Annotated in this window: 58 protein-coding genes (1 of these 58 only partly in view); 21 read left to right on the plus strand and 37 right to left on the minus strand. The window is 71.6% G+C overall.

What is annotated here, in order from left to right; all coding sequences use genetic code 11:
* Positions 1-168 precede the first annotated feature (168 nt).
* From MYF83_RS27785 to MYF83_RS27815, 7 genes are all read right to left on the minus strand, one after another.
* Entirely contained in the window at positions 169-3,165 is a 2,997-nt protein-coding gene (locus MYF83_RS27785) for a CDP-glycerol glycerophosphotransferase family protein (RefSeq protein WP_248963673.1), read from the minus strand.
* Between the two features lie 71 nt (positions 3,166-3,236).
* A complete protein-coding gene (locus tag MYF83_RS27790; protein WP_248963674.1) occupies positions 3,237-3,551 on the minus strand; it encodes an MGMT family protein in 315 nt (104 codons plus the stop codon).
* Entirely contained in the window at positions 3,539-3,913 is a 375-nt protein-coding gene (locus tag MYF83_RS27795; RefSeq protein ID WP_248963675.1) for a hypothetical protein, read from the minus strand. Before MYF83_RS27795 ends, MYF83_RS27790 begins: the two co-directional genes overlap by 13 nt.
* A 124-nt stretch (positions 3,914-4,037) precedes the next feature.
* Positions 4,038-5,216, minus strand: coding sequence for a S8 family serine peptidase (locus MYF83_RS27800; RefSeq protein ID WP_248963676.1), 1,179 nt, complete (start codon positions 5,214-5,216; stop codon positions 4,038-4,040).
* Positions 5,210-6,118 carry a hypothetical protein gene (locus tag MYF83_RS27805; RefSeq protein ID WP_248963677.1) on the minus strand — a complete coding sequence of 303 codons (909 nt, stop codon included), beginning with the start codon at positions 6,116-6,118 and terminating at the stop codon, positions 5,210-5,212. The genes MYF83_RS27800 and MYF83_RS27805 overlap by 7 nt, the downstream gene beginning before the upstream one ends.
* Positions 6,119-6,127: 9 nt before the next feature.
* Positions 6,128-7,423 carry a S8 family serine peptidase gene (locus tag MYF83_RS27810; protein WP_308201509.1) on the minus strand — a complete coding sequence of 432 codons (1,296 nt, stop codon included), beginning with the start codon at positions 7,421-7,423 and terminating at the stop codon, positions 6,128-6,130.
* Complete coding sequence (locus MYF83_RS27815; protein ID WP_248963678.1) at positions 7,417-8,136, minus strand: hypothetical protein; 720 nt, start codon at positions 8,134-8,136, stop codon at positions 7,417-7,419. Before MYF83_RS27815 ends, MYF83_RS27810 begins: the two co-directional genes overlap by 7 nt.
* A gap of 128 nt (positions 8,137-8,264) precedes the next feature.
* Here MYF83_RS27815 and MYF83_RS27820 point away from each other — a divergent pair, with 128 nt between their 5' ends.
* Complete coding sequence (locus tag MYF83_RS27820) at positions 8,265-8,759, plus strand: hypothetical protein (RefSeq protein WP_248963679.1); 495 nt, start codon at positions 8,265-8,267, stop codon at positions 8,757-8,759.
* Complete coding sequence (locus tag MYF83_RS27825; RefSeq protein WP_248963680.1) at positions 8,759-9,064, plus strand: winged helix-turn-helix domain-containing protein; 306 nt, start codon at positions 8,759-8,761, stop codon at positions 9,062-9,064. Before MYF83_RS27820 ends, MYF83_RS27825 begins: the two co-directional genes overlap by 1 nt.
* A gap of 57 nt (positions 9,065-9,121) precedes the next feature.
* On the opposite strand, the gene moeZ is transcribed toward MYF83_RS27825, so the two are convergent.
* Together moeZ and MYF83_RS27835 are read right to left on the minus strand one after the other, a co-directional pair.
* Positions 9,122-10,300 (minus strand): adenylyltransferase/sulfurtransferase MoeZ, encoded by a 1,179-nt coding sequence (gene moeZ, locus MYF83_RS27830; RefSeq protein WP_248963681.1) that lies wholly within the window; start codon positions 10,298-10,300, stop codon positions 9,122-9,124.
* 115 nt (positions 10,301-10,415) lie between these two features.
* Positions 10,416-11,381, minus strand: a complete 966-nt coding sequence (locus MYF83_RS27835; RefSeq protein ID WP_248963682.1) for an alpha/beta fold hydrolase — start codon at positions 11,379-11,381, stop codon at positions 10,416-10,418.
* Positions 11,382-11,703: 322 nt separating this feature from the next.
* Between MYF83_RS27835 and MYF83_RS27840 the strand changes: the two genes are divergently transcribed.
* Positions 11,704-12,255, plus strand: coding sequence for a hypothetical protein (locus MYF83_RS27840; protein ID WP_248963683.1), 552 nt, complete (start codon positions 11,704-11,706; stop codon positions 12,253-12,255).
* Positions 12,256-12,534: 279 nt separating this feature from the next.
* Here the strand turns inward: MYF83_RS27840 and ku are convergent, their stop codons facing one another.
* Positions 12,535-13,458 carry a non-homologous end joining protein Ku gene (ku, locus tag MYF83_RS27845; protein WP_248963684.1) on the minus strand — a complete coding sequence of 308 codons (924 nt, stop codon included), beginning with the start codon at positions 13,456-13,458 and terminating at the stop codon, positions 12,535-12,537.
* A gap of 177 nt (positions 13,459-13,635) precedes the next feature.
* Between ku and ligD the strand changes: the two genes are divergently transcribed.
* From ligD to MYF83_RS27865, 4 genes are all read left to right on the plus strand, one after another.
* Positions 13,636-14,544, plus strand: coding sequence for a non-homologous end-joining DNA ligase (gene ligD / locus MYF83_RS27850; RefSeq protein ID WP_248963685.1), 909 nt, complete (start codon positions 13,636-13,638; stop codon positions 14,542-14,544).
* Between the two features lie 63 nt (positions 14,545-14,607).
* A complete protein-coding gene (locus tag MYF83_RS27855; RefSeq protein WP_248963686.1) occupies positions 14,608-14,841 on the plus strand; it encodes an Rv3202a family protein in 234 nt (77 codons plus the stop codon).
* A gap of 111 nt (positions 14,842-14,952) precedes the next feature.
* A complete protein-coding gene (locus MYF83_RS27860) occupies positions 14,953-15,573 on the plus strand; it encodes a TetR/AcrR family transcriptional regulator (RefSeq protein WP_248963687.1) in 621 nt (206 codons plus the stop codon).
* A 97-nt stretch (positions 15,574-15,670) separates the two neighbouring features.
* The gene (locus MYF83_RS27865) at positions 15,671-15,901 is read left to right on the plus strand and encodes a DUF3107 domain-containing protein (protein ID WP_248963688.1); all 231 of its coding nucleotides are present in this window, start codon (positions 15,671-15,673) and stop codon (positions 15,899-15,901) included.
* A gap of 360 nt (positions 15,902-16,261) precedes the next feature.
* On the opposite strand, the gene MYF83_RS27870 is transcribed toward MYF83_RS27865, so the two are convergent.
* Positions 16,262-17,005, minus strand: coding sequence for a ferritin-like fold-containing protein (locus tag MYF83_RS27870; RefSeq protein ID WP_248963689.1), 744 nt, complete (start codon positions 17,003-17,005; stop codon positions 16,262-16,264).
* A gap of 464 nt (positions 17,006-17,469) precedes the next feature.
* On the opposite strand from MYF83_RS27870, the gene MYF83_RS27875 reads away from it, so the two are divergent.
* On the plus strand, positions 17,470-19,254 hold the full coding sequence (locus tag MYF83_RS27875) for a DEAD/DEAH box helicase (protein ID WP_248963690.1): 1,785 nt from the start codon (positions 17,470-17,472) through the stop codon (positions 19,252-19,254).
* A gap of 201 nt (positions 19,255-19,455) precedes the next feature.
* A complete protein-coding gene (locus MYF83_RS27880) occupies positions 19,456-20,334 on the plus strand; it encodes an alpha/beta fold hydrolase (protein ID WP_248963691.1) in 879 nt (292 codons plus the stop codon).
* 159 nt (positions 20,335-20,493) lie between these two features.
* Here the strand turns inward: MYF83_RS27880 and pqqE are convergent, their stop codons facing one another.
* The 7 genes from pqqE to MYF83_RS27915 all read right to left on the minus strand — a co-directional run bounded on the left by pqqE (position 20,494) and on the right by MYF83_RS27915 (position 25,704).
* Entirely contained in the window at positions 20,494-21,684 is a 1,191-nt protein-coding gene (gene pqqE, locus MYF83_RS27885) for a pyrroloquinoline quinone biosynthesis protein PqqE (RefSeq protein ID WP_248963692.1), read from the minus strand.
* Complete coding sequence (gene pqqD, locus MYF83_RS27890; RefSeq protein ID WP_248963693.1) at positions 21,681-21,938, minus strand: pyrroloquinoline quinone biosynthesis peptide chaperone PqqD; 258 nt, start codon at positions 21,936-21,938, stop codon at positions 21,681-21,683. Before pqqD ends, pqqE begins: the two co-directional genes overlap by 4 nt.
* Positions 21,935-22,621 carry a pyrroloquinoline-quinone synthase PqqC gene (pqqC, locus tag MYF83_RS27895; RefSeq protein WP_248963694.1) on the minus strand — a complete coding sequence of 229 codons (687 nt, stop codon included), beginning with the start codon at positions 22,619-22,621 and terminating at the stop codon, positions 21,935-21,937. The genes pqqD and pqqC overlap by 4 nt, the downstream gene beginning before the upstream one ends.
* 190 nt (positions 22,622-22,811) lie before the next feature.
* A complete protein-coding gene (locus MYF83_RS27900) occupies positions 22,812-22,967 on the minus strand; it encodes a hypothetical protein (protein ID WP_248963695.1) in 156 nt (51 codons plus the stop codon).
* A gap of 305 nt (positions 22,968-23,272) precedes the next feature.
* Positions 23,273-24,181 (minus strand): RecB family exonuclease, encoded by a 909-nt coding sequence (locus MYF83_RS27905; RefSeq protein ID WP_248963696.1) that lies wholly within the window; start codon positions 24,179-24,181, stop codon positions 23,273-23,275.
* Between the two features lies 1 nt (position 24,182).
* Positions 24,183-24,905: an MBL fold metallo-hydrolase gene (locus tag MYF83_RS27910; protein WP_248963697.1), complete on the minus strand. Its 723-nt coding sequence runs from the start codon at positions 24,903-24,905 to the stop codon at positions 24,183-24,185.
* A gap of 118 nt (positions 24,906-25,023) precedes the next feature.
* Entirely contained in the window at positions 25,024-25,704 is a 681-nt protein-coding gene (locus MYF83_RS27915; RefSeq protein WP_279340137.1) for a DUF6758 family protein, read from the minus strand.
* A gap of 27 nt (positions 25,705-25,731) precedes the next feature.
* On the opposite strand from MYF83_RS27915, the gene MYF83_RS27920 reads away from it, so the two are divergent.
* Positions 25,732-26,139, plus strand: a complete 408-nt coding sequence (locus MYF83_RS27920) for an NUDIX hydrolase (protein ID WP_279340138.1) — start codon at positions 25,732-25,734, stop codon at positions 26,137-26,139.
* Here MYF83_RS27920 and MYF83_RS27925 read toward each other — a convergent pair.
* Both MYF83_RS27925 and MYF83_RS27930 read right to left on the minus strand, forming a co-directional pair.
* Positions 26,129-29,383: a WD40/YVTN/BNR-like repeat-containing protein gene (locus tag MYF83_RS27925; RefSeq protein WP_248963700.1), complete on the minus strand. Its 3,255-nt coding sequence runs from the start codon at positions 29,381-29,383 to the stop codon at positions 26,129-26,131. The two genes, MYF83_RS27920 and MYF83_RS27925, sit on opposite strands and share 11 nt — an antisense overlap.
* Before the next feature lie 276 nt (positions 29,384-29,659).
* The gene (locus MYF83_RS27930) at positions 29,660-30,796 is read right to left on the minus strand and encodes a CPBP family intramembrane glutamic endopeptidase (protein ID WP_248963701.1); all 1,137 of its coding nucleotides are present in this window, start codon (positions 30,794-30,796) and stop codon (positions 29,660-29,662) included.
* A 151-nt stretch (positions 30,797-30,947) separates the two neighbouring features.
* Between MYF83_RS27930 and MYF83_RS27935 the strand changes: the two genes are divergently transcribed.
* On the plus strand, positions 30,948-31,640 hold the full coding sequence (locus tag MYF83_RS27935; protein ID WP_248963702.1) for a hypothetical protein: 693 nt from the start codon (positions 30,948-30,950) through the stop codon (positions 31,638-31,640).
* Between the two features lie 150 nt (positions 31,641-31,790).
* Positions 31,791-32,363 (plus strand): DUF6529 family protein, encoded by a 573-nt coding sequence (locus MYF83_RS27940; RefSeq protein ID WP_248963703.1) that lies wholly within the window; start codon positions 31,791-31,793, stop codon positions 32,361-32,363.
* A gap of 22 nt (positions 32,364-32,385) precedes the next feature.
* On the opposite strand, the gene MYF83_RS27945 is transcribed toward MYF83_RS27940, so the two are convergent.
* Positions 32,386-33,324 carry an HpcH/HpaI aldolase/citrate lyase family protein gene (locus tag MYF83_RS27945; RefSeq protein WP_248963704.1) on the minus strand — a complete coding sequence of 313 codons (939 nt, stop codon included), beginning with the start codon at positions 33,322-33,324 and terminating at the stop codon, positions 32,386-32,388.
* A gap of 147 nt (positions 33,325-33,471) precedes the next feature.
* Here MYF83_RS27945 and MYF83_RS27950 point away from each other — a divergent pair, with 147 nt between their 5' ends.
* Positions 33,472-34,041, plus strand: coding sequence for a biotin transporter BioY (locus MYF83_RS27950; protein ID WP_248963705.1), 570 nt, complete (start codon positions 33,472-33,474; stop codon positions 34,039-34,041).
* Positions 34,042-34,407: 366 nt separating this feature from the next.
* Here the strand turns inward: MYF83_RS27950 and MYF83_RS27960 are convergent, their stop codons facing one another.
* Positions 34,408-35,427 (minus strand): EamA family transporter, encoded by a 1,020-nt coding sequence (locus tag MYF83_RS27960; protein ID WP_308201510.1) that lies wholly within the window; start codon positions 35,425-35,427, stop codon positions 34,408-34,410.
* A 142-nt stretch (positions 35,428-35,569) separates the two neighbouring features.
* Here MYF83_RS27960 and MYF83_RS27965 point away from each other — a divergent pair, with 142 nt between their 5' ends.
* Both MYF83_RS27965 and MYF83_RS27970 read left to right on the plus strand, forming a co-directional pair.
* Complete coding sequence (locus MYF83_RS27965; protein WP_248963707.1) at positions 35,570-36,859, plus strand: magnesium transporter MgtE N-terminal domain-containing protein; 1,290 nt, start codon at positions 35,570-35,572, stop codon at positions 36,857-36,859.
* On the plus strand, positions 36,849-37,400 hold the full coding sequence (locus MYF83_RS27970) for a DUF1003 domain-containing protein (protein WP_248963708.1): 552 nt from the start codon (positions 36,849-36,851) through the stop codon (positions 37,398-37,400). Before MYF83_RS27965 ends, MYF83_RS27970 begins: the two co-directional genes overlap by 11 nt.
* Here MYF83_RS27970 and MYF83_RS27975 read toward each other — a convergent pair.
* Complete coding sequence (locus tag MYF83_RS27975; RefSeq protein WP_248963779.1) at positions 37,365-37,862, minus strand: MarR family winged helix-turn-helix transcriptional regulator; 498 nt, start codon at positions 37,860-37,862, stop codon at positions 37,365-37,367. The genes MYF83_RS27970 and MYF83_RS27975 overlap by 36 nt on opposite strands.
* A gap of 122 nt (positions 37,863-37,984) precedes the next feature.
* On the opposite strand from MYF83_RS27975, the gene MYF83_RS27980 reads away from it, so the two are divergent.
* Positions 37,985-39,124 (plus strand): Mrp/NBP35 family ATP-binding protein, encoded by a 1,140-nt coding sequence (locus tag MYF83_RS27980; RefSeq protein ID WP_248963709.1) that lies wholly within the window; start codon positions 37,985-37,987, stop codon positions 39,122-39,124.
* A gap of 81 nt (positions 39,125-39,205) precedes the next feature.
* Here the strand turns inward: MYF83_RS27980 and MYF83_RS27985 are convergent, their stop codons facing one another.
* The 4 genes from MYF83_RS27985 to sigE form a co-directional block, all read right to left on the minus strand.
* The gene (locus MYF83_RS27985; protein WP_248963710.1) at positions 39,206-39,580 is read right to left on the minus strand and encodes a sec-independent translocase; all 375 of its coding nucleotides are present in this window, start codon (positions 39,578-39,580) and stop codon (positions 39,206-39,208) included.
* 119 nt (positions 39,581-39,699) lie between these two features.
* Positions 39,700-41,520 (minus strand): S1C family serine protease, encoded by a 1,821-nt coding sequence (locus tag MYF83_RS27990; protein ID WP_248963711.1) that lies wholly within the window; start codon positions 41,518-41,520, stop codon positions 39,700-39,702.
* 222 nt (positions 41,521-41,742) lie between these two features.
* A complete protein-coding gene (locus MYF83_RS27995; RefSeq protein WP_248963712.1) occupies positions 41,743-42,273 on the minus strand; it encodes an anti-sigma factor family protein in 531 nt (176 codons plus the stop codon).
* Positions 42,270-42,929 (minus strand): RNA polymerase sigma factor SigE, encoded by a 660-nt coding sequence (gene sigE / locus MYF83_RS28000; protein ID WP_248963713.1) that lies wholly within the window; start codon positions 42,927-42,929, stop codon positions 42,270-42,272. The genes MYF83_RS27995 and sigE overlap by 4 nt, the downstream gene beginning before the upstream one ends.
* Positions 42,930-43,117: 188 nt before the next feature.
* On the opposite strand from sigE, the gene MYF83_RS28005 reads away from it, so the two are divergent.
* Complete coding sequence (locus tag MYF83_RS28005; RefSeq protein WP_248963714.1) at positions 43,118-43,768, plus strand: O-methyltransferase; 651 nt, start codon at positions 43,118-43,120, stop codon at positions 43,766-43,768.
* A gap of 90 nt (positions 43,769-43,858) precedes the next feature.
* On the opposite strand, the gene MYF83_RS28010 is transcribed toward MYF83_RS28005, so the two are convergent.
* The gene (locus MYF83_RS28010; protein WP_248963715.1) at positions 43,859-45,301 is read right to left on the minus strand and encodes a leucyl aminopeptidase; all 1,443 of its coding nucleotides are present in this window, start codon (positions 45,299-45,301) and stop codon (positions 43,859-43,861) included.
* 117 nt (positions 45,302-45,418) lie between these two features.
* Positions 45,419-45,586, minus strand: a complete 168-nt coding sequence (locus tag MYF83_RS28015; protein WP_114033903.1) for a DUF3117 domain-containing protein — start codon at positions 45,584-45,586, stop codon at positions 45,419-45,421.
* A 179-nt stretch (positions 45,587-45,765) separates the two neighbouring features.
* Here MYF83_RS28015 and MYF83_RS28020 point away from each other — a divergent pair, with 179 nt between their 5' ends.
* Together MYF83_RS28020 and MYF83_RS28025 are read left to right on the plus strand one after the other, a co-directional pair.
* A complete protein-coding gene (locus MYF83_RS28020; protein WP_248963716.1) occupies positions 45,766-46,554 on the plus strand; it encodes a PaaX family transcriptional regulator in 789 nt (262 codons plus the stop codon).
* On the plus strand, positions 46,554-47,354 hold the full coding sequence (locus tag MYF83_RS28025) for an enoyl-CoA hydratase-related protein (RefSeq protein ID WP_248963717.1): 801 nt from the start codon (positions 46,554-46,556) through the stop codon (positions 47,352-47,354). The genes MYF83_RS28020 and MYF83_RS28025 overlap by 1 nt, the downstream gene beginning before the upstream one ends.
* 13 nt (positions 47,355-47,367) lie before the next feature.
* Here MYF83_RS28025 and MYF83_RS28030 read toward each other — a convergent pair whose 3' ends face one another.
* The gene (locus MYF83_RS28030; RefSeq protein ID WP_248963718.1) at positions 47,368-47,925 is read right to left on the minus strand and encodes a DNA-3-methyladenine glycosylase I; all 558 of its coding nucleotides are present in this window, start codon (positions 47,923-47,925) and stop codon (positions 47,368-47,370) included.
* A gap of 32 nt (positions 47,926-47,957) precedes the next feature.
* A complete protein-coding gene (locus MYF83_RS28035; RefSeq protein WP_248963719.1) occupies positions 47,958-48,668 on the minus strand; it encodes a hypothetical protein in 711 nt (236 codons plus the stop codon).
* A gap of 112 nt (positions 48,669-48,780) precedes the next feature.
* Here MYF83_RS28035 and MYF83_RS28040 point away from each other — a divergent pair, with 112 nt between their 5' ends.
* Positions 48,781-49,065 (plus strand): hypothetical protein, encoded by a 285-nt coding sequence (locus MYF83_RS28040; RefSeq protein ID WP_248963720.1) that lies wholly within the window; start codon positions 48,781-48,783, stop codon positions 49,063-49,065.
* 57 nt (positions 49,066-49,122) lie between these two features.
* Here the strand turns inward: MYF83_RS28040 and MYF83_RS28045 are convergent, their stop codons facing one another.
* From MYF83_RS28045 to MYF83_RS28060, 4 genes are all read right to left on the minus strand, one after another.
* Positions 49,123-49,698, minus strand: coding sequence for an LOG family protein (locus MYF83_RS28045; protein WP_308201511.1), 576 nt, complete (start codon positions 49,696-49,698; stop codon positions 49,123-49,125).
* A gap of 50 nt (positions 49,699-49,748) precedes the next feature.
* Positions 49,749-50,510 (minus strand): LOG family protein, encoded by a 762-nt coding sequence (locus MYF83_RS28050; RefSeq protein WP_248963721.1) that lies wholly within the window; start codon positions 50,508-50,510, stop codon positions 49,749-49,751.
* A 209-nt stretch (positions 50,511-50,719) separates the two neighbouring features.
* The gene (gene dapE / locus MYF83_RS28055; RefSeq protein ID WP_248963722.1) at positions 50,720-51,799 is read right to left on the minus strand and encodes a succinyl-diaminopimelate desuccinylase; all 1,080 of its coding nucleotides are present in this window, start codon (positions 51,797-51,799) and stop codon (positions 50,720-50,722) included.
* Positions 51,792-52,628, minus strand: coding sequence for a 2,3,4,5-tetrahydropyridine-2,6-dicarboxylate N-succinyltransferase (locus MYF83_RS28060; protein ID WP_248963723.1), 837 nt, complete (start codon positions 52,626-52,628; stop codon positions 51,792-51,794). Before MYF83_RS28060 ends, dapE begins: the two co-directional genes overlap by 8 nt.
* Positions 52,629-52,684: 56 nt before the next feature.
* Between MYF83_RS28060 and MYF83_RS28065 the strand changes: the two genes are divergently transcribed.
* The gene (locus tag MYF83_RS28065; RefSeq protein ID WP_248963724.1) at positions 52,685-53,515 is read left to right on the plus strand and encodes a hypothetical protein; all 831 of its coding nucleotides are present in this window, start codon (positions 52,685-52,687) and stop codon (positions 53,513-53,515) included.
* Between the two features lie 54 nt (positions 53,516-53,569).
* Here MYF83_RS28065 and MYF83_RS28070 read toward each other — a convergent pair whose 3' ends face one another.
* Together MYF83_RS28070 and dapC are read right to left on the minus strand one after the other, a co-directional pair.
* The gene (locus MYF83_RS28070) at positions 53,570-54,229 is read right to left on the minus strand and encodes a DUF4178 domain-containing protein (RefSeq protein ID WP_248963725.1); all 660 of its coding nucleotides are present in this window, start codon (positions 54,227-54,229) and stop codon (positions 53,570-53,572) included.
* An 11-nt stretch (positions 54,230-54,240) separates the two neighbouring features.
* A protein-coding gene (gene dapC, locus MYF83_RS28075) for a succinyldiaminopimelate transaminase (protein ID WP_248963726.1) crosses the window boundary here: on the minus strand, positions 54,241-54,735 show its 3' portion. Its footprint extends 585 nt past the window's final position; only the last 495 of its 1,080 coding nucleotides appear in the window; the start codon falls outside the window, past its right edge — the gene reads right to left on this strand; it ends in the stop codon at positions 54,241-54,243.

Here is a 54,735-nt window from a genome sequence, read left to right on the forward strand (position 1 = left end):
CGGGACGGCTCTTGCGCCCCGGCGGCGGTGCCCCGCGCCGCGGCGGCCGCCCCGGACGTGGCGTGCGGCGGCCCGTCGCGGGGCGGCCCCGCCGGCGGACGAGCAGGGCCACGGCCCCGGCGAGCACGAGGACGGCCAGGCAGGCGAGGAGCACGCCCATCGGGACGGTCATCGGGCCGGCCTGCGCAGGACGGGGGGCGGCTCGGGTGAGGCCGTGAAGACGTGGTCGACGAGGCGCGCGGTGGCCTTGCCGTCGTCCCGGGGAGCGTAGGTGCGCACGAAGTCCTCGTAGCGGTCGGCGTAGTCGCCGGAGAGCGCGTCGATCAGGCGTACGGCCTCGATCACGTCGCCGCCCTCGGCCAGCAGCGGGCCGGGGGCCTGGGTGCGCAGGTCGAGGTAGAGGCCGCGGGTGTTGCGGTAGCGGTCGAGGTCGTAGCCGAAGAAGACCATCGGGCGGCGGGTCACCGCGAAGTCGAACATCACCGAGGAGTAGTCGGTGATCAGCACGTCCGCGATCAGCAGCAGATCGGCCATGTCTGGATATGTCGTGACGTCGAGGGCGAAGGGATACTCCCTGCTCATCGGCCCTGGCCGGACCAGGGAGGCCGGCCCAGGGACCACCAGCCCGGGGGACACCGGCGGCGCCTGCATCATGTGCCCGCGGACGAGCAGCACGTGGTCACGGCCGAGCACCCGCCTGGCCTCCGCCAGGTCGAGCCGCACCGAAGCGCTCCTGCGGTCCGCGTCACGCCAGGTCGGGGCGTACAGCACCACCCGCTTGCCCGCCGGCACGCCGAGGCTGCGCCGCACCGCCGCCGCCAGCTCGGCCCGCTCGGGCGAGGTCAGCACGTCGTTGCGCGGGTAACCCGGCTCCAGGATCTCGCCGCCGTACCCGAAGGCGCGGCGCAGCACCTCCGAGGCCCACGGGCTCTGCGTGACCAGCAGGTCCCAGTTGGCCACCTCGGCGGCCTGGCGGTACCACGCGGCCGGCCTCGGCTCGCGCGACATGTGGCGCTGGTCACCGCCGACGCGCTTGAGCGGCGTGCCATGCCAGGTCTGCACGCAGATCTGGTCCTCGCGGGCGCGGAACCACTGCGGCAGCATGGTGTTGGTGATGATGTGGCGCGACCGGGCCAGCGCGGTGTAGTGCTCGCGGCTGCCCTCGCGCACCACCGTAGGCACGATGCCCGGGCCTGAACCCAGAGCGGCGGAGTCCGGCGGCACGAACGCCCCGTCCTTGACGACCCAGATGTGCTCGCGGTCGTCGCCCCGGCGCAGCCGCTCCTCGTAGACCGCCCTGGCGTTGTCGGAGTACGACCGGCCGTCGAACGAGACGTACACCGTCGCCTCACGCAGCTCGCGGCGCCGCTCGGCGGGGTAGTGCACCCTGCGCAGCGCCCACAGGCCGCTCGCCCCCTTCTCGTCGTCGGGCAGGCGTTCGGCGGCCACCAGCACGGGCACGTCGAACCGTGTCGCCACCAGGCGGTACTCCCGGTCGCCCACGATGTGGACGCCCTCGTCCAGGGTGTCGAGCAAGGGGTGGTCCACCCGCAGGGGCGCGGTCGTGCCCTTGCCGCCCGCCACCGACAGGCTCCAGGTGCCCGACGCCAGCGCCACCGTGCCGCCGAACCTCGGCATCGCCCCGGGCGGGATGCGCACGGAGAACGCGGGCCCGGAGCGGTCGAGCGGCAGGCGGTAGGTCAGGCCGGCACGCTGGCGCAGCACCAGCTCACGCTGCCCGGGGTCGGGGTCGGGGTAGGTGCCCGAGAGGGTCAGGACGCCGTCGTCGCCCCACTGGGCCGAGGTGATGACCGGCCAGACTCGGTGCGCCGAGACCACCACCCGGTCGCGGCGGTCGCGCAGCACGGTGACCTCACGGCGGTCCAGGCCGACGCGCGTCTCGGCGTCGTCGTCGATCATGACCGGTGCGGCGGGATCTCCTTTGGGCTCGATCCAGAGCCTGCGGGCATCGCGCTCCTTCATCAGCGCGGGCACGGCGAGCGCCACCGAGAAGCGGGTGCCGCCCTCGGCCGGGGTGAAGTCGGCCGCCATGCGATGGCCGCCGAGGCGGGCCCTGCCCTTGGTGACCGTCGTGCCCGGCAGGAAGCCCGCCAGCTCGATCTGGTCGCCGCCGTCGTGCGTCACGCCCGTGAGCTCGGCCCGGGTCGGCTGGAGCACGATCTGCAGCGCCCGGTCGGAGGTCCACGCGGGGCGCACCCACCAGCCGGGACGGACGGCCAGCCCGGGCGGGCGCTCGGTGCGGCCCATGACCGGGCCGCGCAGGGCGCCGGTGGCCCGCGCGCCCCGGCTCCAGATCACGATGTCGGCGCGCCAGGTGGTCGTGTCGGGAACCGCCGGCCGGCCGCGCAGCAGTCGCTGGGCGCCGTGGACGGCCGCGCGGATCGCCACCCGCCAGCGCAGCGACCACGGGCGGATCTCGGCCACGAACCCGGCCCAGTCGTAGTTGCAGCCCGGCTCGCCGGCGTCGTGGGTGGCCTGCGGGCGGTAGACGCGGCGGGTGCGGGCCGCGATCGGCGGCACCCAGCGGGGGCCGCGCAGGACCACGGTCGCGCGGTTGAGACGCCGGCTGCGCACCGACAGCCCGATGAGGTAGGCGTGGCCGGTGACGCGAAGCCGGCCGTCGTGCCAGGAGACGTCGGCGACCTCCGTCACCGGGACCAGGTCGGACCCGCGCAGGCGGAACAGCGAGGCCGGCGCGTTGACGGGCAGGTCGGCGTACCAGGCGAGGCCGCGGCGCACCCTTTTGGACGGTTCGGCCGTGGCGGCGACCAGGCCCGCGAGCTCGTCGCCCTCGGCGAGGGCCCTCGGGTCGCGGTGCTCGATGAGGTGGTAGGCGAGCCGGCGGGCGACCGGCAGGCTGCGCTTGACCGAGGAGCCGACCTCGGCGAGGTAGTCGCGCAGCAGGTCGATGGCGTGCCGAAGGCGGGTGGCGTCCCTGCGGGCGGCGGTCTCCAGGCGCAGGGCCAGGGGCCCGTTGAGCGCCTCGTAGTGCAGCCTGCGGCGCTCGGCGCGGGTCAGCCCCGCGGCGTGGACGGCCGCGATCAGGGCGTCGAGCGGCTCTCCCCTGTCATAGAGGTCCTGGGCGGCCCGCAGCCGGTCGGCGACGATGTCGCCGGTCCGCGCAGGCGTGGCACCGGTGGCCATCGGGGAGGCACCGCCTTTCCAGTCGGACCGCAAGGGGCGTACCTGGAATGGTAATGCGACTTACTGTGAACTCACCGGTGATCACCGTGCCATCGGGCGTGGCGCATGTCGGCCCGCTCGCCTCTCATGGGCGTGCCCTCCTGCCTCCAATGGGACAGGCAGCTGCTCTCGTGTCCCTGGACGGGGCTGCCGTCCGCGCGCACGACGCGCCACCAGGGCACGCCGCCACCCCAGGTGGACATCACCCGGCCGACCTGCCGCGGGCCGCCCTCACCGAGGTATTCGGCGATGTCCCCGTAGGCCATGACCTTTCCCGGCGGGATGCGCTCGACCAGGTCGAGCACCCGCTCGGCGAAGGGGTTCGGGTCGCCGGTCACGTGCTCCACTGGGCGGGGCCGAGGGAGAGGATCTCCTCGACCTTGCCGAACTCGTAGGTCGCCTCCCCGTTCACCTGCTCGACGATGCCCTCGCGGATGCCGTACGTCTCGCCGTCCTCGCCGACGAGGCTGCCGCCGATCAGCCCGGCCAGGCGCGCCAGCTGGGCGACCTGCCAGTCGGAGGTCGGCTCCCCGAACAGGCGCCCCCGCCAGATGGCGATGGCGTGCTCGGCGTCGCCGTGGCGCGCGAAGACCGCGCCGTCCTCCGGCGTTCCGCGCAGTTCCAGGCCGGCGTCCGCCGACGCCGTCACCTTCGTGAGCTCGGCGTAGGCGAGCGGCGATTCGCGTTGTACGCGCAACTCGTATCCCACGAGACGGGAACCCTAGCGAACCTTTACCGTTCCCTGGTACGGGAAAAGCGGAGTTCGGTCAGACCGCATCCGAAATGCCGCCGAACGGCGGCCAAAAAGCGCTCCGATCGCATCCGTCATGTGATCATTGCCGTTCTGATCGCCGGGTGAGCACGACCACGGCGGTGCCGAAGGCCCCGAGCCCGAGAAGGACGCCCGCGCCGTAGACCCAGAGTCGCACAGGATCGGGCCCGGGCGGTGTGGGCGCGGGCGCCGCCGTGCCGTTTCCGAAATGGAGGCCGTCCCGCACGGCGACCGAACTCCGGTATCCCACGAGTTCGCCGGCGCGGGTGAGGGCGGCCGCCGCGTCCACGACGCCGAATCCCACCTTGTCGTCATAACCGGCCTCGGGCCGGCTCCGCGCGCTGGATGCGAGAGCGCGGGCGACCAATTCAGGAGTCAAGTTGGGATATTCCGCTTTTATTAGCGCAGCGACTCCCGCGACCAGCGCCGTCGAGGCGCTGCTCCCCTCCACGTCCTGGTAGCCGCCCCCCGGAATCGCCGCCGGAACGGCGACGCCCGGCGCGCCGACCAGAACCGAGAGGTTGTCACTGCTGAACTGCGCCGGCCTGCCCTGCTTGTCCACCGCGCCGACGCCGATCACCCCGGCATAGCCCGCCGGGAAGCTCCAGAACGAGGTGCCGAGCCTGCGCGCCGCCGCGGAGTCGCCGTCGTTGCCCACGGCCGCCACCAGGACCACGCCGCGCGCCAGCGCGTACGCGACCGCCTGGCGATCGGAGCGCTGCGTGGCGTACTCCCCGAGCGACATGCTGATGACCTGGGCCCCGTGGTCGGTCGCATAGCGCAACGCCCTCGACAGCGGGCTCTCGGTCGGCAGCCCGAGGCCGTCGTCGGGCTCCACGACGTTGTTCTCAGGGTTCGTCTCGGAGATCACCGGAACCGACAGGATGCGCGCGTCCGGCGCCACGCCGGACAGCCCCCCGTCGCGCCCCGAACCCGCGATCAAGGAGGCCATCGCCGTGCCGTGCAATCCGGTGGCGGAGGGCTCCTCGTCGAACAGGCTCGAGCGCATGTCGGGCGCGACGGTGACCTTGCCCTTCAGCACCGGCGTCGAGGTGTCGACGATGCTGTCGAGCACGGCCACGGTCACCCCGGCACCACGGGTGACCTTCCACGCCCGATCGGCGTTGATCGCGTCGAGCACCCACTGCTGCCGGTCGCGCACGTCCTGCGCCGTCACCGGCCCCGCGAGCAGGCCGACGAGCGCGAGCGCCGCGCCCATGGCGCTCGCCGCCCTCAACACACGTTCCCCTGGGTGCAGCGGGGGATCTCCGGCGGAGCGGCCAGGCCGCGGGCGATGTGCCCGGCGATCGACTGGGCGGTCGGCCACAGCTCGCTGTGCATGATCTCCTCTGGCGCGACGGCGGCACGGGGGCGTCCGTCGGCGTACCCGGCGGTGGAGAAGACGATGTAGGGCCCGGCGCCCATCCAGGCGGTGCGCTGGCGCTGGGCCGCCCCGAAACCGTCGGTGACCGTGCCGGGGAACGCCACCGGGCGCACGCCCACGCGGTCGTCCACGGGCAGGTCGGCCGCGGTGTTGACCCTGGCCTCCTCGTCGGCCAGCACGGCCACCCCCACCGTCACCACGAACGTCGAGGTCTGGTCGACATAGGTCGCGCGCAGCATCGTGCGGCAGCGGTGCTGCCGCAGCACCGCGGCCACGGAGGGATCGACGACCGACGCGCACGGCGCCTCCGGGGCGATGCCCACGCGCCGGGCCGACTGCCGCACCCGGGAAAGGCCGAGGTACTCCACCTGCGCGGGGAAGACGGTGTCGGCCGGCCAGGCGTGCCAGCGCCGCGCGACGTCCTGCTCGGCGTACTGCGCCCGCTCGGCGACCGTCAGGGGCCGGGAGCGCGTCTCCTGCAGCACCCCCACCACGCCGAGCAGCACGTTGGTCGCGGCGATCGCCAGGATCGTGCCCATGATCAGCAGGAACAGGGATCGAAAGCGGATGCCGCGCTCGAGTTCCTCGCGCTCCATGGCCGCCTGGACGCTCGCGCTGCGCGAGCGGGCGCCGACCCACGGCCGGGATCCCCTCCCGGCGGCGCCACCGCCCGCGTGGAGCCGGCCCGTGCTGCGCGCACCTCCGGCGCGCGCAGGCCAGGGCGTCACCGGCCGCGGCCGTGGCTCCTCAGGCGACATACTTCGATGCTACGTCGGCGCTCGCTGCCGCCGGTCGCCTTGTGGCTCTCGGGTCGGGTCGTGTTCCCTCCCGCGCCGGGCCCGCCGTATGAGCCAGACCATCGCGGCGAGGCTCGCGCCGGCGCCCGCCGTGGCCGCCAGTGCGACCCCGCCGTACACGGTGATCATGCTCGTGTCGCGGCGCACCACCTGCACGGGCGTGAGGGGAGCGGACTCCAGACCGGTGGACATCGGCAGGTCGGGATCCTGGACGCCGGGCCCCGAGGCGATGTGGCGATGGCGTGCGAGCCTGGCCGCCTCGGTGAGCGCGCGCGCCGCGTTGACCACCCCGAACCCCATGCCGGGGTCGTAGCCGCGGGAGGGCCTGCGCGTGGCGCCGGTCGTGAGCGCCTGGGCGACGAGCGCGGGCGACATCCGCGGATACCTCGCCTTGATCAGCGCGGCCACGCCGGAGACGAGCGCCGTCGCCTGCGAGGTGCCCCTGCCGACCCAGTATTGGTCGCCGGGCCCGGCGCCGAAGACGTCCACGCCGGGCGCCGCCAGCAGGACCAGGGAGTTGCGGTTGGAGAACGACGCCTTGTGCATGCCGCGGTCCGCCGCCGCCACCGAGATCACGCCCGGGAGCGACGCCGGGTAGGAGTACGGGCCGTCCTTGCGCCCCGCTCCGTCGTTGCCGGCCGCGGCCACCAGGACGACGCCCTTGGAGATGGCGTACCGGATCGCCGCGCGCTCCTGCCGGGTCGGCTGGTCCTTGGAGATCGACATGTTGATGACGTCCGCGCCCTTGTCGACGGCGTACCGGATGCCGCGCGCGACGACGTTCTCGAACCGGGCCTGCGAGTTGAAGTCGTGGAACCCCGGCTCGTCGTCCTCCAGGATGACCCGCACGGAGAGCACCTTGGCGGCGGGCGCGACCCCGATCACCCCGTCGGAGTTGCCGGGACCGTGCCCGTGCCCGGCGATCAGCGAGGCCATGTACGTGCCGTGCAGGCGGCGCGGCCTGACTCCGCGGGGGTTGGCCCCCACCGTGAGGTCGGGTCCGGTGATCACCGAGCCGGCCAGGTCGTGGTGGCGGGGGTCGACGCCGGAGTCGAGCACGGCGACCGTCGTTCCGGCCCCCCTGGTGACCCGCCAGGCGTCGGCCACGTCCAGGGTGCGCAGCACCTGCCGCTGGCTGCCGCGCACCTGGTCGGCCGTCGCCGGCCCCGCCAGGAGGACGGCGGCGAGGAGGGACGCGAGGGCGACGGTGAGGACCGCCGCCAGGGCGGGCGCGGCGCCCCGGCGCGCGGCGGCCCCGCTCAGCACTGCCAGTCCTTTCCCGCGCAGTCGGGCCGCGCCGGGGTGGCCAGCGTGGTCAGGACGCGCTCTTCCAGGTCGGAGGTGAAGGCGAAGATCGTGGAGCGCTGGTGTCCGACCGAGCGGGCCGGCCTGCCGTCGACCTGGCCCGCCGTGGTGAGGACCAGGTACGGCCCGGCCTGCGCCAGAGAGGACGCCTGGCGGGCGGCGGCGGTGAACCGGTCGGCCACGCTCTGCGGGAAGGCCAGGGCCCGCAGGCCGGGCGAGGGAACGCCTCCGGGAGGGAACGCGGCGCGGGCGGCGAGCGCGGACGCCTGGTCGGGGAAGGCCGCGACGCCGACGGTCACCACCACGCCCTGGAGCGCGTCCAGATAGGTCGCCCGGAGCACGGCCTGACAGCGGGCCGCCTTCAGCGCGCCCCTGAGCGCGGCGTCCACGGCGGCCGCGCAGTCGGTGCGGGAGGAGATGCCGACCCGGCGGGCGTACTCCTTGCCGCCCTGCTCGGCGATGTAGGGCAGGGTCGCGGGAAAGATCTTGCCGGCGGGCCACGCCTGCCAGCGGCGGGCGGTCTCCTCCGCCGACGCCTGCTGCAGCTCGGCGGTGCTGGGACCCCGGGTCAGCTCGGCTCCCACGGCCCCGGCCGACACGCCGACGACGACCGCGCAGATCAAAGTGAGCGCCGACGCCACCACCAGGGACGGCCAGGCACGCGACTCACTCACGTGCCCGACCTTAACGCGCCCGGCGGGGAGGCATCGGCCGTTCCATCCGCATAGATCCGATTGGAAAGTACTTGACGGGATGGAAAGTAGAAAGTACTTTCCATATTGGAAACAGCGAGGAGACCTCCATGAGCGCCAGCCCGGAAGACGCCGCGTACATCAGCCCCGAGGACGCCGCGCACAGCCTCCACGAGATCCGCGCCGCCCAGGCCAAGATGGTCCGGGCCAGGCCATGGTGGCCCGGCTGGTACACCACGGGCGTCGCGCTCTATGTCACCGGCATGCAGTACTGCACCGAACCGGGCACCACCCCGGCCGTGCAGGTGACCGGAATCACGCTGCTGTCGCTGGTCCTGGCCGGCCTGGTGGCCGCGATGGCGCTCTCCAGCCGGCAGCGTCCCCATCGCAGCCTGGTCACCCCGGCGGTGCTCGGCGCCTTCGGCGCGTGGCTCCTGGTGGGCATCGCCCTCTGCATGGTGCTCGCCCTCGCCCTGTCCGGTGCCGGAATCTCCTACGGGCGCACCTACGCCGGGCTCGCCATGACGGCGTACATGGCGGTCACCGGCCCGCTCGTCGCCCGCTGGATCACCCGCCGCATGGCCGCCACGATCGAGCGCGGCTGATGGCGGAGCTCGACCCGGCGATCCACGCTCCGGCCCGGCTGCGCGTCATGTCGCTGCTCGCGGCCGTCGAGGAGGCCGAGTTCTCCTTCGTCCGCGACGAGGTGGAGGTCAGCGACTCGGTGCTGTCCAAGCACGCCGCCGCGCTGGAGGCGGCCGGATACGTGGTGATCCGCAAGGGCCACGTGGGCAAGCGCCCCCGCACCTGGCTCAAGCTGTCGCCCGCGGGCCGCCAGGCGTACCGGGCCCACGTCGCCGCTCTCCAGGAGATCGTCGCCCGGTCGGGGCTCTCGCTCACCGGGGAGTAGAACGGCCGCGGCCCGCGCCCTCCACACGGGAGGGGCGGGCCGCCGGCGCGGTCTCGATCAGTACGTCGGGAGCGAGGGATCGACGGTCTTGATCCAGCTCAGCACGCCGCCGCCGACGTGGACGGCGTCGGAGAAGCCGGCGTTCTTGACGACCGCCAGCGCCTCGGCGGAGCGGGCGCCCGACTTGCAGTGCAGGATGATCTTCTTGTCCTGCGGCAGCAGCTCCAGGGCCGTGCCCCGCAGGAACTCGCCCTTCGGGATCAGCACGGCGCCGGGGATGTTGACGATCTCGTACTCGTTCTGCTCGCGGACGTCGACCAGGAAGATGTCGTCGCCGCGGTCCTGCATGTCCTTGAGCTCCTGCGCGGTGATGGTGGAGCCCGTCGCGGCCTGCTGCGCCTCGTCGGAGATCGTGCCGCAGAACGCCTCGTAGTCGATCAGCTCGGTGATCGTGGGGTTCTTGCCGCACAGCGGGCACTCGGGGTCCTTGCGGACCTTGACGTCGCGGTACTTCATCTCCAGCGCGTCATAGATCATCAGACGCCCGACCAGCGGCTCGCCGATGCCGGTCAGCACCTTGATCGCCTCGTTGACCTGCACCGAGCCGATGGAGGCGCACAGCACGCCGAGGACGCCGCCCTCGGCGCAGGACGGCACCATGCCCGGAGGCGGCGGCTCGGGGTACAGGCAGCGGTAGCAGGGCCCGTACTCGGCCCAGAACACGCTCGCCTGGCCGTCGAAACGGTAGATCGAGCCCCAGATGTAGGGCTTGCCCAGCAGCACGGCCGCGTCGTTGACCATGTAGCGGGTGGCGAAGTTGTCGGTGCCGTCCACGATCAGGTCGTAGGCGGCGAAGATGTCCAGCACGTTGTCGGTCGTGAGAGCGACATTGTGGATCACGACGTTGACGAGGGGGTTGATCTCGCGCACGCTCGCGGCGGCGCTCTCGGCCTTCAGCCGGCCGACGTCCGACTGACCGTGGATGATCTGGCGCTGAAGGTTGGACTCATCAACGACGTCGAAGTCGACGACGCCGAGCGTGCCGACACCGGCCGCGGCGAGGTACATCAACGCCGGGGAACCGAGGCCGCCGGCGCCCACGCACAGCACCTTGGCGTTCTTCAGCCGCTTCTGCCCGGCCATCCCGACGTCGGGGATGATCAGGTGGCGAGAGTAGCGGCGCACCTCGTCAACGGTCAGCTCGTCGGCCGGCTCTACCAGCGGTGGCAACGACACAGTTCTACGCTCCCGTTACAGGGGTTCTTCGATTGGCGGCTCGCCCGTCAGGCTACGCGCCCAGCCGTCTGTCACAACCTAACCCGGTTGCTCTCGCATTCCCGAATCGGCGATCTTATCCGACGATCAGCGAATCCTCCGCGTTCCTGGCATTCTCCGCGTTCTTCGCCCCCTCCGCGCCCCCCGCCAGCCTGGTGGCGTCCTGCATCAGGGCACGCACGTGGCGGGCCACCAGCGCGGGGCACTCCATCTGGGCGACGTGGGCCGCGTGCGGCAGGAGCACCAGCCGGACGTCCGGGAACGTGCGATGGGCCCGCACGGCCATGCGCGGGTCCACCAGGCGGTCGTGCCTGCCGTGCACGACGAGCGTGGGGGCGCTCACCTGCGCGGCCAGCCGCCAGAGGTTCTCCGCGCCGCGCCGGAAGTACTCGTTCACCAGGGCGCGGGCCGAACCCACCAGCGCCGGCCCCGCGTAGGGCAGGTCGTCGCGGCGGCGCAGCTCGGCCACGGCGTCCTCCAGCCGGTCGGGATGCACCCGGCCGGTGTCGGCGTAACACATCTCCATGGTCGCCCGGATGCGCCGCTCGGGGGGCAGGGCGCGGAGCCGGGTCATCGCCCACTCGCCGATGCGGGGAGCGGCCGACATGGCGACCCGCGCCGGGCCGTACCGGGGAAACAGGTCGGGCAGGGCGGGCGAGACGAGGGTGAGCGTGCGCACCAGGTCGGGGCGCGTGGCCGCGACCCGCACCGAGACGGCGCCGCCCATCGAGTTGCCGAGCAGGTGGACGGGGCCTCCGACGTGCTCGATGAGCGCGGTGACCGCCGCGGCGTACGCCCCGATGGAATAGTCGCCGCCGGGCGGCTCGGGAGAGTAGCCCGCGCCGGGCAGGTCGATGGCGTATCCCCTGACCTCTTCGCGGAGCTCGGCCATCAGGTCGGTCCAATTAGTGGCGGAACCCGCCAGACCGTGCACGAGCACGGCCTTCTCCTGCGGCCCCGCGGGCGTCGACCGGACGTGAAGGGCCAGGTCGCCCAGATCGAGCAGCTCACCTGGCCAATGCGGTATCGGTTCCTCCACCATCTCTCCCCCTCCTGTTCACCCTCGGTTCTGACGATAACCCGCCGCCGTACACCTTGGGCGCCGCGCCCGCCCGGGCTGGGGGCCCTGTGGGGTCGGGAGCGGGTACAAGATCACGGGAAATAACGGACATATCGGGAAATATTGATCTGAAAGACATAAGGGCAGGTTAAGTAGCTGTCAAAAGGCAGTGATCCTCGTTTGTCGTATGGGTCGCCAGGAAAACTAGACATGTGGGACGACTTACCGAGTCGCCCCGGCATTTACTTTCAAATCCGGTAAATGCATCCGCTGGGCAACCCGATGCGTCAAGGGGGAAAACGCAATGCCCGACGTCAAGAAATACGCCGCAATGCTGACCGTCACCGCGGCACTCACTGGTGGTCTCGCCGGTCTCGGCGCCACCACGGCCACGAGCGCGAGCGCGAGCACGGCCATCGGCACGAACTTCGGCTGGGGGGACGACTTCGGCGGCTTCGGCGGCGGCGGCGGCGGCGGCGGCTTCGAGGGTGGTGGCCACTGCCACCACGGCGGCGGCCACCACGGCGGCCACCACGGCGGCCACCACGGCGACTTCGGCGACTTCGACGGCGACGGCGGCTTCGACGGCGGTGGCTGGGGCGGTAAGGGCCATAGCCACAACAGCCGTCACCACCGCCGGCACCACCACAGCCACGGGGGCGGTCACCGCAACTGCTTCTTCAAGGTCGTAGAGGCGCGCTTCTTCCGCGCCATCATCGGCCACCACAGCCAGGGCGGCGGGCACCAGGACTTCTTCCGTGATGACCGTCACAACCGCCACCACCACTTCAAGCCGCAACACCACCACCACCACCACAACCTCAAGAAGCACCACGACGACCACGACAGCAAGTAACCAAGGAACCTAGGCGGCCTTCCGGGCGGTAACCCGTCCGGAAGCCGGCCGCCTGGCACATCACGGAAGGCCCCGGAGCAACGCCGCTCCGGGGCCTTCCCCTTGCTTGCCACCGGCCTTTCCGGGCCCTTTCCGCCGGCCTTTCCGTAATCCGGCGAACCCTGCCACCGACCTTTCCTAAATCCAGCGAATCGTCGAAAACTCCTAATCGGAAATCACGGGAATGCGCCAGGCGGTAAGGCGGCCGACCAGTCGGCCGCGAGGCAGGCGGTCAGACGTTCAGGCGGTCTTGCGGGCGCGGCGCTTGGGCGCCTGCTTCTTGCTGTCCTTTTCGCCCTTTTCGTCCGCCTGGCTCTCGGCAGCCCCGGCGGATTTCGCGGCGGCCTTCTTCTTCTCCGCCCCGGCCGGGACCTTCTCCTTCGCGCCCTCGCGCTCACGCTTGGCCGCGTCGACGCTCGCCCGCAGAGCCGCCATCAGGTCGACCGCCGGCCCCGCCTCCTCGGCCGCCTCCGGCCGCACGAGCTCCTTGCCCGCCACCTTGGCCTCGATGACCTGCTCGAGCGCCTGGCGATAGGCGTCGTGGTACTCGGTGGGGTCGAACTCCCCCGCCATGGTGTCGATCAGCGACTCGGCCATCTGCAGCTCCTGCGGGCGGACCTCGACGTCCTCGTCCACGAACGCGAAGCCGGGCTCGCGGACCTCGTCGGGCCACAGCATCGTCTCCAGCACGAACACGCCGTCACGGATGCGCAGAGCGGCGAGCGACTCGCGCTGGCGCAGCGCGACCTTCACGATCGCCACCTGCCCCGTGCGCTCCAGGGCGTCGCGAAGCAGGATGTACGGCTTCACGCCCGCGGCCTCGGGCTCCAGGTAGTAGGACTTGTTGAACAAGATCGGGTCGAGCTGGTCGGCCGGAGTGAACTGGAGCACGTCGATGCGGCGCGAGGTGCTGAGCGGCAGGTCGGCGAAGTCCTCGTCGGTGAGCACGACCATCTCTCCGCCGGGCAGCTCGTACCCCTTGGCGATCTCGGAGTACGGCACCTCCTCGCCGTCGATGCTGCACACCCGCTTGTACTTGATGCGGCCGGCGTCCTCGCGGTGCACCTGGTGGAACGACACGTCCTTCTGCTCGGTGGCCGAATAGAGCTTCACGGGGATCGTGACAAGACCGAACGAGATGGCACCCTTCCAGATGCTACGCATGACTTCTCCTCACCTCAGCCCCACTATCGAACCCAAGTTCGATAGTGGCAAGGGCGCAAAGCAGTATCTAAATGGGCAGATACCCAGTGTGGAATGCCGTATCCGGTCAAGCCACGATCTGCTGGACCGGCGCCGGACGTCAGCACGGGAAAAGAAACCTCAGGGGAAGTGGTGGACGTGACGCAGAAGGTCCGGGTCAGGGTCGATCACCGGGAGATGACCCTGACGAACCTGGACAAGGTGCTGTACCCGGAAGCGGGATTCACCAAGGCCGAGGTGATCGACTACTACAGCCGCGTCGCACCCGCCATGCTGGCCCACCTGAACGGGCGCCCGCTGACGGTCAAACGCTACCCCGGCGGCGTGGACGGGCAGTTCTTCTTCGAGAAGAACCGCCCCGCGCACACCCCGGCGTGGGTCCGCACCGCCCGGCTGCCAGTCCCGGGCAGCACCAAGGACCGCGACACCATCGAGTACGCCATCGTGGACGACCTGCCCACACTGGTCTACTTCGCCGGGCTCGCCGCCCTGGAGTTCCACACCCCCATGTGGCGGGTCGACGAGGAAGGCCGCGCGCAGGAACCCGACACCATGGTGTTCGACCTCGACCCCGGCGCCCCGGCGACGATCGTCGAGTGCTGCGAGGTCGCGCTGCGGCTGCGGGAGGTGCTGCGCGAGGACGGCCTCGTGGGCTGCCCGAAGACCAGTGGGAACAAGGGCATGCAGGTGTACGTGCCCTGGGCCGGCCGCGAGGAGAAACCCTCGGAGTACGCCAAGGCGATCGCCCAGCGGCTGGAGAAGGAGCGGCCGGAGGAGGTCGTGAGCCAGATGGCGAGGAAGCTGCGCCCGGGCAAGGTCTTCATCGACTGGAGCCAGAACAATCCCGCCAAGACCACCGTCACCCCTTACTCCCTGCGCGCCAATCCGATCCCCACCGCCTCCACGCCGATCACCTGGGAGGAGGTGGAGGGGTGCACCCGCCCGGACGACCTGGTCTTCACAGCCGGGGACGTCCTGGACCGGGTCGAGCGGTTCGGCGACCTCATGGTGCCGCCGGAACGGAGCAAGGCCGGAGACGAGCCTTAGTCTGGACGCATCGGGGTATGGAGCGGGCGACTCGAAGTTCGCCGCCAATGGAGGGGACGGAAGATGTCGGAGATGGATATGGGCGGGCACGACGTCCCGCTCGACGCGCTGGAGCCCCTCGACGACGTCGCGGACGAGCTCGAGACCGAGGTCCCCGAGGCGGACGCCATCGAGCAGCACCTGACCATCCGCGACGAACGGCGCGAGTGGCCGCTGGAGATCCCCTACGACGCCGATCCGGCCGACGCCGCAGACCAGGAGCGTGTCGTGGATCTGGGCGACGACGACTATCGCTGATCCGGATTACCCGCGCGTAGGATGTCAACCCCGTACCGGATCCACGATCAGCACGAACCGCCGCGCGACCACCGGTCGCGCGGCGCGTGAACCGCCTGCAAGGAGAAGCCCGTGACCGCTACCCCGGACGCCAAGCCCCGGGGCACCCGGCTGCCCCGGATGGCCCGCCGGCGCCAGTTGCTGAGCGCGGCGCAAGAGGTCTTCGTGGAGAACGGCTACCACGCGGCCGCGATGGACGAGATCGCCGAGCGGGCCGGGGTGAGCAAGCCGGTTCTCTACCAGCACTTCCCGGGCAAGCTGGAGCTCTACCTGGCCCTGCTCGACGTCCACGTCGACGACATGGCCAACCGCTGCCGGGAGGCGCTCGCCTCCACGACCGACAACAAGCAGCGCGTCCAGGCGGCCATCGGGGCGTTCTTCGACTTCGTCTCCAGCCAGGGTGAGGCCTTCCGCCTGGTCTTCGAGTCCGACCTGCGCAACGTCGCTCCGGTGCGCCAGCGCATGGAGCGCTCGCTGAGCGAGAGCGCCGAGATGATCAGCCAGGTGATCCAGGAGGACACCGGCTGCTCCAGCGACGAAGCCCACCTCCTCGGCGTCGGCCTGGTCGGCATGGCCGAGGTGAGCGCGCGTTACTGGCTGGCCAGCCACGGTTCCATCCCCAAGGACGTCGCGACGCAGCTCATGGCCCGCCTGGCCTGGAGGGGCATCGGCGGCTTCCCCCGCACCAGCTGAGGCCAGATCATTGTTCGCTTGACGCGATCAACGCGGTCAGGCGGTCCCCGAAGAGCGACGATGGGACCAGCAGTCTTCCGCGTCGAAAGGGAGCCCGATGGAAATCAAGATCGGCGTACGCTCCGTACACCGAGAGATCATCGTTGAGACCGACCTGTCCACTGAAGAGGTGGAGCAGGAACTCCGAAACTCCCTGGCGGCCGATCGAGGGGTCTTCTCCGTCACCGACGTGAAGGGACGGCGCGTGATCGTGCCCGTCTCCGCGCTCGGTTTCGTGGAGATCGGCGGGGACGAGTCACGTCCAGTCGGTTTCGGCGGCACCCTCTGAACCAGGCGCTTTGGGGGGCTTGCTCCCCAAAGCGCCGGGGCGGGAAGCGGGGGCCCACTGCTTCAGGCCCCCGGCGACGACCGCGGCGGGCTCACAGGCCCGCGCACTCCTCTCGCGAGGCGAGCGAGCAACCACAGGGCCGGCGTGCCGGCCGCGCTTCATCCCGCTTGTGACTGACTGCCGGGCAGCCGGCGCTCCCCCTTCGCAACACCGGCCGGGAGGTCCAGCGGTTCGGTCCACATCTCATCAGGAAACTGCCGTAGCGGCGCGAGGCCCTCATGTTCGCACGCTACAACCGCTCGGGCCATTCGCGCCCTCGATCACCGGACCTAATCGGCCAGAAGTCCGAAACCGGGGGTTTCATGGCCCCGGCACGAGCCCGAGTGCCGACATGCGCCTGCCGTGCTGCTCGGTGAGCCGGGCGAACAGCCGGCCCACCTCGACCAGATCCATGTCCACCCCACCTCGCGGATCACTGCCGGCCGCCTGATCACCCGCGTCGCCTGGCGCCCCGTCCCCCGGCGCCCTCTCAGCGGAGGCCCCGGCGGAGACGAGCAGCAGGGCAAGGTCGGGGCGGGCCGCCGCGACCCTGTGGGCCTGGCTCAGCGCCTCCCCCACCATGCGCCGCGCCCACAGCGCGAGCCTGCCGGTCAGCTTGGGGTTCTCGGCCAGCGCCGCGCGCACCCGCTCCACCACGAACTCCGAGCGGACCTCCTCGGCCAGCACCTCCTCCACCAGCTTGCGGGTCTGCGGATCGACGTGCCGGGCGGCCTCGCGGTAGAAGTCGCCCGCGATGCCGGTGCCGACGTAGGCCTTGACCAGGGCCTCCAGCCAGTCGCCCGGCCGGGTCTGGGCATGCCAGTCGTCCAGGGAGGACACGAACGGCGCCATGGCCTCCTCCGGATCCGCCCCGAGCCAGGACAGCCGGTCGCGCAGGACCCGGAAGTGGGCGTACTCGACGGCGGCCAGATCGCTGAGCTCGGCCCGGTCGGTCAGCGACGGAGCGAGAGTGGCGGCGTCCTCGGCGAGCCTGAGGAACGCGGTCAGCTCGGCGTAGGCGAGGACGCCGAGCAGATCGATCACACCGGCAGGGGAATCACTCATGGATGCAGCGTACGAGGATCGCCCCGCGCCGTGGACCCCCGCCCAGCGGGCGAGAAACGCCCGGCCGAAAGATGAGACGCACACCCCGGAGCACCCCCGGAGAACAGCCGGAACAACCCCTGCGACACGGCCGCGCACGGCGTCGAACACCAAGAAATCGGCTCGCTCTTGTGGTATCGAGTACACTGCCCTGTAAGAGTGCGACCGCAGTATGTATTCAGGGAGATCATCGCCTGATAGCCCCCACGCGCGCTATGCCGCGGCGGTCGCCGAGACGAGATGAGGGTTGGCTTTTCCGCGCGGACCCGGCACGAGGTCACTTCCTGCCAGCGGTCCCGGAAGCCCGCCTTCGCAGGAGACCTAGGCAGGCCGAGCTGACCACGTTCCGAGACCTTGGAGTCATACCCGAGATCGCTGATGCCCTCGAGACAGAGGGCATCACTTCACCCTTTCCCATTCAAGAGATGGCCCTTCCCCTCGCGATCAGCGGGCAGGACGTCATCGGCCAGGCGCGCACCGGCACCGGCAAGACCTACGCCTTCGGCGTGGCGATGCTGCAGCGCGTCGGCAAGCCCCGCAAGAACCGCAAGAAGCCCCGCGGCCTTGTGGTCGTCCCGACCCGCGAGCTGGCCCTGCAGGTCACCGAGGACCTCGTCGTCGCCGGTGGCAAGCTCGGCTCGCGCATCCTGACCGTCTACGGCGGGCGGGCCTACGAGCCGCAGATCGAGGCGCTCAAGCAGGGCGTGGACGTCATCGTCGGCACGCCGGGCCGCCTTCTCGACCTGGTGAAGCAGAAGCACCTCGACCTGAGCCAGGTGGCCATGCTGGTCCTGGACGAGGCCGACCGCATGCTCGACCTGGGCTTCCTGCCCGACATCGAGCGCATCATCAAGCTCGTCCCCGCCGAGCGGCAGACCATGCTGTTCTCGGCGACCATGCCGGGCGAGATCGTCCAGCTTTCGCGCCGCTACCTCTCGCGCCCGACGCACGTGCGCGCCGAGAACGCCGACGCCGACAGCGAGGACGTCTCCAAGACGACCCAGTTCGTCTGGCGCACCCACCGCATGGACAAGATCGAGATCGTCAGCCGCATGCTGCAGTGCGACGGCCACGGGCTGACGATGGTGTTCTGCGAGACCAAGCGCGCCTGCGACATGGTCTCCGAGCAGCTCAAGGAGCGCGGCTTCGCCGCGGCGGCCGTGCACGGCGACCTCGGGCAGGGCCAGCGCGAGCAGGCTCTGCGGGCCTTCCGCAACGGCAAGATCGACGTCCTGGTCGCCACCGACGTGGCGGCGCGCGGCATCGACATCGACGACGTCACCCACGTCGTCAACTACGACTGCCCGCAGGACGAGAAGACCTACGTCCACCGCATCGGCCGCACCGGCCGGGCAGGGCGCACGGGCGTGGCGGTGACCTTCGTCGAGTGGGAGGAACTCACCCGCTGGAAGGTCATCAACAACGCCCTCGGCCTCGACTTCGCCGAGCCGGTGGAGACGTACTCCACTTCGCCGCACGTCTACGCCGACCTGCGCATTCCCGAGGGCACCAAGGGCGTGCTGCCGCGCGCCCAGCGCTCCCGGGCGGGCCTGGACGCCGAGCAGATCGAGGATCTCGGCGAGACCGGGCGTCACCGCACACGCGACCGTCGCGACAAAGACGAGCGCCGTGACAAGGACGACCGCGCCGAGCGCCGCGAGCGCCCGGCCCGCAACCGCCAGCGCCGCCGCACCCGTGGCGGCCAGGACCAGTCGGAGCTCGCTACCTTGGACGCCGGCCAGGCACTCGACAACGACCTGGCGGTGGAGGGCGACATCCTCGCCCCCGAGCCCGCCACGGTCCGCACGCCCGAACCGGCCGCACCGGCCGAGACCGTGATCACCGAGGCCGTGACCGCCGAGGTTCCGGCCCCGCGGCGTGCCCGCAGGGGCGCGAACAAGGTGGCGCTGACGGAGGCGCTGGCCGAGGTCGCACCCTCCGCGGTGGAGGACGACGGCGCGACAGCGCCCGCCGCCCAGGAGGCGCTCATCGGCGCCGAGGAGTTCGAAGCGACGGCGCCGCCGGCGCCCGTCGTGCCCGAGGCGCCCGTCGCTCGCCCCGAGCCGGAGCGGATCACCCCGCCCACTCCGTTCTCGATCATCTTCCAGTCGCCCGACCTGGCGACGGACGATGACGTGGCACCCTCCGCGGCCTCCGAGCGCGTCCAGCAGCGCCGCCGGCCGTCGTACCAGCGTCCCCGGAGGGGCTGAAGCAGGCGGCGTATGAAGAACCACGGCCCTGAGCGGCCAGAACGGCGGGACGCCTCGCGGCGGCCCGCCGTTTCGAACGACATGCCCAGGCGCGCGGTGAAGCGCCATCCGATCAGGTGAGAGAGTGGAAAGTCAACCACGCAACCGACGTAGAACGTTTGACGGTGTTGCCAGGATGGATCCTCAGTATCGTGGTGCCGCGTGAGCACGCCGCGCTTCCTGACCCTGCCTCCCGGTGTCCGTCCACAGCGCATCGAGACGCCTGCGGGCACGTTCGCGGCCCTGGAGGCGCTCCCGGTCAGCGGCATCCCCGAGCGATGGCCCGCCCTGCTGGTGCCCGGATACACCGGCAGCAAGGAGGACTTCATCGCGATCTTCCAGACGCTCGCCCAGGCCGGGCGGCGCGTCGTCGCGATCGACATGCGGGGTCAGTACGAGAGCGAGGGGCCCGACGACCCGGCGGCCTACACCTGTGAGGCTCTCGGCGAGGACATCGACAGCGTGGCCGCCGTCGTCGGCGGCGGCGAGCCCGTCCACCTCGTCGGTCACTCGTTCGGCGGGCTCGTGACCCGCGAAGCGGTGATCGGCGGAGCCACCAAGCTCGCCTCGTTCACGCTGATGAGCTCGGGCCCGGCCGGCATCACCGGCCCCCGCGAGAAGGCATGCCGCGCCATGCTCCGCGAGCTGCCCGAGGTCGGCCTGGAACACCTGTGGACGCACCGCCTGGAGCCGGAGGCCATCGTCGCCGGGGTGCCCGACGACATCCTGGCGTTCCTGCGCAAGCGGCTGTTCGCCAACTCGCCGACCGCCCTGATGACGATGGCCGAACAGGTCCTCGAGGCCGCCGACCGGCTCGACGACCTGCGAGAGGTCGACGTGGCCACCCTGGTCCTGTACGGGGAACACGACGACGGCTGGTCACCGCGCAGCCAGGCCGAGATGGCCAAACGCCTGGACGCCGAATGCGTCGTGGTCCCCGGCGCCCTCCACTCCCCCGCCGTGGAAGCCCCCGAGACGACCGCACACGCCCTGACCCGCTTCTGGAACCAGGCAGAAGACCACCTGCTCCACAACACCTGACCCGAACGAGCCGGACATCCCCCTCGTCGGGACCTGATCCGGCCATCGACCCGACGTAAAGACGTCGAAGCCAAGACGCTGTGCCACGTCGAAGCCGCGTGCCACGGCGACGCCGTCACCCCACGCAGGGCAACCGGCCAACGCGCCTGGACACCGCACTCACCGATGGCGCCGGTAAGCGAACAGCACCCCATGCTCCGACCCCATCCCCGCGGTTGGCACACCTTGTTCAGGGCCCGGCTCCGCGGGCGGTGCGTTGTGCTCGGGGGGTGCGGACTTCGCGGTGATCGTCTGGATCAGGTGGTGGTCGGGGGACAGCGCGCACGCCGGATCAGTGCGGTCGGCCCGGCCGGTGATCGCGTACGCCTGGCAGCGGCACCCGCCGAAGTCGACGTCACGGCGTGGGCATGTGGAACAGGGGTCGCCCATCCAGGCCGTGCCCCGATAGGCGTTGAACGCCGCCGACTCCTCCCAGATCCACCGCAGACCGCGCTCGCGCACGTTCGGGAACTCCAGGCCCGGCAGGACGTACGCGCCGGGACAGGGCAGCACGGCCCCGTCCGGGGCGACCGTAAGCGACACCGCGCCCCAGCCGCCCATGCAAGGCTTGGGCACGCCCTCGAAATAGTCGGGAACGACCCAGACAAGCCGGACCTCCCCCGCCAGCCGGGCACGCCAGACGGCGACCTTGTCCTCGGCCCGCCGTAACTGATCACGGGTCGGCAGCAGCGCGCCCCGGTTGCGCAGCGCCCAGCCGTAGAACTGCGTGTTCGCCAGCTCCACCCGATCTGCGCCCCAGGCGACACTCAGCGCGATGATCTCGTCGATGGAGTCGAGGTTGTGCCGGTGGAGCACGACGTTCAGCCCGAACGGCAGGCCCGCGTCACGCACCAGCCGGGCGGCCCGCTCCTTGGCGGCGAACGACCGGGCGCCCGCGATGCGGTCCGACCTCTCGGCCGTCGCATCCTGCACCGAGAGCTGGACGCTGCGCAGTCCCGCGGCGGCGAGCCCGTCCAGCCGCGAGCGGCTGAGCCCGACGCCGCTGGTGACGAGCTGAGTGTAGATCCCGGCCCCATCCGCCGCCGTGACGATCTCCGGCAGGTCGGCGCGCAGAAGCGGCTCGCCACCGGACAGGTGAGCGTGCACGACACCGAGCGCGGCGGCCTCCGCCATGACCCGCGTCCAGTCCTCGGTGCCCAGCTCGCGGGAGCGGCTGATCAGCTCCAGCGGGTTGGAACAGTACGGGCAGCGCAGCGGGCACGCATGCGTGAGCTCCGCCAGCATGGCCCAAGGAAGCATGCGCTCTTGGCGCTGGTCATCGCAGAGCCGGCGGCTCTGCGAGGTGGTCATCGTAGCCATCCTTCCGCTCGGACCCTGTCGAGGAACTCGGGGACGTCGGTGGCCACAGCACCGCCGGGGAAGGCGGCGGTCAGCTCGTCGATGATCTGTGCGACCGTGCGGGTGCCGTCGCACAGCCGTACGACCGAGGCCGCCTGGTCGTTCAGCACGACAATGCGTTCGGGCATGACCAGCAGATCGGCGTCCCGTACGGCGTCGTGCCGCATCATGATCGAGGCGGCGAGCGCCGGGCGCCGGCCCGTCATCGATACCCCCGCTCCACGGCGTCCAGCAGCGACCAGAGCACGTCGCACTTGTACGCGAGCGCGGCCACGGCCCTCTCCTGGTCGGCGCGGTCCCTGGCCCGGTCGAGGACCAGGGCGAGCGCCTCCTCGCCGTCCCGGCCGCCCTGGCTGATCCGGCCGCGGAAATACCGGAGCCCTTCGGGGTCGATCCACCCGTAATGACGCTCGAACGCGTCGATGCGGGTGCGCATCAGGTCAGGGGCGAACAGTTCGGTGAGGGACGCCGCCACGGCCTCCACCGGGGAGCCGAGGCGGCACAGGTTCACGTATCCCTCCACCGCGAGCCGGACGCCCGGCAGCACGCCCTCTCCGGACAGCAGCAGCGCGCGGTCCAGGCCGGCGGCCTCGCCGAGGCGCAGCCAGCGCTCGAGGCCGCCTTCACCGGCGCGCTGCCCGTCGTGGTCGTGGATGCGGCGGATCCATACGCGGCGCAACTCCGGGGTGGGGAGCTTGGCGAGGATGAGCGCGTCCTTGATCGGGATGTGCCGCTGGTAGTGGAAGCGGTTGAGTATCCAGCCGCGGATCTCGCCGGGAGACAACTCCCCGGCGTGCATGCGCAGGTTGAACGGATGCCGATCGTGGTACCGCTCCCCCGGAACCGCACGCAACCGAGCCTCGAACTCCCCGGCCGTCAACGCCCTCACGACTCGATCACCCGTCCCCCGTTCCTCCCTCCCTGCTCCCGTTCCTCCCTTGCCGACCGGCGTGCGCCTTCCCGCCTTCCGTCCGGCGTCCGCCTTCCCGTCCGACGTCCGCCTTCCCGCCTTCCCTCCCGGCTCCCGTTCCCGCCTTGCCGTCCGGGGTGCTCCTGGCGGCGACGATCCAGGTGAGGGGTCAGCGGGTTTGGAAGTAGGCCGACATCTCCATGGAGGCCTCGACGATGCGGTAGTCGGGCTTGTGCCAGGTCTGTTGCTCGCCCCTGGGCTTTCTGCGTCTGCCGTGGATGCGCCGCGGTGGGCGCGGCGCGCTCTGGTCCTTCGACTGCGCCATGAGCCGGCACCTGCCTTCCCTGCTCGAAGGGCTACTCCCGTTATGACCGGTTTCGCCGGGTGATGTCACCGCACTTTGCCGAGAAGACATCCGATGTGTACGTCAGGCCGGTCGATATTGGGGAGCGTTTCGGCGATTCGTTAGTTTTTCATCGGATGTATACGCCCTCCAGGCGGCGCAGCTCAGCCGTCACCTCGCCGCCTCGGTCGCGAGCAGGGCTTCGAATTTCGCCTTGCCCTCGCGCCGCAGCCAGGTCTCGAAGTCCATCAGGTCAGCGTGCGGCGCGCGCAAGCAGCGGTGATCGGTCAGTCGGGGTCCGCCAGGGCGTCCCAGGGCTGGCGTGCGGATCCGGCCGCCTGGCCTTCGGGGCAGTGGCGGCGGTAGTCGCACCAGGAGCAGACCGGGCCGGGTCGCGGCGGGAAGCTCGCGTCGATCTCCGGCGGAACGGGAGCCGGACCGCCCCCGGAGCCGGCGGGACCGGAGGCCGTGCGGGAGTCGCGAGAGGCGGTCTTCCAATCGCGGTAGCGTTCGTCGGCTTCCGAGGCCTCTTGGGCTATCTCCTCGGCGCGGCGCAGGTGGCGGGCGAGGGACTCGTCGCTGTGCTCCCACTGGACGATCGAACCCGTTGGGACGTGGTGCAGCTCGACCTTGTGGCAGGGCCGGTGCAGCACTCGTGAGGACGCCACGGCGTAGATCGCCAGCGCGAGCGAGGAGCGGGCGTCGTCCTCGGTCAGCGGGCGCCTGCCGGTCTTGTAGTCGACGATGACCAGCTCGTCACCGCGCCGGTCGATGCGGTCGACCCGGCCGGACACCGCGATGACCGGCGTGCGGGTGGCGACGGTGCGCTCGACGCCCACCGGCTCGTCGGACGGGTCGAGCGTGCTGGTGTAGCCGGAGACCATGGCCCGCGCCCGGTCGCGCCACACCGTGGACTGCTCCTGGTCGCGGAAGCCCTCGGTGATCCACCCCTTGGTGAGCAGGATCCCCGCCATGGCGGAGGTCCTGCGCTCGTACGGCTCGCGCCACCATCCGGCCAGCGCGTTGTGGACCGAGGCGCCCACGCTGTTGTGCGCCCACGGCGGGCCCTTCTGTGGCGCGGGCCGGTCGAGGTAGGTGAACCGGTAGCGCCGGGGGCAGTCGAGCCAGGTGTTCAGCCTCGACGGCGTGCAGGAGTAGAGCCGCCGGGGCATGCCCTCGAGCCCGAGTTGCAGCACGTCACTCGTCGAAGTTGAGCTTGATGCCCGAGACGCGTGTGCCGTCGGACAGCGGCGCCTCGACGGCGGCGGGGGTGGGGCCGGTGTCCGCGCCGGTGAGCGACCCGGCGAGCCAGTCGTCGAAGTGCGGCTCCTGCTCGCCGATCCTGGTCTCCTCGCCGTGGGCGGGCAGCACGCGCGTGTCGGCCGGCAGCGTGAACAGCCGCTCTCCGATCGCGGTCAGCTGGTCGGCGAGAGCCGGATACTCGCCGCCGAGCTTGCCGGGCCCGTCGGCCAGCAGCGTCTTGCCGGTGAAGACCACGCCCAGCGCCTCGACGTACAGGGAGACGCCGCCCTGGGTGACGCCCGGGGTGGCGATGACCTCCAGCTCGACGTCGGCGACGCCGAAGATGCCCTCGTCCTCCATGTCGATGTCGGGGTAGGTCTCAGGCCAGGTGTCGCGCCACAGCTGGCGGTCCTTGCGGTTGAGGGCGACGACCGCCTCGTCGCGGGCGGCCACCTCGATGGCGCCCGCCACATGGTCGGGCAGGCCGTGGGTGCAGACGACCGCGAGAACCTCCCGCTCGCCCACCTCGGAAAGGATCGTCTCCGCGTCGCGCGCGGGGTCGATGACGATGACCTCCTCGTCGTCGCCGACGATCCAGGTGTTGTTCTCGACCTTGTATTCGGCGCCGTCGATCGTCACGACGCCTTCGGTCACCACTCGCTCGATACGCGCTGTCACGGCCACGACCTTACCGAACACTCGTACCGGTCTCGATAAGTACACGGATCAGGTTGAGGACGATCTGTACGGGACGTCCCTCTCCGGCGGTCCCTGCGCGGCGCCGGGGCCGCCGGTGTCATGGCTCCTCGCCCAGCCGGGGGGAGAACGCGCCGTAGGGCAGGTCGAGCTCCTGGTCCTGCTCCCTGAGGTCACGGAGCGAGAACTGGGTCAGCGCCACCAGGCACCCGGCCTCCGCCGGCCAGCCGATGACCCACAGCCAGTCGCCCATCGCCTCCCCGACGTACACGGCGCGGTCGGCCAGGCCCTCGACCCACCACAGCGCCGTCGGGTGCCCGAGGGTGTCGATCTTGGCGTTGGGCGGGCCGGCGTCGAACCCGGGGCCGGGGTCGGGGCCGTCCAGCCCGGCGAACGCGGCGCCGAGCCCCATGCCGGGCTCCTCCGCCACGATGACCAGGTCGGCGGGCCCGTGGGTGACCGACGGCCCGGAGCAGGCGACCACCCCGGCGCGGACGCCCGTGCGCTCGTCCCCGGCGTCGCCGAAGCCGGTCACCAGCCATCCCGGCGGCAGCGGCCACGGTAGCCAGAACGGCACGCGGGAATCCTTGCGGACCACGTCGAGCGCCTCGACGGACGGGCGCCTGGCGTGGAAGGGCAGGACGGCGCCGTGCACACCACAACGCCAAGCGCTGGACCATGCGCTGGGTGGGCGCAGCGTGCCGAAACACCGAGGGCAGGTGGGCGCGGCTCTCACAGTTACCCACGGTGCTTCCGTCGGCGCGGATAAGTCAAGGGGCATCCCGTTATCGCAGCGTAATCTTGGCGTATGCGGGTGCGGTGCGTGGGCGGGATCATGGTCGACGAGGCGGGCAGGCTGCTGCTGATCCGCCGCGGGCACCCGCCGGGTGAGGGCCTGTGGTCGCTGCCGGGCGGCAGGGTGGAGCCGGGCGAGTCCGACGCCGGCGCCCTGGCCCGCGAGCTGCTGGAGGAGACGGGCCTGTCGGCCGTCGTCGGCGAGCCGGCGGGCACCGTGGAGCGTCCCGGGCCCGGCGGCGTGATCTACGAGATCCACGACTACTTCGCGACCCCGGTGGCCGGCACGCCGCGTGCGGGCGACGACGCCTCCGCCGTGGGCTGGTTCGCCCCGGGCGACCTCGCGCGGCTCCCGCTCACCGCCGGGCTCCTGGACGTTCTGGTCGCCTGGCGGGTCGTCGCCGCCGGCCTCAGCGGCTGAAGGACGTCCGCCACAGGGTCAGGTGGTCGGAGGTGTAGGTCGTGGAGCGCCCGACGGCCACGACCCTGTCGCCGATCACGGCGATCGCGCCGAGCCATTGGGCTCCCTCGCCGGTCATCCCGTCGCCCGTCAGCGTGTGCCGCTGCCAGTCGCGGCCGTCCGGGGAGGTCCACACCGCGCTGTCCCCGGTGGCGGGCGGGCCGTAGGAGCCGACGGCGACCAGGCCGGAGTCGGAGGTCGTCACGTCCAGCACGGCCGCGGCCTCCTCGGCGGGGAGCCAGGAGTAGTGCCAGGTGACGCCGTCGTCGGAGGAGACGGCCGCGAACGGCTGCTCCACGCCCTTCTCGTTGGTCGCGCCGCCGACCGCCACGAGCTCCTGATCACGCAGGACCACTCTCCGCAGGCTCGCCGAGCGGGCGCCCTCGGGGATCACCCGTTTGCGCGCGGTCCAGTTGAGCCCGTCGTCGGACGCCCAGACCACGCCGGACGTGCTCCCGGCCGATCCCGACCCGCCGACCGCCAGGTAGCCGTGCTCGGTGGCGACCACGTCCTCGATGCGCACGTCGGCGCCGCCCGCCGGGAGACTCTGCGGCGCCGACCGCGAGAAGCGCCGCAGGTCCGGCGAGAACCACAGCGCCGCGACCACACCGCCGGGACCGCTGTCGTCCCCGGCCATCACGTACCCCTGCGGGCCGGCCGTGACCACGCGCGGCATCACGGCGTACCGCCCGGACGCGCCGAGCGCCGGCGACTCCGGCGCCTGCCGCCAGGACCGCCCGTCGCTGGAGGTGGCGAGCAGCGGCCGGACGAACGCGGAGTCGGCCGTGGTGCTCCCCACCGCGAGCCACCCATGCGGGCCGTGGGCCACGTCGTTGATCGCCTGCCGGCCCGAGCCACCGAGGGCCGGCGAGCTCACGGCCTTCCAGCTCTGGCCGGTCGCGCTGGTCCAGATGCCGGCGTCGCCCTTGACCGAGCCGACCGCGACGAACGACTCGCCCGCCGCGACCAGCGCGGCGGTGTCCCGCGCGGATCGGGTCAGCCCCTTGATCTGCGCGAGCGGCACCGGAGCGGCCGGCTTCCCCTTGTCGGCCATCATCAGCACCGGGAGGTTGTCCAGGCCGCCTGCCCGCTGGTCGCCGGCGGCCACCAGGGTGCCGGCGTCGGTGATCGCGAGGCCCCGAAGCGTGCCGGGGATCTGGCCGAGGTCGGTGCTCTCGGTCCAGTTCTTGCCGTCGGCGCTGGTGAAGACGGCGTACCGTTCCCAGCCCGACTCGGCGACCGCCGCGACCCCGGCCGCGGAGGAGGCGAGGCCGCGCACGCCGGTCGCCTCGCGCCCGAGCCCGCCGATCACCCCGCACTGGCGCCATTCGTCTCCGAGGTCGGAGCAGTAGACCCGGACCTCGCCGGCGTCGGACTTCTGCAGGGTCGGCACCAGCAGGAATCCCTGGTCGGCCACGGCGAGCGCACCCGGCTCGGGCCGTACGCCGGGCAGGGCGGCGGCCGTGCGCAGCCAGGTCCTGCCGCCGTCGGGGGAGCGCAGGATGACCGAGGTCGTGTCGCCCTTGCCGGGATCGGCGAGCGCCACGACGGCGTCCCCCTTCGCCACCACCGCCCGGATGGCGCGCACCTTGTCGGTGGCGCCGATCTCGCCGGTGTCCACACGGGTCCAGCTCTGCCCGTCCGGCGACACCCAGGCCACGGGGCCGTACCCGCCGTCCTGGAGGGTGGTGGAGCCGACGGCCACGAAGCCGCCGGCGGTCCGGGCCACGTCGGTGATCCGGTCGCCGCTCCAGAAGGCGGACAGCCGCGAGGGGTCGACCGCCGTCCAGGAACGCCCGTCGGCGCTGGTCCACATTCCCCTCGCGGAGGGCCCTGCCGCTCCGGGCGCCTCGGTGCCGGCGGCGAGCCAGCGGCCCGCACCGCCGGTGACCAGCCCCGCCGAGCCCGCGGGCTGGTATCCGGCGGGCCCGGTCACCCGGCCGAGCTCCCACGACTTTCCGCGGTCGGCCGAGACGAGGAAGAGCGGTCTGGGCACCGGGCTGGTGGTGTCACTGCCCACCGCGACCACGGTGGAGCCGACGGAGGTGACCGCGTTCAGGACCTGGCTCGAGCCGTTGCCGCTGATGCCCGGCGGGGCGACGAACGCCTGGTCGCCCGAGCCGCCGTCGCCGGCCGCGAGCCGCAGGCCGGAGCTCACCGGGGAGTTCACCCAGTTCACGATCACCAGCCCGAGGCCCGCCGCCGCGAGCAGCACGACCACCACGAAGATCGGCGTCAGCAGGCCCCGTCCGGGGCCGCGCCACCGGGCTGGGCGGCCCTGCCCGGGCCGGCGGCCCTGGCGTGGCGGGCGGCTGGCGGCCTGGTCGCGGTGGTGGCGGCCACGCCCGCCGCCGCGTGGGCGCGCCGGGCCGGAGGCGACGAGGATGTCGGGCCGCGCCGGGCGTCCCGCCGGGGGTCGTCCGATCCGCTCCTCCGATGTGGCGCCGGGCACGGAGTGCTCGCCGGGGGTGGACGGCGCCTCGGGGTCGATGTCGAATCTCGAGCGCCTGCCGGTGGTGAGGCCGGACGCAGAGGGCTCGCCGGGCGCCGCCGCCCGTGCCGTCCCGGACGACGGCTCGGGCTCGGCCGGGATGCTCGGCTCGACCCTGATGTCCGGCGCTTCACGCGAGATTCCCTGCGATCCGGACGTACGGGGCGGCGTGCGCGGCGGCGCGGAGGTACGGGGCGGCTTGCGCGGCGGTCCGGAGGCGACGAGCTTGTCCGGGCGATTCACGATGCGCCGCGGCGGCCAGGCCGGCTCCCCCTCGGGAGGCTCGTTCGCCTGCGGGTCGCTCGTACGCGGGTCGTAGGGGGCCTCGGGCGCCCAGCCGGAGGAGGTCTCCTCCTGCGGTTCGGGCGAGGGCCGTCCGGAGCTGTGGCGGGGCTCCGCGCTCGCCCCGCTGTACGGCCGCGCGTAGGGGTGGCGTCCCGCCGAGGACGGCCTCGGCGGCTGGGCGTGGTCCTGGTCCTCGGCCGCGGGGGAACGCTCGTCCGGAGTGGGCGCGCCGAAGGGCGGCAGGGCCCACGGGGAGTCCAGGGGCAGGCCACGCGAGCGGTTCTCGGAGGGATCCGGCGGGGAATGGTGGAGAACCCGTGGGGATGTTCGGGCCTGGGAGGGCCCAGAAGGGCGTGACGTGCTATCGCGATCGGCGTCGTCGTCCGCCGACCGCCATGACGAGCGCGGGTCGTGGGGGCCCGAGACCACGCTCAGCACCTCCTCGTCGGCAGCCTAACCCAGTCTGAAGGCCATGATTCGGGACCGTTCCACCGAACTCCAGCGCATCCATAGCATCGGAAACAGATCACTTGCGATCGTACCGATACCCAATCCCTGCCCAATGATCACATAACTGGGTAGGACACTGGCCGCTTCTCACCCTCGCCGCCACCGCGCACCTCCCTGGAGCCGACCGCCGGCCCGCACACCTTCCAGGGCAACATGCCGAGGGCCCTTCTGGCGAGACCTCTCTAGTCAGATTTATCAAGAGACAGTCTGGATTGACCGCTTATGGGCGATTATTACGACCACAACCGTGAAAAATGCCAACTGGACCACGGTGCCCGACAGCGCCTGCCACGGCACCGCGCCCTGCCGTAGCGCGTCCCCCAGTTCCCCGGCGGCGGCGGCCGGCAGGAAGCTCACGACGTTGTTGACCACGTGCAGCGCGATGGGCGCCTCCAGGCCACCCGTGCGGACCGCGAGCCAGCCCATCAGGGCGCCGAAACTGAAGACGTCGATGATGCCCCAGTCGGTGTAGGCGTGCAGCGAGGTGAACAGGGCGGCGCCGAGCAGGATGCCCGGCCACGGAGTCCGCAAGTAGGCGCCGAAGGCCTGGATCACCCAGCCGCGGAACATGTACTCCTCCGCCGCGGCCTGGAACGGCACCAGCACGAGGATGACCACCAGTCCGGGCAGGAACCGCTCCCATCCCACCCAGCCGAAGAGGTTCCCGAGGTCCTCCCCGGTCACGGCGTACGTCGCCACCATGGCGGTCTGCCCGAGGATCAGGGCCACGAGGGCCACCCCCAGGCACACCAGCAACCATCGCCAGCGCAACCGCCCGAGAACGGAGGAGAGCGTGCCCGGCGGACGGCGCTGGGTCAGCCACGCCGTCAGGAACACCACCGGCAGGACGGCCGCGATCGACAGCAGCAGGACGCTCAGCTCGAACACCGGGTCGCCGAACAGCCGGTCCCCCGACATGACCAGCGGAATGCCCACGATCCCCGCGATCACCGACCCCGCGAGGATCACGATCAGGCCGATGCCCACGAACGCGACGGCGATGACGGCCGTCCCCACGACCGGGCGCCACCAGCGGTTCAGACGCGTACGCGCCAGGTGGTCGTACCGCGTGCCGGGAGGCGGAGGCACCGTCCGGGCCGCCGGAGCCGGCGGCGCCCGCCATGCCTCCGGCCCCGGATAGTACGGCCCACCCTCCGCGGGCCTCGGGTAGTACGGCGCACCCTCCGCGGGCACCTGGCCCGCCGGTTCCGGGGAGTACGGCGCACCCTCCGCAGGCCCCGGCGCCGGATGGTACGGCGCCGGTCCCGGCCCCGCGGGCCCCGGCTCCGGCTGCGGCCGGTGCGCCTGTGACGGATCGTGCATATACGTCATTCTCCTCGCACCTTCCTCCTGCCCGGCGGTCGCCCGCCGCTCAGCGAGAACTTCCCATGCCGGGCACCGCCTTGTGCGCATTAGTCCATAGACGCCGCCCGCGGAACCGCCGAAGCTGCAAGCGACAACCGACATCCTTCAGGAGCAGATCATGAAACGGCTAGGGCCCTATCACACATTGGCCGCGGGGGTGGTCCTGGCCCTCGGGCTCGCCGTTCTCAGCGTCCAGACCACGCCGCGCACCGACGACGCGGCGGCCTCCTCCGGCATCCCGGACGCCCGCGCCACCACCAAGGTGGCCCCCGAGCCCACCAGCACGGCACTGACCGGCGACGCCACCGCGACCGGCGAGGCGACCGAGGCCGCCGCCCCGACCCCGAAGCGCGCCGACTACGCGGGCGTGGCCCAGGGCAACGGCGGCCTGGTGGCGCTCTCGATCAAGAACGGGAAGGCGATCGCCTACTTCTGCGACGGGCGCATCGAGTCCTGGCTGAAGGGCACCGCCGAGGACAACACCGTCACGCTCACCGGCAAGGGCTCGCTGATCACCGCGGCGCTCGGCGACGGCAAGGCCAAGGGCACGCTCCAGGTGGGCAAGGCCAAATGGCGCTTCACCGCTCCGCTCGTGAAGAAGCCCTCCGGCCTCTACCGCGCGACCGCCATCGTGCGCGGCGCCAAGGCCGTCGGCGGCTGGATCATCCTGCCGAACGGGCAGCAGGTCGGGCTCGTCGACATCGGCGACTCCCCCTACCAGGCTCCGAAGCTCACCCCCGGCTCCCCCGTGGACGTCGAGGGCACGCGGCTGAGCCCCGAGGACACCGACGCCTTCATCGACGAACTCTGACCCCCGCGACCTCCCCGGCCCTCGGCCCCCGCTTCCCGACCTCCCGGCCTTTCCGATCTCGCTTCCCGATCTCCCGCCCCTTCCGATCTCCGCCTCCCGGCCTTTCCGACCTTTCCCATTTTTCCGATCTCCCGACAAGGAACGCCTGCGATGACCGTCCCCCAGATCCCGCGAAATGACGCCGCGCGCAAGCAGAGCAGCGCGCCCTATCTCGTGCCGCTTCTGGTAGGCGGCCTGGTGGCCGTCGCCCTCGGCGTCTACGGGCGCGAGCACACCCCCACCGGATACGCCGTGGGGCCGGCCGGCTTCTCCGGAGCCCAGGCCATGAAGTCGTGGCTGGCGACCGGCGCCTTCGTGCTCGCGATCGTCCAGGTGATCTCCGCCCTGGCGATGTACGGCAAGATCCCGGGACTTCAGGCGCCGCCATGGACCGGAACGCTGCACCGCTGGTCGGGCCGCCTGGCGTTCGTGCTGTCCGTGCCGGTGGCGTTCCACTGCCTGTACGCCCTCGGGGCGCAGTTCGACGTGCCGCGCGTGCTCGTCCACTCGCTGCTCGGCACGTTCTTCTATGGCGTGTTCGTCGCCAAGATGCTCTCGCTGCCGAAGCGGGACCTGCCCGGCTGGACGCTGCCCGTGCTCGGCGGGCTGGCCTTCACCGCGCTCACCGGGCTCTGGCTGACGTCGTCGTTCTGGTTCTTCACCACGTTCGGCATCACGTTCTAACGGGCGGCCGAAGGAATGGCTCTCAGGCGGGCGGCTGGAAGAACTTGGTCCGCACGAGCCCGGCCGCGCGCCCCTTCGCGGCGATGACCAGGGCCATCTTCCGGGAGGCCTCGTCGATCATCTCGTCGCCGAGCATCACCGCGCCGCGCCTGTCCACCGTCGTGGCGTGCTCGTAGGCGGAAAGGATCAGCTCGGCGTGGTCGTAGTCCTCCTGCGTGGGCGAGTAGATCGCATTGGCCGACTCGATCTGCGTCGGGTGGAGCACCCATTTGCCGTCGAATCCCAGCGCCGCCGACCGGTGCGCCGCCTTGGCGAACCCGTCGAGATCCTTGATCTGAAGGTACGGCCCGTCGATGGCCTGCAGGTCGTGCATCCTGGCGGCCATCAGCATGCGCATCAGCACGTAGTGGTAGGCGTCGCCCTCGGTGTAGCCGGGCGGCTGCTGCCCGACGACCAGGCTGCGCATGTTGATCGAGGCCATGAAGTCGGCCGGCCCGAACACCAGCGTCTCCAGCCGGGGCGACGCCGCGGCGATCGTGTCGACGTTGACCAGTCCGCGGGCGCTCTCGATCTGGGCCTCGATGCCGATGCCGCCGACCGGAAGGCCGATCGCCTTCTCGATCTGGGTGAGCAGCATGTCCAGCCAGGCGACCTGGACGGCGTCCTCGACCTTGGGCAGCATCAGGCAGTCGAGCGCGTCCCCGGCCGCCTCGACGATCTCGATCACGTCGCGGTAGGTCCAGGCGGTGGACAGGTCGTTCACCCGCACGACCCGCGTCTTGCCGGTCCAGTCGCCGGTGAGCAGGGCCTCGATGACGTTCTTCCTCGCCTGCTCCTTGGCACCCGGTGCGACGGAGTCCTCCAGGTCCAGGAAGACCTCGTCGACGGGCAGGCCTTGCGCCTTCGAAAGAAAGCGCGTGTTGCTGCCGGGCACCGCGAGACACGAACGCCGAGATCGCATGCGCACACGGTAACCCCCTGGTGCACCCCTATGTGCCTGTGGGGCCGTCACAAAGGGGGTCGCGGGTTCTTGGCGCGGACCTCGTACTGTTTTCTGGGTGCGTGTCGCGACAATGGACACCTAACCTCGGTAAAGGGAGAGATAGCAATGGCCTCTGACGCCTCCGCGGTACTCCGGCCCGCCGTACTGTCCGACTTCATTCCCGGCAAGCTCGTCCGGGACATCGCGCTGGTCATCGGGGCGGCCGGCCTGACCGGGGTGGCCGCGCAGGTCAGCATCCCCCTGCCCGGGACCCCCGTGCCGTTCACGCTGCAGACCTTCGCCGTCCTGCTGGCGGGCGCCGCGCTCGGCCTCCCGCGAGCCTTCCTCGGCATGGCGCTGTACCTGGCTATCGGGCAGCTCGGCGTGCCGTGGTTCGCGCCCTCGGGCGGCAACGCCACCTTGGGCTACGTCGTCGGGTTCGTTCTCGCCGCGTCGGTGGTGGGCGCGCTCGCGAGCCGGGGCGGCGACCGCACCCCCGGGCGCACCCTGGCCACGATGGCGCTGGGCACCCTGCTGATCTACGCGGTCGGCCTTCCCTGGCTGATGGTGGCCACCGGTCTGGACCTGCCCGCCGCCTTCTCGGCCGGTGTCGTGCCGTTCCTGATCGGCGACACCATCAAGGTCCTCGCCGCCGCTGGTCTGCTCCCGGCCGCGTGGAAGCTCGCCGGCCGCTGAGTCCGCGCTCCGCACGGCACCCCGCCTCGTGCGGGGGCCCTGCGGGCATCGGGCAGGGCACCGCCGGCCGGCGCATCCCTGCCCCCGGACCGCGCCACACCGGGCCCATCGGCCGTACATTGCTGGTGTGAGCCTGTCGCTGATCGAAGAGGGCGCCAAGAAGTCGAGCGTTCTGTGGATCTCCCTGGCCGGCCGTGACCGGCTGGCGTGGCACGTCTGGCACGACGGCGCGATCTACGTCGTCACCGGCGGGGAGGAGCAGTCGCTCCCCGGCCTCGCCGACGCCTCCCGCGTGCGGGTGACGCTGCGCAGCAAGGACAACGGGGCCGAACTGGTCTCCTTCGAGGCCGGGGTCGAGGTGGTCGATCAGTCGGCGCTGTCGGAGACCGAGGCGGGTGCGGTGGCCGCCTTGGCCAAGGACCGTCTGAACGCCGTCGACGCCGAGGGGCTGACGGCTCGCTGGGCGGCCGGCTCCTCGATCGTTCGGCTGACGCCCGCCGTCGCCGTCTGAGCCAGCAGGGCTCCGGCGAGCACGATCGCCCCGCCCGCGATCTGGGCCACGCCGAGCCGCTCGGCGAGCAGTGCCCAGGCGATCACCGCGCCGGTGACGACCTCGAGGGACGCCACGGTGGCCCCGATCGCGGCCGACAGGCGCCGGACGGCGATGACTCCGGTGATGTACGCGAGGACGGTCGCCACCACGATCAGCCACAGGGCGGCGGCGAGCACCGGGATCGTAAGGCCGTTGGCCGTCACGACCGTCCCGAAGGCCGCCCAGGGGATGTCCCAAGGCCGGGAGAGCGGGCCCAGGACGACGGCGGCGCCGGCCAGGCCCCAGGCGATGAGCCCGAGCGGGTCGACGTCGTCGCCGAAGCCGTCGCTCATGAGGAAGTAGCCGGCGCAGCACGCCGCGCCGATCAGGCCGAGCAGCACCCCGATGCCGTCCAGGCTCATCCCGTGCCAGATCTCGACGACGACGCCGAGCCCGGCGAGCACGATCACCGCGCCCACGTACGCCGAGCGCGGCAGCCGTACGTGCCGGACGAACCGCACCCAGAAGACGACCAGCACCGGCGCGGTGTACTCCAGCAGGAGCACCACCCCGACCGGCAGCCGGGTGATGGCGATGAAGAAGACCGCCTGCACTCCGGCCACGGCGATCATGGCGTACGCGGCGAAGAACCCCCGCTTGCCCTTCGGGACGCGCAGGGCTTTGGGCCGGAACGCCGCCACGATGGCGATGAGCAGCACGGCGGCACCCGCCATCCTCACCCATACAGCCTGCAAAGGCGTCAGACCGCCCAGGCCGACCAGCTTCGCCATGGATCCGGAGAATCCAAAGCACCAGGCCGACACGGCCGCGATCGCCAGCGCCCCGCCCTTCATACGCCACCATCCCGTAATGACCGTTAAGTGCTTTTGATGCTGTCATACGGCCTTCGAGCAGATCAAGGCGCGACCGTACGTTGAGACGGCTTTTACGGGGGCCGGACGCGTCTCGTCCCGCGCGACCTCGTACGCTGCGGTAGTGAGGATCTTCGTCGCCCGGCTGGCCGGAACCCCGGTGTTCGACCCCGCCGGTGACCAGATCGGGCGCGCCCGGGACGTCGTGGTCGCCATGCGCCCCAACGACCCGCCCCGCGTGCACGGCCTGGTCGTCGAGGTCCAGCCACGGCGGCGGGTGTTCCTCCCCATCACCCGCGTGCGCAACATCGAGGCCGACGCCGTCATCTTCACCGGCACCATCAACCTGCGGCGCTTCGAGAAGCACTCCACCGAGTCCCTGGCCATCGGCGAGATGCTGGACCTCACCGTCGAGATCGACGGCGAGAAGGTCACCGTGCTCGACCTCGCCATGGAGCAGAGCCGGACCGGCGAGTGGCTCGTCACCAAGGTGGCCGTGCTGCGCGGCGGCACCGGCCGGGGGCTGCGCCGCAGGCGCGGCGTGACGCTGGTCGTCGACTGGGCGGACGTCGCCGGGTTCGGCTCCGTGCAGGCGGACCAGGGCGCGGCCAACCTCCTGGCCGCCTTCGAGGAGACGCGCCCCGCCGACCTGGCCAACGCCCTGCGCCACCTCCCCGACAAGCGGCGGGCGGAGGTCGCCGCCGCCCTGGACGACGAACGGCTCGCCGACGTGCTGGAGGAAATGCCCGAGCGCGACCAGATCGGCATCCTCGGCAGGCTGGACGCCGAGCGGGCGGCCGACGTGCTGGCCGCCATGGACCCCGACGACGCCGCCGATCTGCTGCAGGACCTGCCGCCCGCGCAGGCCGAGGCGCTGCTGGCCCGCATGGAGCCCCGCGAGGCCGCCCCCGTCCGGCGGCTGCTGACCTACGCCGAGAACACCGCGGGCGGCATGATGACCAGCGAGCCGGTCGTGCTGCCACCCCACGCCACCATCGCCGAGGCCCTCGCCCAGATCCGCCGCCAGGGCATCACCCCGGCCGTCGCCGCCCAGGTGTACGTCGCCCGTCCGCCGACGGAGACCCCCACCGGCAAGTATCTGGGCGTGGCACACTTCCAGCGGCTCCTGCGCGAACCGCCGTCCTCTCTGGTGGGCGGGGCGATCGACAGCAGCATCGACCCGATCCGCCCGCACCTGCCCCTCCCCGCGGTGACCTCGTACCTGGCCACCTACAACCTGGTGGCGGCTCCGGTGGTGGACGAGCTCGGGCGGCTCGTCGGCGCGGTCACGGTGGACGACGTGCTCGACCATCTGCTGCCCCCCGGCTGGCGCGAACGGGACGAGCAGGCCGCCGGCCCCGGGTCCCCGGAGCCGGACGAGGACGGCGCGCCGGAGGTGAGCGGTGGCGGTTGACCGGCTGGACCAGCCCCGGGAGCTCCGCCGCACCATTCGACCGCACTACGATCCTGAGGCCTTCGGGCGCCTGTCCGAACGGATCGCCCGCTTCCTAGGCACCGCGCGCTTCCTGGTCTATATGACCGGTTTCATCGCCGTCTGGGTGATCTGGAACATCCTCGCGCCGAGGGACCTGGCCTTCGACCCCTACCCCTTCATCTTCCTGACGCTGATCCTGTCACTTCAGGCCTCGTACGCCGCCCCGCTGATCCTGCTGGCCCAGAACCGCCAGGCCGACCGCGACCGCGTGCAGAGCGAACAGGACCGGATGACCACAGAGCGCAACCAGGCCGAGGTGGAGTACCTCACCAGGGAGATCGCCGGGCTGCGCCTCGCCATGGGCGAGCTCGCGACCCGCGATTACATCAGGGGCGAGCTGGAGCACCTGCTGGAGGACCTACGCGAGCCGGCCGCCCGGCAGGACGGCTCCCGGCACGACGACGGCCACCCGTACGCGGATCCCTCAGGCTCCGGCGGGGACCCCGGCGGCGCCCGGTGAGTCCGAGGGGGCTTCCAGGGAGCAGCGGGCGAAGAGCTTGGTGAGCACGGCGGCGCACTGCCGCAGCTCCTCCTCTTCCAAGTGATCGAGGAACTGCCCGCGTACGGCGCGCAGGTAGGTGGGGGTGGCTTCGCCGAGACGGCGCTCGCCCGCCTCGGTGAGCACCGCGAACAGGCCGCGGGCGTCGCTCGTGCAGGCCTCGCGCTCGACCAGCCCGTCGCGCTGAAGGCGGTCGATCAGCCGCGTCAGCCCGCTGCGGGACAGCAGCACCCGCTCGGCCAGATCGTTCATGCGCAGCCGCCGGCCGGTGGCCTCCGAGAGCTGCAGCAGCACGTCGTAGGCGGCAGGGGCCAGGTCGTGCGCGCTCAGCAGCTCGACCTCCAGGCTCCGCGTTATCTGCACCTGGGCCCGTTGCAACATGCGCCAGACGATGAGCGGCTGCGGAGTGATCTCCGCCGTCATGGACGTCACGCGGTCATCCTAGAAGGTTGTATAAGCACCCACACCTCCCTATTGGTGTCTCTTGAGCCCCAGAGGGGGAGGCGGAGTTCGTAGGATCGGCCCTGGGTTCGTAGCATGGATCCATGGCACCAACCCCAGAAGCGGTGACGGCCGCGTTGGCGACGGTCAACGACCCGGAAATTCGCCGGCCGATCACTGACCTTGACATGGTCAAGAGCGTCGATATCTCCCCCGACGGGGTGGTGCGGGTCGGCGTCTACCTCACCGTCGCGGGCTGTCCCATGCGCGACACCATCACCCGTGACGTCACCGCCGCCGTTTCCAAGGTCGAGGGCGTCACCGGCGTCCAGGTCGAGCTGGACGTCATGAGCGCCGAGCAGCGCAAGAACCTCCAGACCACCCTGCGCGGCAACCGGGGCCCGGAGAAGGAGATCCCGTTCGCCAAGCCCGGCTCGCTCACCCGGGTCTTCGCGGTCGCCAGCGGCAAGGGCGGCGTCGGCAAGTCGTCGGTCACCGTCAACCTCGCGGCGGCGATGGCCTTCTCGGGGCTGAAGGTCGGCGTGCTCGACGCCGACATCTACGGCCACTCCATCCCGCGCATGCTCGGGGTGGGCGACCGTCCCACCAAGGTCGAGGACATGATCATGCCGCCGGTGGCGCATGACATCAAGGTGATCTCGGTCGGCATGTTCAAGCCGCCGGGCAACAGCCCCGTGGTCTGGCGTGGCCCCATGCTCGACCGCGCGCTCCACCAGTTCCTGGCCGACGTCTACTGGGGCGACCTCGACGTCCTGCTCATGGACCTGCCGCCCGGCACCGGCGACATCGCGATCTCGGTGGCGCAGCGCATGCCCGGCGCCGAGATCCTCGTCGTGACCACCCCGCAGCAGGCCGCGGCGGAGGTCGCCGAGCGCGCCGGGTCGATCGCCACCCAGACCCACCAGCAGATCGCCGGCGTCATCGAGAACATGGCGTGGCTGCCCTGCCCCCACTGCGACGAGCGCATCGCCGTGTTCGGCGAGGGAGGCGGCCAGTCCGTCGCCGACGGGCTCACCCGCAGCCTCGGCGCCCGCGTCCCGCTGCTCGGTCAGGTCCCGATCGACCTGCGCCTGCGCGAGGGCGGCGACAACGGCAAGCCGCTCGTGCTCACCGACGCCGACTCGCCCGCCGCCACGGAGCTGCGGCGCATCGCCGAAGGCCTGAGCAAGAAGTCCGGCAGCCTCAAGGGCCTCCAACTCGGCCTGTCCCCCTCAGGCCGCTAACGCGGGAGGCCGGCGCGGTCGCGCCGGCACATCAAGAAGGGGCCGTCCCTGGTGGGGCGGCCCCTTCTTGCGTGTACGGGCTCAGGTGGCTTCGACGTCGTACGGCGGGATCTCGCCGTAGCCGAGTTCGTCGTCGGCCGTCCTGGTGGAGGAGTCGGCGTACGGCTCGTCGTAGGACGGCGTGCGGTCGGCGGCGGGACGGTTCCAGTCGTCCTCGAGATCCTGCAGGAGGTGCTTCCTGACGAAGTTCTTCGGGTGCAGGTCGGTCGGGTCGAAGTTTGCGAACTCCGGCCCGAGGTTGTCCTGCAGGTCGCTCTTGGCGTTGTTGGCCATCTGGCGGACCTGGCGGAGCATGCGGCCCGCCTGGGAAGCGGCCTGCGGAAGCTTCTCGGGACCGAAGACGAGAAGGGCGATGACCACGAGTGCCAAGACCTCAGGCCAGCCGAGTCCGAACACGGTGATCTCCTACGCTCTCCTGCGCCGACGCCTGCCGCCCGCCGGACCGGCCGACGGTGACCTGGCTACACCCAGACTAATGCCCCGGTTCGGCATGGGGCGCCACAAGGCACCGTCGATCATGAGGGCTGCGGCGTCGGAACCGGCACGGCGTCGATCGTCACACTGGTGGTGCGCTCGCTGCCGTCACGCTGGTACTTGATCGTCACCTTGGTCCCGGGCGCCTTGCTGCGGATGGTGACGATCAGCTCCGACGGCTGGGTCACCGGGGTGCCGTCGATCTCCAGGATGACGTCACCGGCCTTCAGGCCCGCCTTGTCGGCCGGGCCTCCGGGGGTGACGGGCTGCTGGCCCTGCGAGGAGGACGTGGCGATGCGGACGCCGTCGCCCTGGTAGTTCTCGTCGATGGAGACGCCGATGCGGGACTTCTTGGCGGTGCCCGTGGTCACGAGCTCCTCGGCGATGCGCCGGACGTGGTTCACCGGGATGGAGAACCCGAGCCCGATGCTGCCGCTCTGCCCGCCGAAGGAGGTGTTGCCGAGCGTGGCGATGGCCGAGTTGACGCCGATCACCTCACCGGCGGCGTTGACCAGCGGCCCGCCCGAGTTGCCCGGGTTGATCGCCGCGTCGGTCTGGATGGCGTTGATGAACGACGACTCGGACCCGCTCTCGCCGCCCGCGGTGACGGGACGGTTGAGCGAGCTGACGATGCCCGTCGTCACGGTGCCGGTGAGCCCGAGCGGCGAGCCGATCGCGATGACGGGGTCGCCGACGACGACCCGGTCGGAATCGCCGAGCGTGATCTCGGGGGCGCCGAAGGTGTCGGCCGGCTTGACCACCGCGATGTCGGAGCTCGGGTCGCGCCCGACGATCGTGCCGGCCGAGGACTTCTTGTTGCTGAACATCACCTTGATGTTGCCGGTCTGCGCCGCGGCGGCCACCACGTGGTTGTTCGTGACGATGTAACCACCCTTGATCACGAAGCCGGAGCCGGTGCCGGCCTCGCTGTTGCCCTTCACGTCGAGCGAGACCACGCTCGGCAGGACCTTCGCCGCGACGCCGGCCACCGAGTCGGGGGCGCGGTTGACGACGGCGCCGGTGGGCGTGCCGAGGCTGTAGGAGGGGTCGACGCCCGAGCCGGAGCGGGTGAGCAGGTAGGTGCCGACGCTGCCGACGGTCGAGGCGACCAGGGCGATCACGACGGCGAGCACGGCGAGCACACCCGTCTTCGGCACCCGCGACGCGGCCGCGCCGGTGGCCATGCGGGGGGCGCTCGGCGGTGGCGGCGCCCATCCCGGGCCCATGCCGAACGCGTTGCGCGGCGGCGGGGGCGGCAGCGGGCCGTAGGGACCCCCTGGGGAGGGCGGTAGCGGTCCACCGGACGGGTTGCCCCACCCGGAGGCCCCCTCGTCGCCCGCGGGCCGCTCGCCGTGGCCACCGGGCCTCTGCCCCTCGCCGGGGTACGGAAGGGGACCGGTGCCCTCGCTCGCGAACGGGATGAAGCCGGTGTTCTCCCCGGAGGACGGCACCGGGCCGGTGGCCTCACCGGGGAAAGGATCGCGCCCCGCCCCGCCGGAACCGTAGGCGTCGCCACGCCCCGCACCGCCGGAACCGTAGGCGTCTGCGAACCCGTAGGCGTCGCCACGCCCCGCACCGCTAGGACCGTAGGCGTCGCCGCGTCCCGCCCCTCCGGGGCCGTAGGCGCCGCCCTGGCCGGGAGAGCCGCCCTCGGGGCCGCTCGCGGCGTAAGGGTTCGGGCCGGTGAACGCGTCGGACCCCGACATGGGCGCGCCCGTGGGCCAGGTCTCGGAGGCGGGCAGGAACTCGGGCCTGACGCGCATGCCGCTGGAGCCAGGCGACCCCGACATCGAGCCATCCCCGGACCGCTGGGGTGGAGTGGCCACGTCCCCGCCGTCGAAGGTACGTGTCTCGTCGGTCATCGAAGGCTCACTCCCGAGGCCGGTCAACGTGGTCTACGCCAAAGTCTCGCTCGGAGCGCATACGAGCGCCGTAAACTCGCCTGAGGCGTCCACCCGATCGTATGCCCGCCACCGCCGTAGCGTGACCCGCCACTGCCTGAGCGGCCACCACTCGCGCCGCCGCGGCGTCGCGTGGCCACAGCCTGACCGGTCATCACCCGCCGCGACCGCGGCGGGACCGGCTCAGGGCTGCTGCGTGGGCGTGACGACTTCCCGTCCGGGGAGCAGCCGGCCCGACGGCACCGTGGCGCCGTGCTGGTTGGCGAACATCTCGACCGGCGGGGACGGCGGCCTGTTGTCGACGCCGCCGACCATGAACAGCGTGCCGAGCGCGACGGCCGCGGAGGCGACGCCGACCGCGACGTACCCCGCCCGGCGGTTGCCTCCTGAGCGTCCCGGCCCGGAGAAGCCGCTGCCGCGGCGCGGCCGGTTGTCGGCCGGAGCGCCGTTCAGAGAGTAGGACGTAGTGGGAAAGGGGCGGACGCGCGGCGGGAGTGGCCCGCCGGGCTCGGACATCCGCAGCAGGGACATCGTGAGATCCGCCGGCATGGCGGGCGGGTCGAGTGATCGAAGACGGCTCTTGAGGGCCCGCATGGCGTCGAGTTCGGCGCGGCAGTCCGCGCAGAACGTCAGGTGCGCCAGCGCGCGTTCCCGCTCGGCGTGGCCGAGCTCACCGTCGATCAGCGCTGAGGCGCGCTCTCCGAGATGGCTCATGCTCCCTCCCTGGTTACGGTCGGGGGGAGTTCGTCACGACGGGGCGCCCGGTGCTCCAGGGCCTCCCGCAACTGGCTGCGACCGCGATGGATGCGGCTGCGGACGGTGCCCAGCTTCACGCCGAGCGTCGCCGCGATCTCCTCGTAGGACAGGCCTTCGATGTCGCACAGCACCACCGCCGCGCGGAACTCGGGCTGGAGCGCGTCCAGGGCCGCCTGGATGTCCGGCTCGAGCTGGGAGTCGTCGAACACCTGCGCCGGGGACGGCTCACGCCCCCGCAGGCGCTCCGCCGCGTCGTCGCCGAGCCCCTCGAAGCGGATGCGCTGCCTGCGCCGCGCCATGTCGAGGAAGAGGTTCGTCGTGATGCGGTGCAGCCAGCCCTCGAAGGTGCCGGGGGTGTAGCTGGAGAGCGAGCGGAAGACCCGGACGAAGACCTCCTGCGTGAGGTCTTCGGCGTCGTGGACGTTGCCGGTCAGCCTGTAGGCAAGGCGGTAGACGCGCGCTGAATGCGCGCGAACGACCTCCTCCCATGTTGGAGGCGTCCAACCTCCGTCGGGCAGCCGAGGGTCTCCCCCCGGAAACGCACTGTCGGGAGTATCAGCCTGGTGGTTGTCCTCCACCAGCACTCCTCTCTCCGGGACCACCGCTACAGCCATAGTGCCTGCTTTCGTCCCTTCCTGCGTACCCACGGACCAACGTGGCCGGACTGTGTTCTTCGACGGCCTTGAACAAAGGTCGTTCAAAGCGTGCAACGTACCCGTTGTGGCGTGAGTTCCCGTTCGGCCCCGACTCCCCTAGGCTGCGACCAATACGTGCGTACGGCGAAGGCGGGGAGGAGAGGCCGATGGCCCCGACGCCGACGAATCCGGTGGAGGCCACGCTGGCCTACGCGGAGGAGTTCCATCCCGAAGACGAGGTGCTGCAAGCCGCGAGGCAGCGGGGCATCGAGGTGGGGGCGATCCCCATCCTGCCCGGAGGCGGCGCGGCCCTGTGCTTCCTCGCCACGGCGATCAGCGCGAGGTCCGTGGTCGAGGTCGGCACCGGCTGCGGTGTCTCAGGGCTGTGGCTGCTGCGCGGCATGCGCTCGGACGGCACGCTGACCAGCGTCGACGTCGAGCCCGAGCACCAGCGGCTCGCCCGCCAGGCCTTCGCGGAGGCCGGGTTCTCCGGCAGCAGGGTCCGCCTGATCGCCGGGCGTGCCCTGGACGTGCTGCCCCGGCTCGCCGACGGCGGCTACGACATGGTCTTCTGCGACGCGGCCAAGCAGCAGTACGGCGACTATCTGGCCGAGGCCGTGCGCCTGCTGCGGCTGGGCGGCATCGTGGCCTTCGACAACGCGCTGTGGCACAACCGGGTCGCCGACCCGGCGCAGCGCGACCCCGACACCGTCGCGGTTCGCGAGCTGGGCAAGCTGATCCGGTCGGACGATCGGCTGCGCGCCCTGATGATGCCCTTGGGCGACGGCCTCCTGGCCGCCATCAAGATCGCCAACTAGGCACGGAAGCCCGCCTCGCCGGTCGGCGAGGCCAGGACGCCGTGCGTCCCGACGCCGCGGTCAGGAAACCACGGGTCAGGACGCCGCAGGTCAGGACCGGCCCGAGGTGAGCCAGTCGAGGAGCAGGCGGGTGCCGAAGCCGGTGGCCCCCTTGGTCAGGATGCCGTCGTCGGCGGTGGTGCGCGAGACGCCCGCGATGTCGAGGTGGGCCCAGCGCCGCCCGCCGGTGAACTCCCGCAGGAACAGCGCCGCGGTGATGGAGCCCCCGCCGTAGGTGTTCTCGAAGTCGATGTTGGTCAGGTCGGCGACCGCGGAGTCCAGCCCGGGACGGTACTCGTCGATGATCGGCATGCGCCACAGCGGGTCGCCGGACCGCGTGCCCGCGTCCAGCAGCTCCTTGGCCAGGTCGTCGCTGCCGGAGAAGACCGCGCCGACGTCGCGCCCGAGGGCGATGCTGATGGCCCCGGTCAGCGTGGCGAGGTCGACGATCGTGTCGGGCTCCAGCTCCTTGTCGGCGTACGCCAGGGCGTCGGCCAGCACGAGCCTGCCCTCGGCGTCGGTGTTGAGCACCTCCACCGTACGGCCCCCGTAGTGCGTGATCACGTCGCCGGGACGCTGCGCGCTCCCCGACGGCATGTTCTCGGCGGCGGCGACCAGCCCGGTGACCCGCGTGCGCACGCCCAGCTCCCGCAGCGCCCCCAGCACGGAGATCACCACCGCGCCGCCGGCCATGTCGGTCTTCATGAACTTCATGCCTTCGGTGGGCTTCAGGGACAGGCCGCCGCTGTCGAAGGTGATGCCCTTGCCGACCAGCACGATGTGGCCGCCGTCGTGCCCCTCGGGCTCGTAGGAGAGCTGGATCAGGCGCGGCGGGCTCGCCGAGCCCTGACCGACCGCGAGGATGCCGCCGAAGCCGCCGGCGGCCAGGTCGCCGGGCTCCCACACCTTGGCCGTCAGGCCCGCACGCTCGGCCACCTCGACGGCGCGGGCGGCCAGCCAGGCGGGGTTCTTCTCCGAGGACGGCGTGTTGGACAGGTCGCGGGCGAGCCCGGTGGCGCGCGCCACCACCTCGGCGCGCTCGATCACCTGCCGGGCCTCCTCAGGCCCGGAGAAGCGGATCTCCTCGACGGCCTTGGTGCGGCTCGCGCCGATCCTCATCGTGTAGGAGGCGAGCAGCGCCCCCTCCGCCAGGGCGGACCAGCCGGCCTCCCCCGCGTCCTGCGGGAGCGTGACGTCGATGGACCGGCGTCCCTTGGCGCGGCGCGCGAGCAGCGCGCCCGCCTTGCGCAGCGCACGGGGCCCGCCGTCGCCGATGCCGTACAGCAGGACCCGCCGCACCCCGTCACCATGCGCGACCGGGACCTCCACGACCTCGCCGGACTCCCCCTTGGCCTCGTGGTGGGCGAGAAGGGCGGGGAGCGGCACGGGAAGCTCCACCTGCGCGGTGAGGTCCTTCCCGAAGGGGATGGCGAGCAGGTCGGCGTCCTGCGCCTGCTGCGGGTCGATGAAACTCAGCGCGGTCTCGATGGGCACGGTGGTCCTCCCCTGGTGTTGCGACGGCCTGGAATTGCGACAGCCCCGGCGTGGGGCTCTGGCCCGGCCGCCGGGGCCGTCAAGTCGCCTGTGTCGGTGGGTTGTGTCAGGGGTATGTCAGCCGACGACGTTCTTCAGAGCGTCGCCAAGAGCTCTGGCCTCATCCGGTGAGAGTTCGACGACGAGCCGGCCGCCACCCTCCAGAGGGACCCGCATGACAATGCCCCGTCCTTCCTTGGTGACCTCCAGCGGACCGTCGCCAGTCCGCGGCTTCATCGCCGCCATGCGTGTATCCCTTCCTGCCTCGGCCGCGCGATGCCGGAGCGCGCCTGTCCGCGCCCGGCCGCCCGCCGCTTTCACGTCTTCTGTGACGTCCCATTATCCCGCCTCGCGAGCGCGCATGGGTAACGATCTCCTCCCAGAATGCGTTGTCCGGGACCCTTGCGCCGATCAAACTGGTCTATGTGAACGCCCGAGCCGCGCTTTTCGACCTCTACGGAGACCACCTGCGCATCCGTGCCGGGCACGCCTCCGTGGCCGCTCTGGTCCGGTTGCTCGCCCCGCTCGACATCGCCGCGCCGGCGGTCCGCACCGCGATCTCGCGGATGGTCCGGCAGGACTGGCTCACGCCCGTGCGGCTCCCGCAGGGGCCGGGGTACGCGCTGACGCCCAAGTGCCTGCGCCGCCTGGACGAGACCGCGGTGCGCGTCTACCGCACCGGTTCGGCCCCCTGGTCGGGCCGCTGGCACGTGCTGGTCTTCCAGCCGGTGCGCGACCGCGCCAGGCGAGAGCGGCTGCGCGCCGACCTGTCCTTCCTCGGCTACGCCTCCCTGTGCGAGACCACCTGGATCGGCCCCCGGCCCTCGCCCGAGCTGGACGCCCTGCTGGAGGACCAGCGGCTGCGCGCCGACCGGTTCGAGAGCACGCTGGACGGCGATCCGCGCGAGCTCGTCGCCCGCGCCTGGGACCTGTGCTCCATCGCGCGAGCCTACGAGGAGTGGCTGGGGCAGGCCGTCTATCTGGTGGACGGGCTCGGCTGTGACGCCCCCGACGATCAGATCTTCGCGGCCCGTAGCAAACTGGTCCACGGATGGCGCAACTTCCTGTTCCGCGATCCGGGCCTTCCGCCGGAGCTCCTTCCGCCGGCCTGGCCGGGAGAGAAGGCCCGTGCGTACTTCGAGCAGGAGGCCGCCCGGCTGCTGCCGTCGGCGGCCGCCTTCGTCGACCGCAACCTGGACAAAGGATTTCACTGATGGACCAGCAAGCCAGTGGCGACCACGTTCTCTACTCCGTCGAGGAGGGGGTGGCCACGATCACGTTGAACCGCCCCGACGCGATGAACGCCCTGACCATCTCGATGAAGGCCGCCCTGCTGGAGGCGCTCGAACACGCACGTGACGACGCCGAGGCGCGCGCCGTGCTGCTGACCGGCGCGGGGCGCGGCTTCTGCGCCGGGCAGGATCTGCGCGAGCACGCCGATAACCTCGACGCGGGGGTGGGCCTGGACAACACCGTCCGCGCGCACTACAACCCGATCATTCTGACGATCACGGGCATGGGCAAGCCGGTGATCGCGGCCGTCAATGGTTTCGCCGCGGGCGCGGGCGCCTCGCTGGCCCTGGCCTGCGACTTCAGGGTCGCGGCCGACGGCGCCAAGTTCGCGATGGCCTTCCTAGGCATCGGCCTCGCCCCCGACTCGGGCGCCTCGTGGACCCTTCCCAGGCTGGTCGGCGCGGCCAAGGCGCGCGAGCTGCTTCTGCTCGGCGAGCCGGTCACGGCCGCCAGGGCTCTGGAGCTCGGCATGGTGACCTCGGTCGTGCCCGGCGACGAGCTGACCGCTAGCGCCCGCGCGCTGGCCGTACGCCTCGCTCAGGGCCCCACACAGGCCTACGGAGCCACCAAGCAGGCCCTGGACTTCTCCGCCGCGCATTCACTGGAGGACTCGCTGGAGATGGAGGCCGACCTCCAGGACGCGTGCGCCAAGACCGAGGACCACCACAACGCGACCCGCGCCTTCCTCGCCAAGCGACGCCCCACCTTCGACGGCCGCTGACCCACGGCCCCGCTCAGGCGAGGCGCCCGCGCACCCAGCACTCGGCGAGGTGGTCGTTCACCAGGCCGATGGCCTGCATCAACGCGTACGCCGTAGTGGGGCCGACGAAGCGGAAACCGTGACGCTTCAGCTCCTTGGCCAGGGCCTTGGAGGCGGGCGTCGTCGCCGGCACGTCGGCGAGCGACGCCGGCACGGGCGAGGACGGGTCGGCGTACCGCCAGACCAGCTCGGAGACGCCGCCCGCGAGCTCGATCGCGGCCCGGGCGTTGGCGATCGCCGCCTCGATCTTGGACCGGTTGCGGACGATGCCCGCGTCGGCCAGCAGCCGCTCGACGTCCTGCTCGCCGAACGCGGCGACCGCCTCGATGGAGAACCCCGCGAAGGCCTTGCGGAAGTTCTCGCGCTTGCGCAGGATCGTCAGCCACGAAAGGCCCGACTGGAACGCCTCGAGCGTCAGCCGCTCGTACACCAGGTCGTCGCCGCGGACGGGCCGGCCCCACTCTTCGTCGTGGTAGACGATGTAGTCGGGCGCGCTGGTCGCCCAGCCGCACCGGATGAGCTCAGGGTTCACGAGTGTCGAGGGTACAAGCTCCGGCGCGCGGCTCACGCACCCGCGATGCCGCCGCGGCCGTCCCGCGCCTCGGCTCGCTCACCGGCCGCGATGCCGCCGCCGTTCGAGGCCGCGTGCCTGCCGGGGACCACGTCCGCGTCCTCGCCGGCCACCGGAGTCTCCTGCCTCGCGGCGGCCTCCGGGGCCTTCGGGGCCTTCGGGGACGCCTGTTCCGACGACTCCCGCGCGGACGCCTCCCGTTCGGCCGGAGATGTCTCGGGCTCCACCGGGAACGTCTCCCGCGTCACCGCCATCCCCTGGGAGGGGGCCGTCTCCTCGGTCGTCACCCGCATCGCCGCCATCCCCCGCGCCGCGGTCGTGTCCCGTTCCTCGGGCGTCACCTCGGCGTGCTCGATGCCGCCCGGCGCCCACGACGGCCGGGTATAGGCCTCCTGGCGGGCCTGGACGCGGCCGGCGAGCAGCTCGGCGACGCGTTGCTCCAGCACGGCGATGTGGGTGTCGCGCTCGCCGAGAGCCGTCGCGGCCCGCTGGAGCGTCTCGTCGACGGTCTGGGTGTGGTAGCCGACGAGGCTCACCGGGAGCTGCAACGCCATGAAGTCGACGGCCGTCAGCAGCCCCGGAGCCGGAAGGTCCAGGGGCGGCACGTCGGGGGCGAACTCCGTCAGCTCTCCGCCGCGCCCCTGGGAGACCGTCACCACGCAGTACAGCACGGCGACCGCGGCGACAGCGAGTAGGACCAGCACATACGAATCGTGCCACATCGGCGCCTTTGAGCGCGCCCCGTTAGCGATCGCCGCAAACCCCGGAGGGACCGCCGTCCATGCCGGGTGGCCCGGGTGTGACAGCATCGGGCTCATGACGCCCGTACTGGTGACCGGCCCCGACCGGCGGCTGGAGGACTCCTGGGTCGAGGCCCGCTCGGCCGCCGAGGTCGAGCGGCACGCCCGCGCCGGGCGGACGGTCGTGGTGACCCTGTCGGGCGACGAGACCGCGCAGCTGGCCACGGCGGCGGTGTTCGCGTGGCTCGGGGCCCGGGTGTTCCGCACGGCCTACCAGGAGCAGGTGCGGCTGGCGCTGGACATGACCGAGTCGCTCGCCGGCAGGCGTCCCCCGGCGTTGGCCCGCCGCGGCCTCGCCTGACCCGGCCGCGCCGTGACCCGCTCCGGCCTGGCGTGACCTGCTCCGGCCTGGCCTCGCCTATCCCGCCGCGGACTCGCCCAGCTCGTCGGCGTGCGGGCTGAGCGGGCGGGCGGGCTTCTCCAGGTGGTCCAGGGCCTCGCTCACCGTGGTGGTCCAGGAGATGGCGTCGAAGACGTTCGGGCGGGTGAAGCCCTGGTCGTACATGCCGTCCACGAGCTGCCGGAGCGGCGCGTACAGCCCCCACGGGTCCAGGATGACCAGCGGCTTGTCGTGCAAGCCGAGCACGCGGGAGGTCCAGATCTCGAAGAGCTCCTCCAGCGTGCCGACGCCGCCGGGCAGGACGAGGAACGCGTCGGAGCGCGCGTCCATGATCCCCTTGCGTTCCCGCATGTCGGCCGTGATGATCAGCTCGTCGGAGTCGGTGTCGGCGATCTCGAGATCCACCAGAACCTGGGGCATCACCCCGATCGTGCGGCCACCGGCCCGCCGGGCGGCATGGGTGACCGCGCCCATGCACGACACCACGGCGCCGCCGCTGACGAGCGTGTGCCCGCGCCGGGCAAGCTCGGTGCCCACCTCGCCCGCCAGGTCCAGGTACTTCTGGTCGATCCTCTGGCTGGATGCACAGAACACACAAATTGCCAATGCCACGGCGGTAACCCTACACATGCCCCCGACGTGCCTCACATGTCGCGCGGACCGCCATTTCGCTCACGGTCGGCCTCGACGATGATGCGCACCGCCTCGTCCACGTCGTCGGTCACCCGCATGAGGTCGATGTCACCCGGGGAGATCTTGCCGGTGGCCAGGAGGGTGTCGCGGATCCAGTCGAGCAGGCCGCCCCAGAATCGCGTGCCGAGCAGGATCACCGGGAACGAGGTGACCTTGCGCGTCTGGACCAGCGTGAGCGCCTCGAAGAGCTCGTCGAGCGTGCCGAACCCGCCGGGCAGCGCGACGAACCCGCAGGCGTACTTCACGAACATCGTCTTGCGCACGAAGAAGTAGCGGAACTCGATGCCGAGGTCCACATAGTCGTTCAGCTTCTGCTCGAAGGGCAGCTCGATGCCGAGCCCCACCGAGACGCCGCCGGCCTGGCGCGCCCCCTTGTTGGCCGCCTCCATGCATCCGGGGCCGCCGCCGGTGATGACGGCGTAGCCGGCCTCCGCCAGCGCCCTGCCGAGGGCCTCCGCCATGGCGTAGTCGGGCTCGTCCGGACGGGTGCGCGCCGAGCCGAACACGGTGACGGCGGGCGGCAGCTCGCCGAGCTGCCCGAAGCCCTCGACGAACTCCGCCTGGATGCGCAGCACCCGCCAGGGGTCCATGTGCAGCCACTCGGTCGACCCGCGCTGGTCCAGGAGCCGCTCGTCATAGGTGGAGTCCTGGAGGAACTTCCCCCGGACGAGAGACGCTCCCTGGCGGCGCTCCTCACGTGATGCTCTGTTCATGCCGATCACGCTAACCGCCCGCGGGACCGCGTAAGCCGTAGCGAATCGGGACCTCCCTGCGAGAGCTCCAAAGAATCTTGAAAAATCTGTCCGGAGCAGCGGAACCGATTGTTCGCGAGGCCGCGTCTAAGAGCCGAGGGTGCTGCTCGGGACTGAAAGTGGCTTTCCCCGCCAAATGGCCGGCGAGGAAAGCCACTTTCTTTTGTGCCTCAGGCCGTGGGCGTGCCCAGCCAGGCGATCATCCGGCGCTCGCAGTCGGCGATCTGGGCGAGCGAGACGTACTCATCCTGCTGGTGGGCGAGGTTCGGATCGCCGGGGCCGTAGTTGACGGCGGGGATGCCGAGCCCGGAGAAACGCGCGACGTCGGTCCACCCGAGCTTGGCCCGGGGGGTCCCGCCGATGGCGCCCACGAACGCCGCGGCGACCGGATCGGTCAGCCCAGGGCGCGCGCCCGGGGCGGCGTCGGTGAACCGCACCTCGTACCCGTCGAACACCTCGCGGACGTGGTCCTGCGCCTGCTCGACCGAACGGTCGGGGGCGAAGCGGTGGTTCACCGTCACCACGCACTCGTCGGGGATCACGTTGCCGGCCACGCCTCCGGCGATGCCGACGGCGTTCAGCCCCTCGTGGTAGGCCAGGCCGTCCACGACCGGCTCCCGTGCCTGGTAGGCGTTGAGCCGGGCCAGGACGGGCTCGGCACCGTGCACGGCGTTCACGCCGTACCAGGAACGGGCGCTGTGGGCGCGCCTGCCCCGGATGACGACCTGTGCGCGCAGGGTGCCCTGGCAGCCGCCCTCGATCTCGCCGCCGGTGGGCTCCATCAGGACGGCGAAGTCGCCGGCGAGCAGCTCGGGACGGGTGCGGGCGAGGCGGGCGAGGCCATTGCGCACGGCCTCGACCTCCTCGCAGTCGTAGAAGACGTAGGTGACGTCCCTGCTGGGCTCGGGGACCCCGGCGGCGAGCTTCAGGGCCACAGCGACGCCGCTCTTCATGTCGGAGGTGCCGCACCCGTACAGCAGGTCGCCGTCGACGCGCGAGGGAAGGTTCCCGGCGAGCGGCACCGTATCGATGTGGCCGGCGATCACCACCCGCTCGGAGCGGCCCAGCTCCGTGCGGGCGACGACCGCGTCGCCGTCGCGGACGACGGCGAGGTGCGGCAGCGGCGCGAGGGCCGCCTCGACGGCGTCCGCCAGGGCCTTCTCGTCACCGCTGACCGACTCAACGTCGACGAGCGCGGCCGTCAGCGCCCGCACGTCACCGGACAGGTCGAGCGGCGGCGCGTCAGGCATTGACGCCGTGCTGCCGCAGCACGTCGTTCAGCGCGGCCTTGTCGTGGCGCTGCCCCTCTTCGAGCCGCTTGAGCACAAGGACGCAGGGAAGGCCGAAGGTGCCGCCGGGGAACTCCTTGGCGCGGGTGCCGCCGACGGCGACGCACCAGTCGGGGATGCGGCCCCGGGAGATCTCCTCGCCGGTCTCGACGTCGATGACGGGCATGGAGGCCGACAGGATCGTGCCGGCGCCGACCACGGCGCCCTTGCCGACCCGCGCGCCCTCGACGATCATCGAGCGGCTGCCGATCAGCGCCTCGTCCTCGATGACGACGGGAACTGCGTTCGGCGGCTCCAGCACCCCGCCGATGCCGACGCCACCCGACAGGTGGACGTTCCGGCCGATCTGGGCGCAGGAGCCGACGGTGGCCCAGGTGTCCACCATGGTGCCGCCGTCCACATAGGCGCCGATGTTGGTGTACGACGGCATCAGCACCACGCCCGGGGCGAGGTAGGAGCCCCAGCGCGCGATGGCGCCGGGCACCACGCGCACGCCTTCGAAGGACGTCTTCAGCGGGATGCGGTCATTGTGATGGAAGTCACCCACCTGGCTTCTGACCATGCCGAGGACCCGGAAGCTGAGCAGGATGGCCCGCTTGGCCCGCTCGTCCACGACCACCTCGCCGGAGGAGTGGTCGACGAAGGCGACGCGCGCCTTGCCGGTGTCCAGCATGTCCACGGCGCCGACGATCACGCCGCGTGCTTCGCCGTCCTCCGGCGACAGGTCCGCGCGCTGCTCCCACAACTCGTCCACGGTGGCCGGCAACGGGCTTTCGAAGGTCTCGCTCATGAAAGGGGAGCTTAGTGCCGCACGCCGACCTCGGCGGGGCCGGTAGGTTCTTCTCCGTGGCACGGCGATTCTCACGAGCGGTTCTGACGATCATGGGCATCGTCGTCGTGCTCGGCGTGGCCGTCTTCTTCGGGGTCTACTACCTGCTGAACAAGGCCAAGCCGATCGCCCTCGGCGAACACTGCGAGGTCAGGACGCCGGCGGGCACCCTCGACCTTGAGATCGAGCAGGCCCAGGTGGCCGCCACGATCGCCGCGGTCGCCGCCGACCGGGGGCTGCCGGAGCGGGCCGTCGAGATCGGCTACGTCACCGCGATCCAGGAGTCCAAGCTGCTGAACCTCCCGTTCGGCGACCGCGACTCGGTGGGGGTGTTCCAGCAGCGGCCCTCGCAGGGCTGGGGCACCGTCAAGCAGCTCCAGGACCCGGTCTACGCCACCCGCAAGTTCTACTCCGCGCTGGTCAAGGTGAAGCGCTACCAGAAGCTGCCGCTGCACGAGGCGGCCCAGGCGGTGCAGCGGTCCGCCGACGGCTCCGCGTACGCCCAGCACGAGGAGGACGCCAAGATCCTCGCCGCGGCGTTCACCGGACGGGTGCCGAAGGCCGTCCACTGCTGGTATCCCTCCCCCAGCAAGCCGGTCCCCTCGCAGAGCGTGAAGGCGCGCAAGGAACTCGGCAGGGCCCTCGGGCAGAACCCCGCCGAGACCGGCCGGATCAGCGCGCCGACACAGCGCCGCGGCTGGCTGATCGCCTCCTGGTCGGTCGCCCACGCCCAGAAGTACGGCCTGCGCCAGGTGCGCTACGACGGGGTCAGGTGGTCGTCCACCTCGGGCCACGACGGCTGGCTGACCGACGCCAAGTCCACGGCGACGACGGTGGAGATCGCCTGACCGTCCGGGCGCCGGCCGAAGCACGCGCTCCACGTCCGACGGTCCGGGCGTCCGCTAGAGCATGCGCTCCACTTTGATGGAGCCGGGGGACAGCGGCTGGGCGTAGGCGGCGGTCCATGCCTGGCCCTGGACCCGGTTGAAGCCCAGCAGCCGCCCGTCGGCGGCGCGGTAGTCGGCGAAGTCGACCAGGCCGCGCTCGGGATACCCGGTCGTGCCCTCGGAGCGGAAGCTGGCGGTGCCCCGCTGGGTCGGGTGGAACTCCACGCCTTCCATGATCAGCATGCTCTTGGCCGGCACCATGCCCTGGGTCGGGACCGGGGTCCAGAGGTAGACCTCCAGGTGGGGCGGGTCCTCGGGGTCCGGCCCCTGGCGCTCCTCGACCGAGAGCCACTGGTAGTAGTGGCCCATGCCCTCTTCGAGCAGGTATTCGATCCACTGATCGCCCTGCCATGACAGGTGGAGGGCGCCGAGGACGCGTGAGCGCATCCCCTGGCGGTCGATGACGTCTCCGACCTTGATCGTGCGAGGGTCGAGGTAGTCGGGGTCCAGAATGACCGGACGGGCCAGCGCCGGGTGCGACGACATCGGCTCGGGTGGCTCAGGGGGTCTGGGAGCCGGTCGAGCCGTCCTGTCCTGCCGTCGCGTGCCGAGGTAGGCGCCCAGCACGACGACGAAGATGGCTGCGCTCACTGCGAGCACGACCGCAACGGTCATGCCGCGGGATCCTACTGGAGGCGGAGCACCGCCGCATTGACCCGTTCGTCAGTTGCCGTCATGGCGATACGGATATGCGACGCACCGGCATGTCCATAAAAGTCGCCCGGGGCGACCAAAATGCCGATTTTGGCCAGCGCATCGACCTGTTCCCAGCAATTTCGGTCATCGGTCGCCCACAAATAGAGCCCCGCCGTCGAGTGCTCGACGCGCCACCCCGCCTTTTCCAGCGCGGGCCGCATCAGGGCGCGCCGCGCGGCGTACAGCTCGCGCTGCCCGGCGGCGTGCTCGTCGTCGTCGAGCGCGGCGGCCATCGCGGCCTGGACCGGCGCGGGCATCATCATGCCGGCGTGCTTGCGCACCTCCAGCAGCCGCCGGACGAGCGCCGGATCGCCCGCGACGAACCCCGCGCGGTAGCCGGCGAGGTTGGACCGCTTGGACAGCGAGTGCACGGCGAGCAGGCCCTCATGGGAGCCGCCGCAGACGTCGGGGTGCAGGATCGAGAC

The organism is Sphaerisporangium perillae (assembly GCF_023276435.1).
GTDB classification, from domain to species: Bacteria; Actinomycetota; Actinomycetes; order Streptosporangiales; family Streptosporangiaceae; genus Sphaerisporangium; species Sphaerisporangium perillae.

Bases quoted from the DNA above. Each gene is read 5' to 3' on its own strand.
- MYF83_RS27990 (WP_248963711.1), bottom strand. From the start codon at position 41,520: ATGACCGACGAGACACGTACCTTCGACGGCGGGGACGTGGCCACTCCA.
- MYF83_RS27785 (WP_248963673.1), bottom strand. From the start codon at position 3,165: ATGGCCACCGGTGCCACGCCTGCGCGGACCGGCGACATCGTCGCCGAC.
- MYF83_RS27875 (WP_248963690.1), top strand. From the start codon at position 17,470: ATGGCCCTTCCCCTCGCGATCAGCGGGCAGGACGTCATCGGCCAGGCG.
- MYF83_RS27945 (WP_248963704.1), bottom strand. From the start codon at position 33,324: ATGCGATCTCGGCGTTCGTGTCTCGCGGTGCCCGGCAGCAACACGCGC.
- MYF83_RS27835 (WP_248963682.1), bottom strand. From the start codon at position 11,381: ATGGTGGAGGAACCGATACCGCATTGGCCAGGTGAGCTGCTCGATCTG.
- MYF83_RS27930 (WP_248963701.1), bottom strand. From the start codon at position 30,796: ATGACGTATATGCACGATCCGTCACAGGCGCACCGGCCGCAGCCGGAG.
- MYF83_RS27865 (WP_248963688.1), top strand. From the start codon at position 15,671: ATGGAAATCAAGATCGGCGTACGCTCCGTACACCGAGAGATCATCGTT.
- MYF83_RS27915 (WP_279340137.1), bottom strand. From the start codon at position 25,704: ATGCCCCTTGACTTATCCGCGCCGACGGAAGCACCGTGGGTAACTGTG.
- ku (WP_248963684.1), bottom strand. From the start codon at position 13,458: ATGCGTAGCATCTGGAAGGGTGCCATCTCGTTCGGTCTTGTCACGATC.
- MYF83_RS27825 (WP_248963680.1), top strand. From the start codon at position 8,759: ATGGCGGAGCTCGACCCGGCGATCCACGCTCCGGCCCGGCTGCGCGTC.
- MYF83_RS27950 (WP_248963705.1), top strand. From the start codon at position 33,472: ATGGCCTCTGACGCCTCCGCGGTACTCCGGCCCGCCGTACTGTCCGAC.
- MYF83_RS27820 (WP_248963679.1), top strand. From the start codon at position 8,265: ATGAGCGCCAGCCCGGAAGACGCCGCGTACATCAGCCCCGAGGACGCC.
- MYF83_RS27960 (WP_308201510.1), bottom strand. From the start codon at position 35,427: ATGAAGGGCGGGGCGCTGGCGATCGCGGCCGTGTCGGCCTGGTGCTTT.
- pqqD (WP_248963693.1), bottom strand. From the start codon at position 21,938: ATGACGGGCCGGCGCCCGGCGCTCGCCGCCTCGATCATGATGCGGCAC.
- pqqE (WP_248963692.1), bottom strand. From the start codon at position 21,684: ATGACCACCTCGCAGAGCCGCCGGCTCTGCGATGACCAGCGCCAAGAG.
- MYF83_RS27935 (WP_248963702.1), top strand. From the start codon at position 30,948: ATGAAACGGCTAGGGCCCTATCACACATTGGCCGCGGGGGTGGTCCTG.
- MYF83_RS27975 (WP_248963779.1), bottom strand. From the start codon at position 37,862: ATGACGGCGGAGATCACTCCGCAGCCGCTCATCGTCTGGCGCATGTTG.
- dapE (WP_248963722.1), bottom strand. From the start codon at position 51,799: ATGCCTGACGCGCCGCCGCTCGACCTGTCCGGTGACGTGCGGGCGCTG.
- sigE (WP_248963713.1), bottom strand. From the start codon at position 42,929: ATGGCTGTAGCGGTGGTCCCGGAGAGAGGAGTGCTGGTGGAGGACAAC.
- MYF83_RS28060 (WP_248963723.1), bottom strand. From the start codon at position 52,628: ATGAGCGAGACCTTCGAAAGCCCGTTGCCGGCCACCGTGGACGAGTTG.
- MYF83_RS28050 (WP_248963721.1), bottom strand. From the start codon at position 50,510: ATGAACAGAGCATCACGTGAGGAGCGCCGCCAGGGAGCGTCTCTCGTC.
- MYF83_RS28005 (WP_248963714.1), top strand. From the start codon at position 43,118: ATGGCCCCGACGCCGACGAATCCGGTGGAGGCCACGCTGGCCTACGCG.
- MYF83_RS28025 (WP_248963717.1), top strand. From the start codon at position 46,554: ATGGACCAGCAAGCCAGTGGCGACCACGTTCTCTACTCCGTCGAGGAG.
- MYF83_RS27940 (WP_248963703.1), top strand. From the start codon at position 31,791: ATGACCGTCCCCCAGATCCCGCGAAATGACGCCGCGCGCAAGCAGAGC.
- MYF83_RS27920 (WP_279340138.1), top strand. From the start codon at position 25,732: ATGCGGGTGCGGTGCGTGGGCGGGATCATGGTCGACGAGGCGGGCAGG.
- MYF83_RS28040 (WP_248963720.1), top strand. From the start codon at position 48,781: ATGACGCCCGTACTGGTGACCGGCCCCGACCGGCGGCTGGAGGACTCC.
- MYF83_RS28070 (WP_248963725.1), bottom strand. From the start codon at position 54,229: ATGACCGTTGCGGTCGTGCTCGCAGTGAGCGCAGCCATCTTCGTCGTC.
- MYF83_RS27855 (WP_248963686.1), top strand. From the start codon at position 14,608: ATGTCGGAGATGGATATGGGCGGGCACGACGTCCCGCTCGACGCGCTG.
- MYF83_RS27900 (WP_248963695.1), bottom strand. From the start codon at position 22,967: ATGGCGCAGTCGAAGGACCAGAGCGCGCCGCGCCCACCGCGGCGCATC.
- MYF83_RS27805 (WP_248963677.1), bottom strand. From the start codon at position 6,118: ATGTCGCCTGAGGAGCCACGGCCGCGGCCGGTGACGCCCTGGCCTGCG.
- MYF83_RS27840 (WP_248963683.1), top strand. From the start codon at position 11,704: ATGCCCGACGTCAAGAAATACGCCGCAATGCTGACCGTCACCGCGGCA.
- MYF83_RS28015 (WP_114033903.1), bottom strand. From the start codon at position 45,586: ATGGCGGCGATGAAGCCGCGGACTGGCGACGGTCCGCTGGAGGTCACC.
- MYF83_RS27980 (WP_248963709.1), top strand. From the start codon at position 37,985: ATGGCACCAACCCCAGAAGCGGTGACGGCCGCGTTGGCGACGGTCAAC.
- MYF83_RS27870 (WP_248963689.1), bottom strand. From the start codon at position 17,005: ATGAGTGATTCCCCTGCCGGTGTGATCGATCTGCTCGGCGTCCTCGCC.
- MYF83_RS27995 (WP_248963712.1), bottom strand. From the start codon at position 42,273: ATGAGCCATCTCGGAGAGCGCGCCTCAGCGCTGATCGACGGTGAGCTC.